Annotated in this window: 51 protein-coding genes, 1 other RNA gene and 1 riboswitch (1 of these 53 running past the window's edge); of the genes, 10 read left to right on the top strand and 42 right to left on the bottom strand. The window is 47.6% G+C overall.

From position 1 onward, the window contains the following. Positions 1–1,395: the 5' portion of an ATP-dependent zinc metalloprotease FtsH gene (gene ftsH / locus AC4EVX_RS06195; RefSeq protein WP_490159796.1), read on the bottom strand. Its footprint begins 666 nt before the window's first position; only the first 1,395 of its 2,061 coding nucleotides appear in the window; it begins with the start codon at positions 1,393–1,395; its stop codon lies beyond the left edge, outside the window. Between the two features lie 365 nt (positions 1,396–1,760). Between ftsH and pyrG the strand changes: the two genes are divergently transcribed. Further along, the gene (pyrG, locus tag AC4EVX_RS06190) at positions 1,761–3,371 is read left to right on the top strand and encodes a CTP synthase (protein WP_177977349.1); all 1,611 of its coding nucleotides are present in this window, start codon (positions 1,761–1,763) and stop codon (positions 3,369–3,371) included. A 378-nt stretch (positions 3,372–3,749) separates the two neighbouring features. Then, complete coding sequence (locus AC4EVX_RS06185) at positions 3,750–4,388, top strand: metal-dependent hydrolase (protein ID WP_177977350.1); 639 nt, start codon at positions 3,750–3,752, stop codon at positions 4,386–4,388. Between the two features lie 662 nt (positions 4,389–5,050). Here AC4EVX_RS06185 and AC4EVX_RS06180 read toward each other — a convergent pair. From AC4EVX_RS06180 to AC4EVX_RS06135, 10 genes are all read right to left on the bottom strand, one after another. Next, positions 5,051–5,608 (bottom strand): DUF5662 family protein, encoded by a 558-nt coding sequence (locus tag AC4EVX_RS06180; protein WP_177977351.1) that lies wholly within the window; start codon positions 5,606–5,608, stop codon positions 5,051–5,053. A 267-nt stretch (positions 5,609–5,875) separates the two neighbouring features. Continuing rightward, a complete protein-coding gene (locus tag AC4EVX_RS06175) occupies positions 5,876–7,072 on the bottom strand; it encodes a phosphopentomutase (RefSeq protein WP_490159795.1) in 1,197 nt (398 codons plus the stop codon). Positions 7,073–7,133: 61 nt separating this feature from the next. Beyond that, complete coding sequence (locus AC4EVX_RS06170) at positions 7,134–7,586, bottom strand: cytidine deaminase (RefSeq protein ID WP_490159806.1); 453 nt, start codon at positions 7,584–7,586, stop codon at positions 7,134–7,136. Between the two features lie 18 nt (positions 7,587–7,604). Then, positions 7,605–8,264, bottom strand: coding sequence for a deoxyribose-phosphate aldolase (gene deoC / locus AC4EVX_RS06165; protein ID WP_490159794.1), 660 nt, complete (start codon positions 8,262–8,264; stop codon positions 7,605–7,607). 45 nt (positions 8,265–8,309) lie between these two features. After that, on the bottom strand, positions 8,310–9,188 hold the full coding sequence (gene hslO, locus AC4EVX_RS06160) for an Hsp33 family molecular chaperone HslO (protein ID WP_490159793.1): 879 nt from the start codon (positions 9,186–9,188) through the stop codon (positions 8,310–8,312). 11 nt (positions 9,189–9,199) lie between these two features. Beyond that, complete coding sequence (locus tag AC4EVX_RS06155) at positions 9,200–9,955, bottom strand: methyltransferase domain-containing protein (RefSeq protein ID WP_177977392.1); 756 nt, start codon at positions 9,953–9,955, stop codon at positions 9,200–9,202. 169 nt (positions 9,956–10,124) lie between these two features. Continuing rightward, on the bottom strand, positions 10,125–10,634 hold the full coding sequence (locus AC4EVX_RS06150; protein ID WP_177977354.1) for an SEC-C metal-binding domain-containing protein: 510 nt from the start codon (positions 10,632–10,634) through the stop codon (positions 10,125–10,127). 200 nt (positions 10,635–10,834) lie between these two features. Next, the gene (locus tag AC4EVX_RS06145) at positions 10,835–12,046 is read right to left on the bottom strand and encodes a 6-phosphofructokinase (protein ID WP_490159792.1); all 1,212 of its coding nucleotides are present in this window, start codon (positions 12,044–12,046) and stop codon (positions 10,835–10,837) included. Between the two features lie 385 nt (positions 12,047–12,431). Continuing rightward, on the bottom strand, positions 12,432–13,781 hold the full coding sequence (locus AC4EVX_RS06140; protein WP_490159791.1) for an MATE family efflux transporter: 1,350 nt from the start codon (positions 13,779–13,781) through the stop codon (positions 12,432–12,434). 57 nt (positions 13,782–13,838) lie between these two features. Continuing rightward, positions 13,839–15,005, bottom strand: coding sequence for a glycoside hydrolase family 31 protein (locus AC4EVX_RS06135; protein WP_490159790.1), 1,167 nt, complete (start codon positions 15,003–15,005; stop codon positions 13,839–13,841). Here AC4EVX_RS06135 and AC4EVX_RS06130 point away from each other — a divergent pair. Next, positions 15,004–15,492, top strand: a complete 489-nt coding sequence (locus AC4EVX_RS06130) for a helix-turn-helix domain-containing protein (RefSeq protein WP_490159789.1) — start codon at positions 15,004–15,006, stop codon at positions 15,490–15,492. The two genes, AC4EVX_RS06135 and AC4EVX_RS06130, sit on opposite strands and share 2 nt — an antisense overlap. A 177-nt stretch (positions 15,493–15,669) precedes the next feature. Here AC4EVX_RS06130 and udp read toward each other — a convergent pair whose 3' ends face one another. From udp to AC4EVX_RS06115, 3 genes are all read right to left on the bottom strand, one after another. Continuing rightward, entirely contained in the window at positions 15,670–16,452 is a 783-nt protein-coding gene (udp, locus tag AC4EVX_RS06125) for a uridine phosphorylase (RefSeq protein WP_490159788.1), read from the bottom strand. A gap of 296 nt (positions 16,453–16,748) precedes the next feature. After that, positions 16,749–17,966 (bottom strand): dicarboxylate/amino acid:cation symporter, encoded by a 1,218-nt coding sequence (locus AC4EVX_RS06120; RefSeq protein ID WP_490159787.1) that lies wholly within the window; start codon positions 17,964–17,966, stop codon positions 16,749–16,751. A 31-nt stretch (positions 17,967–17,997) separates the two neighbouring features. Further along, a complete protein-coding gene (locus AC4EVX_RS06115) occupies positions 17,998–19,515 on the bottom strand; it encodes a UxaA family hydrolase (RefSeq protein WP_490159786.1) in 1,518 nt (505 codons plus the stop codon). A gap of 261 nt (positions 19,516–19,776) precedes the next feature. Between AC4EVX_RS06115 and AC4EVX_RS06110 the strand changes: the two genes are divergently transcribed. After that, positions 19,777–20,754: a LysR family transcriptional regulator gene (locus AC4EVX_RS06110; RefSeq protein ID WP_490159785.1), complete on the top strand. Its 978-nt coding sequence runs from the start codon at positions 19,777–19,779 to the stop codon at positions 20,752–20,754. A 259-nt stretch (positions 20,755–21,013) separates the two neighbouring features. On the opposite strand, the gene AC4EVX_RS06105 is transcribed toward AC4EVX_RS06110, so the two are convergent. The 8 genes from AC4EVX_RS06105 to ssrS all read right to left on the bottom strand — a co-directional run bounded on the left by AC4EVX_RS06105 (position 21,014) and on the right by ssrS (position 30,702). Continuing rightward, positions 21,014–22,324, bottom strand: coding sequence for a TRAP transporter large permease (locus tag AC4EVX_RS06105; RefSeq protein ID WP_177977363.1), 1,311 nt, complete (start codon positions 22,322–22,324; stop codon positions 21,014–21,016). 1 nt (position 22,325) lies between these two features. Next, positions 22,326–22,829, bottom strand: coding sequence for a TRAP transporter small permease (locus AC4EVX_RS06100; protein WP_177977364.1), 504 nt, complete (start codon positions 22,827–22,829; stop codon positions 22,326–22,328). Then, positions 22,830–23,804: a TRAP transporter substrate-binding protein gene (locus tag AC4EVX_RS06095; protein WP_490159805.1), complete on the bottom strand. Its 975-nt coding sequence runs from the start codon at positions 23,802–23,804 to the stop codon at positions 22,830–22,832. It lies immediately after the preceding gene. A 750-nt stretch (positions 23,805–24,554) separates the two neighbouring features. Continuing rightward, positions 24,555–25,346 (bottom strand): response regulator transcription factor, encoded by a 792-nt coding sequence (locus AC4EVX_RS06090; protein WP_490159784.1) that lies wholly within the window; start codon positions 25,344–25,346, stop codon positions 24,555–24,557. Further along, complete coding sequence (locus AC4EVX_RS06085) at positions 25,318–26,709, bottom strand: histidine kinase (RefSeq protein ID WP_177977366.1); 1,392 nt, start codon at positions 26,707–26,709, stop codon at positions 25,318–25,320. The genes AC4EVX_RS06090 and AC4EVX_RS06085 overlap by 29 nt, the downstream gene beginning before the upstream one ends. A 123-nt stretch (positions 26,710–26,832) precedes the next feature. After that, positions 26,833–29,136 carry a SpoIID/LytB domain-containing protein gene (locus AC4EVX_RS06080; RefSeq protein ID WP_177977367.1) on the bottom strand — a complete coding sequence of 768 codons (2,304 nt, stop codon included), beginning with the start codon at positions 29,134–29,136 and terminating at the stop codon, positions 26,833–26,835. A gap of 9 nt (positions 29,137–29,145) precedes the next feature. Further along, positions 29,146–30,378 (bottom strand): AI-2E family transporter, encoded by a 1,233-nt coding sequence (locus AC4EVX_RS06075; protein WP_177977368.1) that lies wholly within the window; start codon positions 30,376–30,378, stop codon positions 29,146–29,148. A 144-nt stretch (positions 30,379–30,522) separates the two neighbouring features. Next, positions 30,523–30,702: non-coding RNA, 6S RNA (ssrS, locus tag AC4EVX_RS06070), on the bottom strand. A gap of 276 nt (positions 30,703–30,978) precedes the next feature. Between ssrS and AC4EVX_RS06065 the strand changes: the two genes are divergently transcribed. After that, on the top strand, positions 30,979–31,935 hold the full coding sequence (locus AC4EVX_RS06065; protein WP_177977369.1) for a radical SAM protein: 957 nt from the start codon (positions 30,979–30,981) through the stop codon (positions 31,933–31,935). Between the two features lie 622 nt (positions 31,936–32,557). Here AC4EVX_RS06065 and AC4EVX_RS06060 read toward each other — a convergent pair. The 4 genes from AC4EVX_RS06060 to AC4EVX_RS06045 all read right to left on the bottom strand — a co-directional run bounded on the left by AC4EVX_RS06060 (position 32,558) and on the right by AC4EVX_RS06045 (position 36,062). Next, positions 32,558–32,893 carry a cyclic-di-AMP receptor gene (locus AC4EVX_RS06060; protein WP_177977370.1) on the bottom strand — a complete coding sequence of 112 codons (336 nt, stop codon included), beginning with the start codon at positions 32,891–32,893 and terminating at the stop codon, positions 32,558–32,560. A 158-nt stretch (positions 32,894–33,051) separates the two neighbouring features. Beyond that, a complete protein-coding gene (locus AC4EVX_RS06055) occupies positions 33,052–34,215 on the bottom strand; it encodes an FprA family A-type flavoprotein (protein WP_490159804.1) in 1,164 nt (387 codons plus the stop codon). A 262-nt stretch (positions 34,216–34,477) separates the two neighbouring features. Further along, positions 34,478–34,840 carry a LytR/AlgR family response regulator transcription factor gene (locus AC4EVX_RS06050; RefSeq protein ID WP_490159783.1) on the bottom strand — a complete coding sequence of 121 codons (363 nt, stop codon included), beginning with the start codon at positions 34,838–34,840 and terminating at the stop codon, positions 34,478–34,480. A 160-nt stretch (positions 34,841–35,000) separates the two neighbouring features. After that, positions 35,001–36,062, bottom strand: coding sequence for a tRNA dihydrouridine synthase (locus AC4EVX_RS06045; RefSeq protein ID WP_490159782.1), 1,062 nt, complete (start codon positions 36,060–36,062; stop codon positions 35,001–35,003). Positions 36,063–36,346: 284 nt separating this feature from the next. Here AC4EVX_RS06045 and AC4EVX_RS06040 point away from each other — a divergent pair, with 284 nt between their 5' ends. Then, entirely contained in the window at positions 36,347–36,865 is a 519-nt protein-coding gene (locus AC4EVX_RS06040; RefSeq protein ID WP_177977373.1) for a nitroreductase family protein, read from the top strand. 249 nt (positions 36,866–37,114) lie between these two features. Here AC4EVX_RS06040 and AC4EVX_RS06035 read toward each other — a convergent pair whose 3' ends face one another. The 6 genes from AC4EVX_RS06035 to thiW all read right to left on the bottom strand — a co-directional run bounded on the left by AC4EVX_RS06035 (position 37,115) and on the right by thiW (position 42,456). After that, a complete protein-coding gene (locus AC4EVX_RS06035; RefSeq protein WP_177977374.1) occupies positions 37,115–38,323 on the bottom strand; it encodes an ATP-grasp domain-containing protein in 1,209 nt (402 codons plus the stop codon). Between the two features lie 135 nt (positions 38,324–38,458). Then, on the bottom strand, positions 38,459–39,232 hold the full coding sequence (locus AC4EVX_RS06030) for an esterase family protein (RefSeq protein WP_490159781.1): 774 nt from the start codon (positions 39,230–39,232) through the stop codon (positions 38,459–38,461). Positions 39,233–39,250: 18 nt separating this feature from the next. Then, on the bottom strand, positions 39,251–40,015 hold the full coding sequence (locus tag AC4EVX_RS06025) for an alpha/beta hydrolase-fold protein (protein ID WP_177977376.1): 765 nt from the start codon (positions 40,013–40,015) through the stop codon (positions 39,251–39,253). Between the two features lie 182 nt (positions 40,016–40,197). Next, positions 40,198–40,845, bottom strand: coding sequence for a thiamine phosphate synthase (gene thiE / locus AC4EVX_RS06020; protein ID WP_177977377.1), 648 nt, complete (start codon positions 40,843–40,845; stop codon positions 40,198–40,200). Between the two features lie 143 nt (positions 40,846–40,988). After that, positions 40,989–41,906, bottom strand: coding sequence for a hydroxyethylthiazole kinase (gene thiM, locus AC4EVX_RS06015; RefSeq protein ID WP_490159780.1), 918 nt, complete (start codon positions 41,904–41,906; stop codon positions 40,989–40,991). After that, complete coding sequence (gene thiW, locus AC4EVX_RS06010; protein WP_177977378.1) at positions 41,863–42,456, bottom strand: energy coupling factor transporter S component ThiW; 594 nt, start codon at positions 42,454–42,456, stop codon at positions 41,863–41,865. The genes thiM and thiW overlap by 44 nt, the downstream gene beginning before the upstream one ends. 96 nt (positions 42,457–42,552) lie before the next feature. Then, positions 42,553–42,656, bottom strand: a riboswitch (TPP riboswitch). 205 nt (positions 42,657–42,861) lie between these two features. Between thiW and AC4EVX_RS06005 the strand changes: the two genes are divergently transcribed. Then, positions 42,862–43,686, top strand: a complete 825-nt coding sequence (locus AC4EVX_RS06005) for a TrmH family RNA methyltransferase (protein ID WP_490159779.1) — start codon at positions 42,862–42,864, stop codon at positions 43,684–43,686. Between the two features lie 36 nt (positions 43,687–43,722). Here the strand turns inward: AC4EVX_RS06005 and AC4EVX_RS06000 are convergent, their stop codons facing one another. From AC4EVX_RS06000 to AC4EVX_RS05990, 3 genes are read right to left on the bottom strand one after another with little or no spacing between them, the layout of a single operon-like run. Then, positions 43,723–44,118 (bottom strand): DUF1667 domain-containing protein, encoded by a 396-nt coding sequence (locus AC4EVX_RS06000; protein WP_177977380.1) that lies wholly within the window; start codon positions 44,116–44,118, stop codon positions 43,723–43,725. Then, positions 44,111–45,355: an FAD-dependent oxidoreductase gene (locus AC4EVX_RS05995; protein ID WP_177977381.1), complete on the bottom strand. Its 1,245-nt coding sequence runs from the start codon at positions 45,353–45,355 to the stop codon at positions 44,111–44,113. The genes AC4EVX_RS06000 and AC4EVX_RS05995 overlap by 8 nt, the downstream gene beginning before the upstream one ends. Positions 45,356–45,374: 19 nt before the next feature. Then, entirely contained in the window at positions 45,375–46,901 is a 1,527-nt protein-coding gene (locus AC4EVX_RS05990) for an FAD-dependent oxidoreductase (protein ID WP_177977382.1), read from the bottom strand. Positions 46,902–47,395: 494 nt separating this feature from the next. Here AC4EVX_RS05990 and AC4EVX_RS05985 point away from each other — a divergent pair, with 494 nt between their 5' ends. Further along, complete coding sequence (locus AC4EVX_RS05985; protein ID WP_490159778.1) at positions 47,396–48,814, top strand: sodium/glutamate symporter; 1,419 nt, start codon at positions 47,396–47,398, stop codon at positions 48,812–48,814. 117 nt (positions 48,815–48,931) lie between these two features. On the opposite strand, the gene larC is transcribed toward AC4EVX_RS05985, so the two are convergent. The 4 genes from larC to AC4EVX_RS05965 all read right to left on the bottom strand — a co-directional run bounded on the left by larC (position 48,932) and on the right by AC4EVX_RS05965 (position 52,493). After that, positions 48,932–49,864: a nickel pincer cofactor biosynthesis protein LarC gene (larC, locus tag AC4EVX_RS05980; protein ID WP_490159777.1), complete on the bottom strand. Its 933-nt coding sequence runs from the start codon at positions 49,862–49,864 to the stop codon at positions 48,932–48,934. Between the two features lie 54 nt (positions 49,865–49,918). Then, the gene (locus tag AC4EVX_RS05975; RefSeq protein WP_490159776.1) at positions 49,919–50,512 is read right to left on the bottom strand and encodes a uridine kinase family protein; all 594 of its coding nucleotides are present in this window, start codon (positions 50,510–50,512) and stop codon (positions 49,919–49,921) included. A gap of 258 nt (positions 50,513–50,770) precedes the next feature. Beyond that, a complete protein-coding gene (locus AC4EVX_RS05970; RefSeq protein WP_490159775.1) occupies positions 50,771–51,364 on the bottom strand; it encodes an ECF transporter S component in 594 nt (197 codons plus the stop codon). A 397-nt stretch (positions 51,365–51,761) separates the two neighbouring features. Further along, complete coding sequence (locus AC4EVX_RS05965) at positions 51,762–52,493, bottom strand: DUF554 domain-containing protein (RefSeq protein WP_490159774.1); 732 nt, start codon at positions 52,491–52,493, stop codon at positions 51,762–51,764. Positions 52,494–52,805: 312 nt separating this feature from the next. Here AC4EVX_RS05965 and aroD point away from each other — a divergent pair, with 312 nt between their 5' ends. Continuing rightward, a complete protein-coding gene (gene aroD, locus AC4EVX_RS05960) occupies positions 52,806–53,588 on the top strand; it encodes a type I 3-dehydroquinate dehydratase (RefSeq protein ID WP_177977388.1) in 783 nt (260 codons plus the stop codon). A gap of 198 nt (positions 53,589–53,786) precedes the next feature. On the opposite strand, the gene AC4EVX_RS05955 is transcribed toward aroD, so the two are convergent. From AC4EVX_RS05955 to AC4EVX_RS05945, 3 genes are all read right to left on the bottom strand, one after another. Next, entirely contained in the window at positions 53,787–54,269 is a 483-nt protein-coding gene (locus tag AC4EVX_RS05955; RefSeq protein WP_177977389.1) for a DUF2798 domain-containing protein, read from the bottom strand. Between the two features lie 443 nt (positions 54,270–54,712). Then, a complete protein-coding gene (locus tag AC4EVX_RS05950; protein ID WP_177977390.1) occupies positions 54,713–55,411 on the bottom strand; it encodes a metallophosphoesterase in 699 nt (232 codons plus the stop codon). A 144-nt stretch (positions 55,412–55,555) separates the two neighbouring features. Then, complete coding sequence (locus AC4EVX_RS05945) at positions 55,556–55,897, bottom strand: arsenate reductase family protein (protein ID WP_177977391.1); 342 nt, start codon at positions 55,895–55,897, stop codon at positions 55,556–55,558. 238 nt (positions 55,898–56,135) lie between these two features. On the opposite strand from AC4EVX_RS05945, the gene AC4EVX_RS05940 reads away from it, so the two are divergent. Beyond that, positions 56,136–57,542 (top strand): S1C family serine protease, encoded by a 1,407-nt coding sequence (locus AC4EVX_RS05940; protein ID WP_490159773.1) that lies wholly within the window; start codon positions 56,136–56,138, stop codon positions 57,540–57,542. Positions 57,543–57,671 lie beyond the last annotated feature (129 nt).

Raw genomic sequence — 57,671 nt, 5'->3', positions numbered from 1 at the left:
CGGCACATGCATCACATAGCCGAGCGCTCCCATTGTTCGCGGAACAATCGTGATCTTCTGCACCGGTTCTGCGTCTTTCTGGAGTGCGCTGACAAGCGCGTGTCCGACCTCATGGTAAGAGACAATCCGTCTCTCCTCCCTGCTCAGAACACGATCTTTCTTCTCCTTGCCGACGAGAACGACCTCAACCGCCTCGAACAAATCCTTCTGGCAGACGGCATTTCGTCCATTCTTCACGGCAAGAATCGCTGCCTCGTTGATCATATTTGCAAGATCCGAACCAACTGCCCCGGAGGTTGCAAGCGCAATCGCCGGAAGATCCACAGTCTCATCGAGGGAGACATTTTTCGCATGAACCTGAAGAATCTCGGTCCGTCCTTTCAGATCCGGTTTGTCCACGATCACGCGACGGTCAAAACGACCCGGACGAAGGAGAGCCGGATCAAGCACTTCCGGACGGTTTGTCGCCGCAAGAACGAGGAGTCCCTTTGACGAATCCATTCCGTCCATCTCCGAGAGCATCTGGTTGAGCGTCTGCTGCTGCTCGGAATCGCTTCCGCCGTAACCGCTTCTGCTTCTTCCGATGGAATCGATCTCATCGATAAAGATGATACACGGAGCTGTCTGCTGTGCCTGCTTAAACAGGCTTCTGACTCTCGATGCTCCGACACCGACATAGAGTTCCATAAAATCTGATCCGGAAAGGAAGTAGAACGGAACCTTTGCCTCTCCTGCCACTGCTTTTGCAAGCAAAGTTTTTCCAGTTCCAGGAGGTCCGACAAGCAACGCTCCCTTTGGCAGTTTTGCGCCGATTTTCGTGTATTTCGCCGGATTGTGAAGGAAATCCACCAGTTCCACCAAGGACTCCTTCGCCTCATCCTCTCCCGCGACATCCGCAAATGTCACTCCGGTCTCTTTCTCCATGTACACTTTCGCCGTGCTCTTTCCGACACCGCCCATGCGCTTTGACATGAAAAACATCAGCATCGCAAACAGAGCGATCGGGAAAATCAAATTGATGATTGTCTCAATCATCGCTGTCGTATCCTGAAGTTCCCGCTTCATCTTGACTCCGTGCTCATAGAGACGATCTGTCAACTGAAGATCATTCATCGGAATCGTGTAATACTGAATCACCGAATTGTATTTTTCAGAATCCTTTTTATACTGAAGCTGAATCTGCGTGCTTCTCACCGTCACAGACTCAATCTGCCCATCATCCACGTCCCGGATGAAGGCATCGTAGCTGATCTCTTTCTGGCTCTTGCTCATCATATAGCTCCGCATCAGATTTGCGGAAAAGAGTGTCACCAGAACTGCAATCAGGATAAGCAAAAGCTGACCCTTCGGTAATTTTCCATTTCCCTCAGAGCCGTTGTTTGTTTTTTTGTCCATAATTCAGGCAAGTTCTCCTGTTCTTTTTTGTCTGTTTGCCTCCCTTTTTTGGCGCAACTGTTCTCATTATAATGGCTGTTTTCCTAGAAATCAAGGCGCGCACTTAAAAAAATAACTTTTTTCAAATACCTCTGGATTTCTGTGATTGAGAGATGTATAATGTACAAGTTATTTTTACGGAAGTCATTTTTATAGTATTATCCCCACATGATTATGTACTTCCCCAATCTCTTTTTATCTAATCTCTTAATATTTATTTTTCATTTCATATTTATTTTTCATTTGAAATCTTAAATTTTTTGAGATTTGACTTTATTTTGAGACTTTGGAAGTACATGCACAGCGAAAAAGGAGGTTTCACAGTCATGCCAGTTAAGTACGTTTTTGTCACCGGAGGCGTTGTCTCCGGTCTGGGAAAAGGAATTACCGCCGCATCCCTCGGTCGTCTTTTGAAAGCCCGCGGTTACAAGGTAACCATGCAGAAGTTTGATCCTTACATCAACATCGACCCGGGCACCATGAACCCGGTTCAGCACGGTGAAGTATTCGTCACCGACGACGGCGCAGAGACCGATCTCGATCTCGGTCACTATGAGCGTTTTATTGATGAGAGCCTGACCAAGAACTCCAATGTCACCACAGGTAAAGTATACTGGAGCGTTCTTCAGAAAGAGCGTCGCGGAGATTTCGGCGGAGGCACCGTACAGGTTATCCCCCACATCACAAATGAAATCAAGAGCCGGTTCCACCGCAACTACTCCACGAACGAGACCGAAATCGCAATCATTGAGGTCGGCGGTACTGTCGGAGATATCGAGAGCCAGCCGTTCCTTGAGGCAATCCGTCAGTTCCAGCATGAGGTCGGTCATGAGAATGCAATTCTGATCCATGTCACCCTGATTCCTTACCTCAAGGCCTCCGGCGAGTTAAAAACAAAGCCGACCCAGGCAAGCGTAAAGGATCTTCAGAGCATGGGAATCTGGCCGGATATCCTTGTCTGCCGTAGCGAACATCCTCTTGACGACTCGATCCGCAGTAAGATCGCTCTGTTCTGTAATGTTCCGAAGACCCACGTTCTTCAGAACCTCGATGTCGAAGTTCTCTATGAGGCACCGCTTGCAATGGAGAAGGAGCATCTCGCTGAGGTTGCCTGCCAGTGTCTCCAGCTTGAGTGTCCGGAGCCGGATCTGACGGAGTGGCGCGCAATGATCGACGCTTGGAAGCATCCGGAGCATGAGGTGACCGTTGCCCTTGTCGGAAAGTACACTCAGCTTCATGACGCTTACATCTCTGTCGTCGAGGCTTTGAAACACGGCGGTGTTGCAAACCATGCAGAGGTTCATATCAAATGGGTAGATTCTGAGACTGTAACAAAAGAGAATGTCGGTGAGATTCTCGGCGATGTCAGCGGAATCCTTGTTCCGGGCGGATTTGGTTCCCGGGGAATCGATGGAAAGATCCTTGCGATCCAGTATGCGCGTGAAAACAACATTCCGTTCCTCGGTCTGTGTCTCGGAATGCAGCTCTCAATCGTTGAATTTGCCCGCGATGTAGTCGGCTACAGCGATGCGCACAGTGCAGAGCTTGACCCGTCCACGGTTCATCCGGTCATCCACCTGATGCCTGACCAGAATGGTATTGAGGATATCGGCGGAACCTTACGTCTCGGCTCCTATCCGTGTGTTCTGAATAAGGAGTCGAAGGCATACCAGCTCTACGGTGAGGAGACGATTCATGAGCGTCATCGTCATCGCTATGAGGTCAACAACGATTACCGCACCGTTCTTCAGGAGAATGGCATGATGCTCTCCGGAATTTCCCCAGACGGACGTATCGTTGAGATGATCGAGATCCCGTCTCATCCGTGGTTCATCGCAACCCAGGCACATCCGGAGCTGAAATCCCGCCCGAACCGCCCACATCCGCTGTTCCGTGGATTTGTTGAGGCTTCTTTGAAGAAGGCTGGAGAGATCTAATACTTTACGCTCCGACAGGCGGGTAAAGTTCTGCAAACTCGTTCTCACTCCGGGTTTGCAGAATCTTTTCCGCCCGTCGGAGCTGTTATCTGTCTAACCAAAAAACTGTGAGAAACCAGATTGTTTTTAATCTCTGAGTTTTCACAGTTTTTTATATTTCTGAATATCTTAATTTTTCAAGTCTGTTTTTTTAAAGTTCTCGTCTTTTTCTGTATTTTCTGATATGATAGTCTCTACCACTTTACAACAAATATGTGAAAACCCCACTCCTTCAGCTATGGGATGGACTATAATGAAAGTTTAATATTTAGCTTTTCATCTTACACCCTAGAAATAAAAGTATTTTAGATATACAGATTTTGGAAAGGAACTTTACAAATGTTAGGAAAAACTCACTTTGCAGTCGGAATGGCATCTGCCCTGGCTATTTTACAACCGCAGACTCTTCCCGTTCTTATCACCGGAACGGCGGCAGCGGCAGTCGGGGGGATGATCAGTGACATCGATTGCGGTACTTCACAGGCTCACCAGGGAGCCGATAAAATCATGACTGCCACGATTGCGGTAACTTCCATCGTCATTTTCATCGATTATCGTTTTCGTCTTGGAGTTTATGAAAGCCTGATGCAAAACAGCAGTGTCTCCCGCCTGTTGACCGGTTTAATGGCATTTCTTATGATCTGTGCCTACGGTTCCAGACAACCACACCGTTCATTTATGCACTCTTTTCCGGCAATGATTATGCTGACCGCCTGCATGGATGTCATTTATCCGGATGCGGCTCCGTACTTTGGCGTCGGTTTTCTCTCTCATCTTCTGCTGGATATATTTAATTTCCGTCAGGAAAAACTTTTCTGGCCGATGAAAAAGGGATTTTGCCTGCGCCTGTGCTCCTCTCAGGGCGCTGTAAATCGTCTCTTACTGATCGTTGGAAATGTGTCAACCGTTTTTCTGGTTATTACCTCGGTTCCAATCAGACGCTTTGCATCGCTGATTCTTGCCTTTCTTTTTCCATAAAAGAGAAAAAACTTTTACAATACCTGAATAAATTCCATAAAAATATTTCTAATCGTTTTTCTTTTACTTTCGATTGACTCAACCTCGCGCGATGTAAGGCAGAAAAGTACAGGCAAACCCGTGTGAAACGTCGGTGTTTAAACCGCGTATTTTGCGGTTTTATGCACCGCTACGTTGAACCCGGAGTGAGAACGAGTTTGCATGACTTTTTCTGCCGTCGGCGCCCTGCCAAATAAAATCATACAATCCATACCAATACTTCGCATAAAATCCCCTACTCAAGTGAATGCTATACTTGCCACAATAAAAAACAGGCAGCCTAGCATCCACAAAAAGAAAGGGGATTTTCTAATGTCTAAAAATAACCAGCCAAATGATTTCCAAAACAAAAAAAGGAACCCTGACCCGGATCCCTATCGATGTGAGGTGAACTCGTCCGCTCTCGACGAACTTGATTTTCAATCGTGCTCTGCAACTGACTGCACGGGACTGATCCCATTTCTTCCACAGTCAGAAGCAGAACTCGAATCTTATGCAGAACTTTATCCGTATTTTTGCGACGTTTTCACTGATTCAGATTCCTCAAATGATTAACGGTTCCTGATCAGATACAAGATACAAATATGCAAATACCCAGTTGCCCGAAAAGTCTCAAATCCAGATTACTTTTTAACCCGGTAATCTCCCTGCTTCAAAAGATAACGCATATAAGAAAATGCCTTCCTCTCGCCCTGGTCGCGCAACATAATCAGAATTTTTTCCAGCTCAGCTTTTGTGTCCGGATGCATATACCCATCCAGATACGGCATCTCATGCTGATAATACTCCCACGGCGATGCACTCGTATAATCTTTTCCCCGGTAAACCCGGCAGGCCGCAATTCGATCCATCACCATCTCGACGAGATAGTTGACCGGCATCTTGCAACCTGCCATTCCACCGGCTGTCTTAGAAAAATCAATCCAATACTCAAAATGATGCTTATTTCTTCCCTTATGGTGAAGCCATGCGGAAGAATATCCTTTTTCATCACGCTCCGCTGCATTCGGACTACGGGTTCCCTGATAATAGCGAACTCCTGTCAAGAATTCCGTCGGGCTGTACTTCGACAGATCATGGAGCAATCCCTGCCGGTAAAGTCCCACCCGAAAACAGTTCTCCATCACCAGAATCTTGTGCTGTGTGATCGTCAGAAAATGATGCCATGCCTTATGTTCCATCGTTCTCACTCTCCTGTTTCTCTGCTTCTACTTCTTACTTCTATCTTCTATATCATCCTGTTTTTAAATAATCCCCTGCTCAAAACAGAGACAAAACCTGTACAGAAAATCACAGACAGATCATCTCCATCTCATTCGCCCACGTCTCATCCAGTTGTTCAGGCGTGGTAGACTAGCATTCTGATAGACAAAATTTTCACAGAGCACAGTTTAGCACATTCTCGTCACGGATTCCACTGTTTTTTTCTCAATTTTTCTACTTTTCCTTTATTTGAGTTCCTCACGAATCGAAGTTCCGATCGTTCCCTCCGGCATCTTCACGCCAAAGTAATCCGCGATCGTTGCGCCGATGACTGCAAATGTGTTCGTCTCCGGAAGCTCTCCGCTTCCCTCAAATCCCTTGGAATAAATCACAAGCGGAACCTGCTCTCTCGTGTGATCCGTTCCCGTGTAAGTCGGATCATTTCCGTGATCTGCGGTCAGAATCAGCAGATCATCCTCACCGAGCAGAGGAAGCAGTTCCCCGAGCTTCTTGTCAAACTTTTCGATTTCCTGCGCATAACCGACCGGATTTCTGCGATGACCCCAGAGTGCATCGAAATCCACAAGGTTGACAAAACAGAGTCCGCGGAAATCCTCTTTTGCAATCTCAATCGTCTGCTCCATTCCATGAACCGAACTGTTTGAGTGAAGAGCTTCGGTGATTCCATGTCCAACAAAAATATCATTGATCTTGCCCACGGAAATCACATCAAGTCCGGCCTCTTTGAGTGCATCAAGCGCAGTCTCTCCAAACGGCGGAACCGCATAATCGTGACGGTTGCTCGTGCGCTTGAACTCGCCCTTTTTCTTTCCGACATAAGGGCGGGCAATGACGCGTCCGACCTTCCACTCATCCTTCATCGTCAGCTCTCTCGCAATCTCACAGCAACGATAGAGTTCCTGAAGACCAAACGTCTCCTCATTTCCGCAGATCTGAAGCACAGAATCTGCCGAGGTGTAAACAATCATATGACCGGTCGCGATCTCTTCCTCTCCGAGCTCATCGAGGATTGCTGTTCCACTCGCACTCTTATTTCCGATTACCTTGTGACCGGTGCGCTTCTCAAGCTCTGCAATCAGCTCCGGCGGAAATCCGTGATCCGTAAATGTGATAAACGGCTTTACCGTCTTTAAGCCCATCATCTCCCAGTGTCCGGTCATCGTATCCTTGCCGTGGCTCGCCTCATTCATCCGCGCATAGTAAGCAAGCGGATGCTCTGCCTTCGGGACCTGGCGCAGTGGGTGAAGATTTGCCAGTCCAAGTTTCTGAAGATTCGGAATATCCAGCGTCTCCACCGTATCCGAGATATGACCGAGCGTGTCGGTTCCGGCATCGTGATACTCTCCTGCATCTTTCGCATTTCCAATTCCAAGAGAATCCAGTACAATCACAAAAGCCCGCTTAAATGTCTTTTCTGCCATTCTGTCCATCCTCCATTCTTTCTAACCGTTCTGTTTTCTTGCGATCTGTGCTATTTCTTAATCAATCCAACAGATTTTCCGGACCGAAGCTGAGCGGAAAAAGCTCCTCCAGCAAAAACTCCTGATAAGAATCTGCCCCGTCCGGAAGAATGATGCGAAACGTACTCTGGTTGCAAAATTCCCGCATCACCTGACGGCAGACGCCACACGGAGCTGTCACTCCACTTGCCACACCGTTCTTTCCGCCGATGATACAGATCGCCTCAAATTCCCGCTCGCCCTCGCTGACTGCCTTGAAAAACGCCGTGCGCTCCGCACAGTTTGTCGGCGTGTAGCCCGCATTCTCAATGTTGCATCCAAGATAGATTTTTCCATCTTTTGTCAGAAGCGCAGCTCCCACCTGAAAATGAGAGTACGGCGCATACGCGCGTCCCATCGCCTCTGTCGCCTGCTCAATCAGCTTTTTTGTCATCTCATCCGCAGCTGCCTGCGAATGCATGGTGTCGGTATACATGGTATTCTTATGATTCATCTATGCCTGCTCCTCTGCTTCGAGAAGACGCACAATCCGGCTCGTTCCGAGACGGTCTGCCCCGAGTTCAAGGAATTTTTCTGCATCCTCAAGGCTTGAGATTCCACCCGCTGCCTTAATCTTCACATTCTCTCCAACATGTTTTGCAAACAGCTCAATATCCTCAAACGTTGCGCCTGCCTTGGAAAATCCGGTCGAGGTCTTAATAAAATCTGCTCCGGAAGCCGTCACAACCTCGCACATGCGGATTTTCTCTTCCTCAGTCAGCAGACAAGTCTCGATGATAACCTTCAGGATTTTTTCCCCACATGCCTTTTTGAGCGTGCGAATCTCCTCCTCCACAAGATCATATTGTCCATCCTTGACCCAGCCGAGGTTGATCACCATGTCGATCTCATCCGCTCCGTCCTCAAGTGCCTGACGCGTCTCAAACTCCTTGACTTCGGTCGTGTTGTATCCGTTCGGGAATCCGATCACGGTGCATACCGCCATCTTCTCCCCGACATACTCCTTCGCCTGCTTGACATAGGACGGCGGAATACACACAGACGCCGTCTCAAAACGAATCGCCTCATCACAGAGTTTCTCAATATCCGCCCAGACCGCAGTCTGAGAAAGCTGTGTGTGATCCACATAGTGCGCAAGTTCTCTCTTCTCCATCTTGTCTCCCCCTTCTCCTTCACTTTGTTCGATCCAATATTACTCTTATTTTGCCTTCTCAAGCAGTTCCTTGAGTTCTTCAACCGTAATCGGATAATGCTTGTTGCAGAAATGACAGTTGACCTCAATCGTCTCTCCGTCATCGATCATGCTCTGCAATTCTTTCTTTCCGACACTGATCAGTGCCTTCTCGATTCTCGACTTGGAGCAGTTGCAATGGAACTGAACCGGCATCGAATCCAGAATCTCCAGACCAAATCCGCCAAGCACTTTCTGAAGAATCTGCTCCGGCGTATTTCCTGCATCGAGCAGAGAGGTGATCGAAGTGATCTCCTTGAGCCTCTCCTCAAGACCGGAAATGATCTCCTCGGATGCTCCCGGCATCAGCTGGATGATGAATCCGCCTGCCTGACGAACTGTGTTATCCTTATTCATCAGAACTCCGAGTGCCACACTCGACGGAGTCTGCTCAGAGGTTGCAAAATAGTAGGTCAGATCCTCTGCGATCTCACTCGTCACAAGCTGAGTCTGACCGACATACGGCTCTTTCAGACCGATATCCTTGATCACGCTGAGCACACCGATACCGACTGCACCGCCGACATCGAGCTTTCCAAACTCATTCGGAGGAAGCATAACCTGCGGATCTCCGACATAGCCCTTTACATTTCCGTGAGAATCAGCCGTCACTGTGATGCCGTGAATCGGACCATCTCCGTTGATCTTTAAAGTCAAAAGATCCTGATCCCCCTTCATCATCGAACCCATCAGCGCACCTGCGGTCATCAGACGGCCAAGTGCGGCGGATGCCACCGGGCTTAAATTATGAGCGGAGCGTGCATACTCCACCATATCTCTTGTTGTTCCAGCAAATGCACGGATCTGACCTTCGGCCGCCGTTGCACGAATCATATAATCTCCCATCGTTTCTCCCTCTATTCCTTTCCGCGCTCACGCGCAATCACATACACTCTCTCACTTTCCTCAGTCGGCGCCTCATGTGTAAACGCATCGTAAATCGCCACGAGTTCCATTCCGCCCTCCGCAATCGCCTTCTTGACTGTCTCCAGCTCATAGGCGCGCTGGTAATGCGTCTCCTCATACTTTCCGTATCGTCCGTCTTCCTCGCGGATAAAAAGCGTCAGATCATACTCGTTGACCATCTCCTCCTCATCGTAGAAATTCTCCCAAATGAAACTGCTCTCCTCACGATTCTCCGCAATCGTCTGCTCTCCAAGCTCTTCCCGGTACTTGTACACGGTGTTGAGATCAAAGATAAAGACTCCGTGCGGATCAAGGTAATTATTCGCAAGGCGGACAACCTGAACGAGATCCTCGTACTCCATCAGATAATTCATCGAATCGCAGATGCTCACAACCGCGTGAACCGTTCCGTAAAGCTCAAACTCTCGCATATCCTGTTCCAGATACAGAATTCCTCTCGGCTCCTCTGCCTCCTTCTGAACCGCGATCTGAAGCATTTCCTCGGACAGATCCACACCGATCATATCATAACCATAATCCGCTAAAAGACGAGTCAGTTTTCCGGTTCCGCATCCGAGGTCGAGGACAAGTCCATCCTCCACCCCATACTCCTTCAGAAGCCCGGTCAGATACTCACACCACTCTTCATAAGGAATGTTGTCCATAAACAGATCATACACTCCCGCAAATCCTGTATATGCATCCATCGTTTTCTTTTTCACCTCTTTTGCAACAAATATATTCTCTCCATGTGGCAAAAAGAGCAGGTGCACCCCGCCGTAAACCGGATACTCCTGCTCCTCTTTCACCTCTTATGGCATTGCTGTTCACTCACTGCGTAAACTGCAACGATCATCCACGGTATCTCCTCGCAACTTATGCGTTCTTACCACAGCACTTCTTATACTTCTTACCGCTTCCGCACGGGCACGGATCGTTCGGGAAGATTTTCTTTCCCTTGCGGATTGTACCAGATGCCTTCTGCTTCTTGTAAAGTTCCTTACGGGTCTCCTCGCTCAGGATGGAATCCCACTGCGGAAGCTCATACAGCCAGGAAGCCTTTGCCTCTACCATGTTGTAGTACAGCTTCTCCGGATCGATCTCGATCTTAACCTCGGTATCCTCGTCCATCGTGTCGATCGGATTCTCGTAACCCTTTAAGCTCTCGTTGATTCCATCAAGGAATCCGGTCATGATCAGAACCTCGGTACCGTACTTCTCAGCCAGTCCCTTAACAGTTCCGGTAACAACCTCAGTCGGGTTGGAAAGGATCTGCTCGTAGATGCCCTTCTCGATCGTGAAGTAACCGTTCCACAGGTTTTCCTTCTCTTTATCACTCAAACCATTGCCGTAAGCAAGGTTTCTCCATGTCTCTAATAATGCCATGATTTTGTTTCCTTCCTTCGTTTTTTTACATTTTCTTGCATCATTTCGATGTTATTGATTTCCTGTATATACCAAAACGTGTTTCATTCAAAATCGGTTTCGCAATACTTTCTGTCACAAACACATTTCGGGCACAGAGATCCCTCTGTACAGACTCTTACATAGTATATAACAAGTACGAAAATTTTGCAAATCTTTTCTTACCTTCTATGCAGATACTCCGGCAGACCATCCTTCATCGGGCGCATCGGCTCTCCCTGAATCAGCGGACGTGCATAGGTGATGAACTCCTCGGAGACATCATTTCCGTTTACAATCCACTCTGCCGGTACCGGCTTCTCCTGATTGCAGATCTTATTGACATCCTCGATTGCGCACTCCATCTGGTACGGATCGTCGCTGGTTCTCTTAAATGCGACCATCACACCGGTCTCTCCTGCAAGCGCCACCTTCACGCCCTCACTTCCGGCGCGGGATGCCTCCTCGATATCGGTCAGTGACGACCCGATTCCACTGCATCTCTGGCTGACATTCAACTCCACCGAGCGCACCTTGATTCCAAGCTGACGGCGCACGAAGTTCTCTAACACTTTTCCGCATCCGGTCAGCATCTTGTGACCGAAGTTGTCAACCATCGCCTCATCTCCATACTCGCAGATAAAGGTTCCAGACGCATCGGAGATTCCCTCGGATACGCAGACAATCACGCTGTTTCTCTTCTCAAGTGCCTTCTCAAGATCCTTCGCAAAATCTGCAAGCTCAAAGTTCGACTCCGGCAGATAGATCAGCATCGGGTTATCGCCCGGGAACTTTCTTGCAAGCGCACTTGCGGCGGTCAGCCAGCCCGCATGACGCCCCATGAGTTCCACGATCGTCACTGCCTTCTGCTGGTAGACAGAAGCATCAAGCACGATCTCTCTGACCGTGGAAGCCACATACTTTGCCGCACTTCCGTAACCCGGCGTATGATCGGTCAGAATCAGATCGTTATCGATCGTCTTTGGAATTCCGATGAAACGGATGTCGCTCCCATTCTCCTGTGCACAGCGGGACAGCTTGCTCACCGTATCCATCGAATCATTTCCTCCGATGTAGAAGAAATATCCGATATTCAGATCATTGAGTTTTTCAAAAATCGTCTGATAAAAAACTACTGACAGATCTTCCGGCAGTTTGTAACGGCATGAACCAAGATAGGCCGCCGGAGTCAGCTTCAGAAGCTCTAACTCGCCCTCTGAGAGTTCCTCTCCGAGATCCATATACTTATCCTGTAAAAAGCCCTCGATTCCATTGATCATTCCATAGACATGACCAACTTCCTCTGATTTCAGTGCTTCGCGGATGACTCCGTAAAGACTTGCATTAATCACTGCGGTAGGACCGCCAGACTGACCGACAATCACGTTCTTCATCTTGTAATTTTCCTTCCTGTGTTTCTCTCGTCACCTGTCTGAAAAATCCTCTGATTCCCCAGACCTGTTCCGACCATCTGCATATTTTCTCAAGAAAATTATAAAGGTTTCGGGAAATAACGTCAACCTGTGTTTCTTTTCTAACAAATCAACAAAATCTGCTACCATAACTATATCCAGAAAATTCCTACCCATATATAAAAAAGAATGTGCCCTGGCGCATTCTCGCGCCGAGGCGCGGTTGCTTCGGCAACCATCTTCCCCTGCGCCGAGTGCGCATCCTCGCGGAGCGTTTTTGTATGATAGGACGCAATTTCCTATCATACAAAAAACCACATCTGCACAAGTCCTCTAAGACCTGCACAGACGTGGCTTTCGTTGGTTCTCAACGCATCTGCGTCTCACATTTTTTCAGATAATATCTCACCGTCACGCAACAGTAAATCAGTGCAAACAGCCATGCCATCGGGTTTGAGAGACAGATCGCAAGATACCCCAGTCCCGAAACTGCGAGAAGACCGCCAAGGCTTCGACCGACGAGTTCTCCGATTCCGGAGATGATCGCCTGGAAGCTGTATCCGAGTCCCTGAAGCGTATTTCTCATAATCATCAACGAGCCGTGGATGAAGAACAGGAAACTCATGATAAACAAATACTCGATTGCCTCCACAGCCACCTCACTCTGCGTCTCTCCGAGGACAAGACCGACAAACGGCTTTTTCAGGAAGAAAATTGCGCCCCAGACAACCACACAGTAGATGTACTGAATTTTGAGTCCGCTCCTGATTCCTTCCTTGATGCGGTCAATCCGCCCTGCACCGTAATTCTGTCCGGTGTAAGTTGCCATCGCCATTCCGACACTCTCCATCGGAAGCGTGAACATCTGGCGGATCTTTTCTCCCGCCGTCTGCGCTGCGACTGCGACACTTCCAAGACTGTTGATTGCTCCCTGCATCACAACGGCACCGATTGCGGAAACCGAGTACTCAAATCCCATCGGAAGTCCGACGACACAGAGACGCTTTGCATGATAAGGACTGAACCGAATTCCATTTTTCCATCCCTGCATCAGACGAATTCGGAACAACAGCCAGTACATATCGAGAATTCCGCTGATCAGCTGACTGATGACCGTCGCCCACGCTGCCCCTGCAACCCCACCGTTCATCGGCACAATGAAAATATAGTCGAGCACGATGTTGAGCACGCTTGAGAAGAACAGAAAATAAAACGGATGCTTGGAATCCCCGACTCCGCGGAGCGCGCTTGCAGAGTAATTGTAGAGCATCGTCGCGGGAATTCCGAGAAAGATGATCCTGATGTAGTCCACCGCCATCCCGAGAATATCTTCGGGCGTCCGAATCAATTTCAATAATGGCTCTGCCATCAGCACCGTTGCCACTGTGAGAACCGCACCGATCACGACTGCAAGAATCACTCCATTCACAAAAAACGTCTGCAATTCCTTTCGGTCATGTGCGCCAAAACTCTGCGAGATCAGAATTCCAAAACCCACGCAGAGTCCCTGCACAAATCCCAGAATCAAAAAGTTCAGGGAATAGGTCGTGCCCACCGCTGCCAATGCTGAAACGCCGATGAATCGTCCGACAATCACCGTATCCGCAAAACTGTAAAGCTGCTGGAATATCGTTCCAAGCACAAGCGGAATGGAAAATAAAAAAAGTTGTTTGATTGGACTTCCCGTCGTTAAATCCATCGTCGTTTCTTTGCTCATACCTGTTGTTTTCCTCTCATTTCTGTCATTCGTTCGTTATCGACAGCCAAAATTCTTTTACTCTTCCACCATTCCGATCAGGTCAAATTTCTCCTTGGAAATGATGACTTCGTATTTCTTCTTTGCCGGAGCCGGATACTTCACCCAGATCGTTCTGTCAGAGAGGTTGTAATACCATCCTGACTCTGCCTGATCCCATCCGTCTCTTACAATATAGCGGGGAATTCTCTCGCCGTCAACCGTCACCCAGAACGCACCCTTCTGCTTGCTGACGAGCTTGATTGTCATCCGCTCAACCGGGCTTTCATACGTTCCCTCCGTGTCAAAGGTCAGCACAGTCTGATCGCCTGCCTTCACATCGATCATCGTCTTCGCATAGACACCATTCTTGTAATCTTCCGTGTGACCGTCATCATCATACATCACAAAACTGGTATCGGTATCTGCACTCACAAGGAGGTCTACCTGCTTCATCGTATCCGCAAGAATGTGCTTCACATCCTCACTCGTCACATAGACAGCGCTTCCTCTCAGAAACATCGGAATGCTTCCGAGCGTTACCGGAATTGTGATCGTCTGACCGCCCTCGTACTCTCTCATATTGTCATTCATATCGAACCATCTGCAACCTGCCGGCAGATAGATCGTGCGGGTCGTTGCCCCCGGCTCCACAACGTTTGCGACCAGCACGCTCTTTCCGAACATGAATGTCAGGTTCTCATCGCTGTAACACTTCACATCCTCCGGGAACTCCAAAAACAGCGGACGCATTGCCGGCATACCGTTCTGGTTTGCCTCATACATCAGGCTGTACAGATACGGAAGCATGCGGTAACGCTGTGCATATGCCGCTCTCACATACTCCATATTTTCCTCGTACATCCACGGCTGAGTCACAGTGTTGTCGTTATTTGCCGAATTCAAGCAGAAACGAGGCTGGAAGATACCACTCTGAATCCAGCGAAGCAGAAGTTCTGCTTCAGGAGCTCCACCTGCAAAACCACCGATGTCACAACCCATATTTGCACAACCGGAAAGTCCCATTCCCATGATCGTCGCAATGTTGAACTTCACGGTTCTCCAATCTGTCAGGTTGTCACCGCCCCAGACCTGTGCGTATCTCTGGATTCCTGCGTAACCCGCACGGTTGATGATGTACGGACGCTCTCCCGGATATACCTCTGCAAGTTCTACCTGGGATCTTCGTGGACTTCTTGAGCGCATGGCTCAGATTCCTCATATCAAAAAGGAATGTCAGGATACGATTCTTCTCTGCGAGCTTGTCGAACTTCAGCTCTTCATCAATCAGCTCGTAGAAGAAAAGCAGATCGAATCTCCAAGTTCCACGAGCGCGCTGATCTCCGACGCTGTCGAATACATTCGCAACCACTACACCGACCCGAATCTCACAGCCACCTCTCTCGCAAAATATCTCTTCACCAGCAGAGAGCACCTCTCCCGCGCCTTCAAAGAGTACACGATGAAGAGTGTTCACGATTACATCAATGATTTGCGCATGCAGAACTGCCGACGTGAGATTATCTCCGGTTGCAGTGTGCTTGATGCCTGTACCAACAGCGGGTTTACGAATTACAGCAGTTTTCTTAAATCGTTCCGCGCCCTTCACGGCATGACTCCGATGCAGTACCGGGCACGAATGAAACAGCTTGGACAGGGAGACGCCATCCTTGCCGATCCCACTCAGTTTTGATGGAGTCTGTCCAAAAACGCAAAAAGAAAAAAATCATTTTTTCATGTTCCTGTATAAACCGGCTGATCCGGGAAATACTGTCATTAGTACCAAAGAAAAATGAAAAATACTTATCCTCCCCTTTTTGATCCCCTGCCCGTTTTCCCAGGAGAAAGCGGGCAGGGGATTTTTTTGCGCTTATACCTGTTTCTCTCTGTCCTTGCGGATCAGCTCGCGCAGAGCTTCCACAGCGACGCGAACCGCAAGATCGGTGTCATAGACCTGTGGATCTTCAAGACCCATCGCACGGCGGGTCTGGTTCGCAATCACGAGCATCACCGAGCCGACACGGACACGGCGCACTCCACCCACGATAAAGAGAGCGGACGATTCCATCTCCGATGCAAGTGCCCCGCACTGTACCCACGCATTCCACTTATTTTCGAGTTCATAGGACACCGGCATCGTCTCCGGCGAGTGCTGACCGTAGAAGTTGTCCTTGCACTGCACGACACCGACATGACTCCTCGCATGCATTTGATCCGCCGCCACTTTGAGTGCCTCAACGACATCGTAATGAGCGACTGCCGGATACTCGATCGGTGCATACTCTCTGCTCGTCCCTTCCATGCGGACCGCTCCGGTCGCAATCACAAGATCTCCCCCGCAGACCTCCGGTTGCATACCACCCGAAGTCCCGACGCGGATAAACGTATCTGCTCCGCAGTGAATCAGTTCCTCCATCGCGATCGACGCGGACGGCCCACCGATTCCGGTTGAACAGACCGAGACCTTCTCCCCGTCGAGTTCCCCGGTATAGGTCACAAACTCCCGGTTCTGCGCGACTTTCTCCGCATGGTCAAAATACTTTGCGATCTTCTCACACCGCCCCGGATCTCCCGGCAGAATCACATATTTTCCCACGATCTCCGGTGTCGTCTGAATGTGAAATTCTTTTCCTTTTGCATAGATAAGTGACATAACAAACGCCCCTTTCCATAATAAAATTTTCTGATTTTATAAGATATTCTCCACACAAACACAGGCTTTCTGTGTTTAAGGGGTATCTTTTATTATACCTGATTTTGAGGATTTCCGGAAGTCAGAAAAACAAATACACACCCGCGCTGAGTGACAGAAAAAACGCGAAAGCCTCCCGGGATTTTTCTCATTTCATCCAGGAAGGTTTTCGCGTTTTCTTAGTTAATGGGTTGGTTGATTATCACATTTTATCTCACATCTTTTGGCAGAAAGATTGGATTTCTTATTTGATTGATTTATTTAATCGGATTTAACTCCTTCTCACTCTTTGCAACAACAACTGCTGCCGCTGCATCTCCCACAATGTTCGGAATCACTCTCGCCATGTTCAGGATTCTGTCGATTCCGGCGAGAAGACCGATCGTCTCAAGCGGAAGATTGACTGCATTCAGGACAATCGTCAGCATCACAAGACCAGAACCCGGAATTCCGGCAGTTCCGACGGATGCCAGAACTGCGGTCAGCATTACCATGATCTGCTGAGTCACGGTCAGATGGATTCCAAATACCTGAGAAGCAAAGATAACGGCAACTGCCTCATAAATTGCGGTACCATTCATATTCATGACAGCACCAAACGGGATTACAAAGTCTGCAATCTTATCGCTGACTCCAAGTTCTTTCGTGCACTTTAAGTTCAGCGGAATCGTCGCTACGCTCGAGCAGGTTGCAAATACAAAGAGAATGGCTTCCTTCATAACAGAGAAGAACCTGATCGGACTGATTTTTCCATACAGTCCAACCATAAGACCACCCTGAACAAAAATCGTAAACAATGCACAGGTCAGGTAGCAGGCACCGATTGTCTTCATGTACGGAACCAGAATATCCATTCCGTATCTTCCGACGATGTCTGCCATAAGTCCAAAAACACCATACGGAGTAAATTCCAGAACAATGTTTGTGATCTCCTTCCATGCTTCTGTCCATGCACGGAAGAAATCAAGAACAGGCGTTCCCTTATCTCCCAGTTTAATCAGAGAAAAGCCGAGGAGCAGGGCAAAGAAAATAATCTGAAGCAGGTTCTGCGTACTCAGAGAGTTAAATGGGTTTGTCGGAATGATATTCATCAGGGTATCTACAATGCTCGGAACCTCCGTTGCATCATAAGCCTGAGTCGTCTCCATCACAAATCCTGCACCGATCTGCATCACATTACAGAGCACAAGACCAATCGCAACAGCGATTGCAGTACCGCCGAGAAAGATTCCGAGTGTCTTTCCACCGATCTTTCCAAGTGTACGGAAATCTTTTACATCCGCTGCGGAACAGATCAGAAGTCCCAGCACCAGCGGAGCTACCACCATCGTCAAAAGGCGAGTCAGGATCGTTCCAAGAAACGCAAGACATCCTGCCTTCTCACCAAGAATCACTCCTGCTCCGATTCCAAGAACAAATCCAATCATAATTCTCGTGAACAGCCCCAGACTGTTCCATTTTTTTATCAGATTCATCGTCGATTTCTCCCCCTATATGCGCTTGCATTTACACGAATCTACATACATGATCAACGGCAATATCAGAAAATCCGTACGCCTCTGCCTTCGTCAGTTTTCCACTGCACACCTCTACGATCTCGTTTAAAAGCATCTCTCCGCACTCTGCAATCGTTGTGCTTCCATCAATGATTCCACTCAGATCCACATCCATATTGTCTTCCATATGGGTATAGGTGCGCTTATTTGCGGTCACCTTGAGTACCGGTGCAATCGCATTTCCGGTCGGCGTACCTCGTCCCGTTGTAAAGATCACACATGCACATCCGGCAGCTACCATGGAAGTCACGGAAGAAATATCATATCCTGCGGTATCCATCACGATCGCTCCATGACGGCTCGGGCGCACTGCCTGTTCGAGAACCTCCACGATCGGTCTCGTTCCGCCTTTTCGGATGCATCCAAGACTCTTCTCATCAATCGTTGAGAGACCGCCTGCCTTGTTTCCCGGAGTCGGCTGACCTGCACGGCAGTCCTGACCCGCAACTTTCAGATGCTTCTCGTAGTCTTCACATACTTTGATTACCTGATTGTGAATTTCAGGAGTTGCTCCTCTTCTTGCCACAATGTGCTCTCCGCCGATCCACTCAATCGACTCACTCATGATTGTGGAAGCGCCCAAATCTACAAGTCTGTCACTGAGCTCACCGACTGCCGGATTGGATGCCATTCCGGAAGTTGCATCAGAACCACCACACTCAATTCCCATCAGAAGCTCTGAGATATCACACCACTCTTTCTTCACAAGACCGGCCTGCGCTGCCATCTCTCTCGCGGAGCGAACTGCCTTCTCGATCGTCTTTAACGTTCCTCCCTCTTCCTGAATTCCGAATGAGACAACCGGCTTGTCCGTCATCTTCTGAATTTTTTCTCTGAGTGCTTTGTGACCAACCGTCTCACATCCAAGACCAATGATTACAACTCCGTAAACATTTGGGTTGCAGGCAAATCCGGTCAAAACTTTCTGAGACATCTCCGTGTTCGCTGCCACATCGGAACAGCCTGTATTGAACACAATGTTGACTGCACCGCGCACCTGGCTTGCCACGATCCGGCTTGACTCACTTCCGCACGCACAGGTCGGAAGAATCAGCACATGGTTGCGGATTCCCACACGTCCGTCCGAACGGCGATATCCGAGAAACTGAAGTTTTCCGTCTCTCTCCACCGTTTTGACTTCCGGTGCTTTGTAATCAGAATCTTCTCCCTCTGCAACGTACTCATTTTCATAATCTCTCGGAACGCTGTAAATATTGGTGTGATCTACAAGGCAACCCGCAAGAATCTCTCTCGTCGTCTTTCCGATCAGTTCTCCATACTTAAAAACTTTCTCTCCGAATGCCAGATCTTTCAATGAAATCTTGTGGCTGAAGGGAATATCCTCCTTTGCGGTGATCTCACACATCTGATCTCCATTGCGATATTTAACCGTTTCTCCTGCTTTGATATCCCGCACACATGTAACCACATTGTCCTTGCTGTCCATCATAAGGGCATCAATCTTCATGACTCTCCTCCTGTTTTCCCTACTGTCTATAAAGTTATAAAATTCTCAAGAAATTCTTTTTCAGGCGCCTTACTGATCTTTTTTTCTCTTGACATCAGTATAAAGCAGGAATAAACTAAAATCAAATTTATGCTTTTTATATTTATATAAATTATTTTTATATATCAAGGGGAGAGGATAAAAGAAACATTTACAAAGATTCAAACAAGAACCTGAACGCAAATGAAGAAAAACAGATAACACATAAAGGAGACGCCAATCATGCAACAGGAAATGAAGTATATTTATACCGTGTACAGACATGGAAGTTTTTCAAAGGCGGCAGAAGAACTTTTTTTAACCCAGCCGGCTCTGAGCATCTCAGTTCAGAAAGTAGAACACGAACTGGGACTTTCTCTCTTTAACCGCGACAAAAAACCGCTTGAACTCACAGAGGCAGGGAAAATCTATATTCAGAAAATCGAGCAGATTCAACATTTGGAAGAAGAACTCTCCGCCCAGCTCAACGATCTGACAGATTTAAAGACCGGATCTCTCAAAATCGGCGGAACGCACTATTTTAACGCTTACATCCTTCCACCCGTACTCTCCGCCTACAAGAGAAAATTTCCGGGAATTGATCTGCAACTCGTCGAAACTGGCTCCTGGGAACTCATCAATATGATCAAAGAGAATCAGATCGACCTGACATTTAACTGTACACCGGACCCTTCCGACAAACTGCAGCGGATTCCCGCCTTTCAGGATACGATTCTTCTGTCTGTCCCGATCTCCTTTCCCGTAAACAGAGAGCTTGCCGAATTTGCACTCACCTCAGAAGACATCCTAGCCCATTGCTTTGAGGAGGAAGATTGCCCCAAAGTCACGCTGAAACCCTTTGTCGACACTCCATTCATTCTCCTGACCCCCGGCAACAATCTCTACCGCCGGAGCATGACCTTTTTTGAAGGGGCACAGATCACTCCCCGGATCACGCTCCAGGTTTCTCAGCTTGTCACCTCGTTTCATCTGTCGTGTTCGGGAATCGGGGCAACTTTTATCAGTGACTGGCTGATGACAAATGTCCACCCGGAGATGTGCTATTATAAAATTGATTCTCCCCACGCCATCCGCCATTTTGATATTGTGACCTCGAGCAAAAACTATATTTCCAAACCACAGCAGGCATTTATTGAACTGTTCTGCTCTTATTACAGCAACGCTTATTCCGATCCATCCAGTCGCCACAGCAAAGGTTGACCCAAATCCATCCTATATTGACCGCCAGGGAAGGGCAGGAAATGGCATTCCCCAAAAACGCAGAAATAGAGAACGCGGGAAAATAAAACGCAAAAAAAGCGAAAACCTCCCGGGATGTACCCATTCATCCCAGAAGATTTTCGCTTTTCTAATTTTTCCAATCTTTGAAAGATTTATTTAAAAACACTCAACCCTATTTATTTAACGATAACTCAAACCCAACGATAATACTTAAATCACACTTAGATCATGCTATGCCTTATACATAACCCATCAGGCTCGGGAGCCACAGGGAAACAGCCGGAATGTAAGATACGATCAACAGCACTGCAAAAATTGCTGCGAAGTAAACCAGAAGCGGTTTGATTACATTCTCGATCTTGGTTCCGCCTACCTTTACACCGACGAACAGAGTCGTTCCAACCGGCGGGGTGATGGTTCCGATACACAGGTTGAAGATCATCATGATACCAAAGTGGATCGTATTCATACCAAGCTGCTGGCAGATCGGCAGGAAGATCGGCGTAAAGATCAGGCACGCCGGAGTCATATCCATGAAGGTTCCGACAATCAGGAGCAGGATATTGATGATAAACAGGATTACATAGCGGTTGTCAGAGATGCTCAGCATTGCCTCTGAAACTGCGGTCGGGATTCCGGTGAATGCCATTACCCAGCTCATGATGTTGGAAACACCGATCAGGAAGATAATGATACCGGTCATCTCAGCACTGTCTAAGAAGATTTTCGGAAGCTCGGAAATCTTGATGGATTTATAAAATACAACGGAAAGGATCAGGCTGTATACAACAGCTACGACACTTCCCTCGGTAGCGGTGAAGATACCACCGATGATGCCACCAATTACAACAACGATCATGAACAGACACGGAATTGCCTGTAAAAATACGGTTACTTTCTCTTTATTGGAGAACTTCTTCGTACTGCGGTATCCCTTCTTCTTTGCGAAGTAGTAGATAACTGCCATACATGCAAGACCCCAGAGAATTCCCGGAATGTATCCTGCCATGAACAGAGCTGCTACGGAAGTTCCTCCGGAAACCAGAGAGAACGTGATCATAACGTTACTCGGCGGGATCAGAAGTCCGGTCGGAGCGGTTGCAATGTTTGCTGCTGCGGAGAAGTCACGGTCATAACCCTCTTCCTCCTCAATCGGTCCAATGATGGAACCCATTGCGGAAGCTGCTGCGGTACCAGAACCGGAGATTGCACCGAAGAGCATGTTTGCTACTGCGTTCGTGTGTGCCAGAGCACCCGGGATGTTACCTACAAAAAGTTTTGCCAGATTGATCAGACGGATTGCGATACCGCCCTTGTTCATCAGGTTACCTGCCAGAATGAAAAACGGAATTGCAAGCAGGCTGAATACGGAAATACCGGAAAAAATTCGCTGTGCACCGGTCAGAACGGCTACGTTTAAATCAAGAACCGGAAGGATTGCACAGATGGAAGATACTGCAAGTGCTACTGCGATCGGCATACCGCCAAGTAACATTACTACAAGGACGGCCAGAATAATCAGGCCACATACAACTGCGATTGAGCTCATCTTACTCTTCCTCCTTCTTCTGCTTGCTATAATCGTTATGACAGGTATCAATCAGGTTCATAATGCTAAAGAGCATAATCAACGCACCACTGATCGGCACCATCACATAGATGTATGCCATCGGAACCTGTAAGGAAGCTGTCTTCTGAATCATTGTCAGCTTCGTGATGGAGCTTCCGCCGTACAGCATAACAACGCCTGCAAGAAGGAAGGTCATAATATCGCTTGCTGCCTCAAGAATCTTTCTTGTCGGACCGGTGATCTGATCTGCAAGGAAACCCATTCTCATGTGATCTCTCTTACCGAATACATAAGCAGAAGCAAGCAGAGCCATCCAGGTGAAGGAGTAGGTCAGAAGCTCCTCAGATACGGTACTCGGACGGTTGAAGCAATAACGGGTTACGATCTGATACGTTCCGATCACGGTCATCAGGACGAACAGGACGATCATTGCGATTCCCAGAACGCGCATAATGCCTTTTCTCAAGTTATGCATCGCTTCCATTTACTTTCCCTCCTTCGCTTTTTCGTTGATTTCCTGAATGTGATTGTAAACATCTACAATCTTCGGGTTCTCTTTGAGCATCTGCTCGTGGAGCGGAAGAACCTTCTGCTTGAATGCATCAACATCGACATCAATGAACTCTACGCCCATCTGATTCTGTGCGATATCCTTTGCCTCATCCACGCACTTATCCCACTCAGCCATCTCTATTTCCGTGGACAGAGCAGCTGCATCCTTAAATACCTGGTACTCTTCCGGGCTCAGGCTCTCAAGGAATTTCAGGTTTCCAACAAGCATATCCGGAACCATCTGGTGCTTGTTGTAGGAATAATACTTTGCAACCTCACCATGCTTGTTGTTCGTCAGAGCAAGCTCATTGTTCTCTGCTCCATCGATAACGTTCTGCTGAATAGCGGTGTAAACCTCACCGAATCCCATCGGAGATGCTGCTGCGCCGAACGCATTTACCATTGCTACGCTCGCCGGGCTCTGCTGTACACGGATCTTTAAGCCCTTCAGATCATCCGGTGTGCGGATCGGGGTCTTTGCGTAGAAGTTTCTCGTTCCTGCATTGTACCAGGTTACCACACGGAAGCCTGCATCATCGGTAGACTCATAGATTTTCTCCATGTAGTCGGTATCCTGCATGACAGACTTGTAAATCTCCTCAGAATCAAACAGATACGGCATACTGAAAATCTCGTAAACATCCGCAAATGTCTCAAGGTTTGCAGTACCTGCCACTACGAAATCGATTGCACCTGTCTGAGTCAGCTCGATTGCTTTCTGTGCAGATCCTAAAAGCTCGTTCGGGAAGATTTCCACCTCATACTTATCCCCAAGATTCTCCTCCACGTACTCCTTGAATGCCAGAAGTCCAAGATGCTCCGGATGGGTCTCTGACTGTGCATGCGAAATCCGGATGATTCGCTTTCCGTTTGTGAGTGATCCGCATCCGGTTAAACCAAATGCCATCGTCACTGCAAACAGACACACTGTCGCCTGCTTCAAAATCTTCTTCACCTTTTATTCCCTCCATTTCATTTTTTTCGTTTGCCACTGCCCCAAATCAATATGCCTCAATACCCATTCCCTGTATACATTTAAAAATCGATAACACCATACATTTGTAACCAGACTCCTCTATGCACCTTCTATATGGATGGAATGCAAAACATTCCTGCATATCGCATATCATTTCAGGATGTGATCATTTTTATCATCTTTTGCGCATACTTTGCGCTCTCTTGACCACGACTCCCATTATATAGCGTTAAGATTTTGTTTTGTACCGTAAATCCTTGCGATTTAGGAAGAAGATTTTGTCTTTGTATACTTTGTCCACAAAATTCTCTCCTCTCCCCCACTCTATCGTCTCCCAGAAAGATCCATCGCATCCGGAATCTTTATTTTTTGGAGATTTTACATAATTTTTCTCGGAAATTCGCTATTTTTTCCATTTCGATTTTATCCATGCTTTCCATCTCAAATCGGGGGGAATTCGATCTTTTTTGCGGTCTCCGGAATTCTCTTCTGCATTTACACTTCCGACCTCAAGCATCGCATTAACGATCAAACATTTTTCTGTTAAACATGAAAAGACCGCCCCCGCGCCAACAGGAACGGTCTTTTCGCAGATTACTCTTGCCGGTTGTCCGGAAGAATGATGAGTTGCACCTTAGTTTTTTCTAAAATCTGTTTCTAGCTCTTTACGCTCTTTACATCTTACGACGCAAAAAACTGCGCCCGATACTCTGACGGAATCATCCCCGTAATCCGCTTGAACACCTTCGCAAAATAGTTGGAATCATAATACCCGACCTTTGCACTCACATCCTTGACGCTGATCTGACGGTTCTGGAGCAATTTTTTTGCCTCCTCCACCCGAAAATGCATCAGATACGTCGTGAAGTTCTGATCAAAACACTGCTTGAACAGCTTGGAAAAATACGCATCTGAGTACTGCATCCACCTTGCGGCATCCTGCATCGAAATCTCATTCATATAGTTCTCACGGATGTACTGGCGGATCGTCTCTGCAACACAGTCAAGTCGCGTATCCCCGACTCCTCCGTCACGGTAAACCGGCTCAGACTCCGGTTGTTCCTCCGCCTGCGTTTGCTCAGACTCCCCGGCAAGCCTCTGATCCGTGATTCGCATCGCTTCCTCCATGACCGCAGACAGCTCCTCCTTATCACAGGGCTTGAGCAGATAGTCGAGCGCACGGATCACAAACGCGCGCTTCGCATACGAGAACTCATCATACGCCGTCAGAAACAGAATCACGCAGTTCGCGTCCATCCTTCGGATCTCCTCCGCTGCCTCCATCCCGTTCATCTCCGGCATCGAAATATCCATAATCACAATCTGGCTCTTCTGCTTCTGAAATACCTCGATCGCCATCTTTCCATCTGACGCTTCACAAATTTCCAACTGACCGCCAAAAGCGCGCTGAAGTTTCCGCGCAAGCGCCATACGCTCAATCTGCTCATCGTCTGCCAGTAATACCCGATACATTTGGATCTCCCCCTTCCGGCCCTTTCTCCGGTGTAAAGGCCAACTGCACAACCGTTCCCGCACCCGGTCTGCTGTAAATTTCCATCTCTCCATCGCAGTACATCCCGTGAATGCGACTCCAGATATTCAAGAGCCCGATTCCGGTACCGGTGTGTTCTCCGCTCTTTGTATCCTCTCTCTTGCTATCTTCCCTCTTTGCTTCTTCTCTCTTTATGGATGATATGTCGTTTCTCTCGCCCCGTTTCAGTCGCTGTCTGACCTCCTCAAGGCGCTCCTCGCTCATTCCCTCTCCGGTGTCCGCAATACTCATCCGAAACCGCTCTCCGTCCATCCATGAGCGCACAACGATCCGTCCGCCACTGCTCCGCGTCGACAGACCATGCTTGATTGCATTCTCAACGAGAGGCTGAAGCACAAACGACGGCACAAGCAGAGACAGAGTCTCCGGCGCACAGTCCGACTGATACTGAATCCGCTTTCCAAAACGCATCTGCTGAAGATACATGTAATCCTGCACTACCCTGAGCTCTCGCTCAAGTGGCATGACCGACTCACTCGACTTTAAGTTGTAGCGAAACAGACGACTGAGGGCTTCAATCATCTTTTCGGTCACCTCTGCATCCTCAATCTGCGCCATGCTTGCGATCAGATTCAGCGTATTAAATAAGAAATGAGGTTTAATCTGGTTTTTGAGCATCTGGAGCTGAACATCCGCAAGCTGTCGCTCCATATCGTGCTTTTCCCTGAGTGCCGAGATATACCAGGTCAGGCTCAGTGAGAGGATACCGAGAAAAAGCGTTGCAACCGGGACAAGCACAAGCATCGTCCGACTGCTCTGGTACTGCCGGTTTCCGAGCTGAATCGTCATCTGCTCAAGCTGTCCCGCATATGTGGTCAAATACCCCTGAAGCCGGTACACCCGACTCAAGCGCTCACGGTATCCACTTTCCTGCTGATCCATCATCAAAACGAGATCCCGCTCCGGCACATAGTTCTCATACAGGCTCTTGATCGACCAGGTTCGCGCATAGCAGTCCGCACCGATTTTCTTATAGTCAAAGGACAGTTTTGCAAGCTCTCTTCTCGTCTTCTCACTTGCCTCCTGATACTCCTCCCTCGCCTCCTGTGTCCCGCTCTGGATATAACGGCTGAACGTCGTTCGCTCCTGATCCATCGCTGACCAGAACGAGAGACTTCGGGCATTGTTTCCGAGAATCATGTCAAACCCGCGCATTCCAAACATCGAAATCGCCACGCTCAACGCAACGCAGAGGACTGCGAGAATAGACGCCCACGCAAGTCCCAGCTTTACCTTATGATCCGGCAGTAAGACTGCCAAAATTCTTTGTCCCGTCCGAACCATTGCCCCGTCTCCTATTCAAAAATTTCCCACCCTTATCATATGCCCATATGTTCATATGTCTATATCCATATATTTGTATCCATATCCCCATGTAGACACATACACGGGTACAGTCAAATACGACTAATTCTGTGCATTTTTCGCCTGCTGTTCCCCGATCGGGGGTTCTGCCACACTCACGCCCTCGTAGAAAAACTTCAGGATCTCCTCACAGGTCATACCGTCTTTTGCCATTCCCTGCGCTCCATTCTGACTCATGCCTGCACCGTGACCGTAACCACCGCCATAAATCTTAAACCGCGTGATTCCCTTGTCATTCTTGCCGACATCCTCGACCGTCAAAAATGCACTCGGCAGGGAGCTCCATCCCTCCGAGGTCTTCCCGTCTTTTCGCTTGATCGTCAGGCTGGAATCTCCGAGTGCCGACCGGATCGCATTCTGACCACTGATCGTTTTCTCCCCCTCGCTTCCCTTGACGAGCATCTTGAGTGCGACACCACCCGGACCGCGTTCCGTGATCTTCACACTCTCGATTGTTCCGATTCCGCCGATGTGATCCCCGAGAATCTGTGCGTTTGTCATCACATTCCAGCGATAAAACGGGTAGGACGAATCATAAGCCGGATAATCCTCATCCTTGATAAACGACGAAAAATCCGCATTTTCTGTTAAATCAAGCGTCTTTCGTCCCGGACTGAGCGCCACACTCTTCAAATACGGAGTCTCCGAGGAATCATTTCCCCAGATGCTTCCGTCCGTCGTCGTTCCACAGGAAGTCGAAAAGTAATACGCAGAAACCGGCTTTCCCTTATACAGCAACATTTTTCCGTAAGTCTCCTCAACAGCTTCCCGCGTTCTCTCATTCGTCTCCACGTTGTTGTAGACCTGAAAATTCGTGCTGTCATCGACATGGGCGCCGTACTGGCTGTAAGTATTGCTCTGAATCTGCATATAGGCATAAGTGCGCGCACAGACTGCCTGCGCCTTGAGTGCCTCCTTCTCATAGTTCGGTGGCATCTCACTCGGCACAACTTTTTTGAGATAATCCTCTAAATACAGCTCATTCATCAGAACAAGTCCCGTATCCGCCTCCACAATCTCAAGTCTGCCCGCATACGATGGTGTTCCGAGCGTGCGCTCAAGTGTCGGTACGGTCAGTTCATCCGTCTCATTCTGAGGTTTTAAGATGATTCTGCCTGCTGTGAGCTGACCGTCTCCCTTAGAAAAAGAGACGGTGCTTCCCGCCTCGAGCGTCGTCTCCTGATCGCCCTGTGTCATCGTCATCGCACCACTGCATGAGATCGTCACCGTATCGTGAAAAATGCTCTTGAATCCGTTATTCATCAACAAAACACGGATTGTATCCGCATTGACATCCCGCACAGTCAAAACCGCACAGATCTTTCCCTTTGCGACGACGAATTCATTCTGGTCATATCCAATCAGGATGTCTGAGAGATTTTCCCGTTTCACTGTCCCATACGTTCGGAGTACCTTGTACTCCTCATCAAACGGAACAGATCCGTATCCCTCGATCTCGATCGAATCACTCCGCACGGACAGAACCTTTCCCGTGATCGTGTCCTGCTTGAGCGAAACTTTTGCAATCTTGCCCTTCTCCATCTGGATATCTGCGAGATTGTGAACCATCTCCTCGGCTTTCTTTTTCTTTACTTTCCTGCGAAACGAAATCGTCCGCTCAAGATCGCCTAAGTAAACCTTCATCTCACTCTCGTCAGCATCAATGACCCAGACATTGCGGTACGTCGTATTCTGACCATTGTCCGCAATCACATGGATCAGCTGATTTCCTCTCACATAGGCTTCGAGTTCATGATCGAGATAGGCATCAAGCGTCAATCCGTCAAAACGCAGTTGTCCCAGATTCGTATACACCGTCCACGCCTCCGCTGACGGAACAGTCTCCGGTGTTCCATAGACCAGCACACTCTGCGTCTTCACATTTCCTTTCGGGTCCGCAGATTTCAAGATCGCATCATACAGAATCCACCACGAATCCTCCGGATATGGCTGATTTCGATTCTTCTTCGTCACATCCACCAGTACTCCGAGCGTCGGTGCGGAGGTTTCCGCAATCTGCTGTGCCTCCCCGTAAGTCAGCCAGCCCTCCGCTGTCTTCTCGTCCGCCGGTGTCTCCTCCTCCGTGAGAAATCCATTCTCATACAGATAATCCATCCACGGAATGTACCACTGACTCTGAGTGTTCGCTGAAAAATGCGAACTTCCCGCCTCCCGACGCCACATGGACACTTCCTCCGGCGATTTCAGCGCCAAAACAACCGCACGGGCAACCTCCGCCCGCGAGATCCCGTCCCTCTGCGGTTCACAAAGAAGAATAATTCCAATCAATACGGCGATCAGTGTCACCATTCCGCCCATAAATGCGATCAGTTTCCGACTCTTCATAGTTGCCTCTTATTTTTGAATGTAAGTCTTCTGTTCCTCGTCAATATGATCCAGGTTTTCATACTTTCCCGGCTGAGCTGAGAGATTCTTTCTCTTTAGCAACCAGGAAATCAGCTCCTTCATCAGTTTATAAAATACCGCAAACGTCGGTACTCCGATGATCATTCCGACAAAACCAAACACCCCGCCAAACAGCAGAATCGAGAACAATACCCAAAAGCTCGAGAGTCCCGTCGAATCCCCGAGAATCTTCGGACCAAGAATGTTTCCGTCAAACTGCTGAAGCAGAAGGATAAAAATAATAAAATACAGACATTTGATCGGACTTGCCAAAAGAATCAGGAAAGCACTCGGCACAGCCCCGATAAACGGTCCAAAAAACGGAACGACATTTGTCACACCAACAATCACACTGACAAGCAGAACGTACGGCATGTTCATGAAACTCAGAAGAACATAGCACAAGATTCCAATAATCAGGGAATCGAGAAGTTTTCCAATGATGAATCCACCAAAAATCTTGTGGACATAGCGGACCTCCTCGATCACCTTATTCGCCACACGCACGGGCAGAGCCCCGTAGATCACCATGATCGTCTGCGTCTTGAGCTTGTCCTTCATATTCAGCAGATAGACCATGACAATCAGACCGATGATCATGTTTAAGACCGTATGAACAGCCGTAAAGATTCCGCTGTACACTCCCGTCGCAATGTTGTAAATGTTCGGGATCAGATCATTTGTGAGCCAGTTCTGAAGCCATGTCGATGCCTTCGCATAGTACTGCATCACCTGTGCCTCCACATCCGGATTGTCGCGGAAGAGCTGTTCTAACCACATTTCCAGATTTAAGACACCCGCCGGGAGTGCCTCGATCACTCCTCGAATACTCGTAATCACCTGTGGAACCAGCATCGAGACAAGACCTGTCACGACTGCGACAAGAACCAGCAGACTCGCCAGCGTCGCAACCGTCGTGCTCAATTTCTTTCCTGCCTTCTCCAGCTTCACAAGCGAAAAAATCTTTTCCGTCCACTGGCATGCGCGATTGTAAATCGGTGCCATGAGATAGGCAAACACTGCTCCGTAAATGATCGGTTCGAGAATTCCCAAAAGAGCAGTGCACATCTTCTGTGCCGATTTCCAGTTAATCAGCAGAAAAATCACTGCAACCAATAAAACCAGAACCACGAATGCGGTCACACCCCAGTAGATGTACGTTTCAAATTTTTCTTTTTTCACTCCAGCCTCCAGTTTCAGATTGTGCCAGAATCCCCGGCACATGTTCTTCCTGTTTTTCCTCATTGTGCGTCTTTCGCTTATAAGAGTAGCACATTTTTCTGAAAAAAAAAAGATAAAGCAACGATTGCTCGTTGCTTTATCTTTCGTAATCCCAAAATGCCGGTCTTACTTATTGACGCCTAGCAGTGCTAGGTGGGCAACCTCACGCAGGCTTCTGCCTTCCACTGCTCATTGGAGGCTTGACATCGGTCTGCAAATATTGGAATCCCTGAGTCAGAAATGTAGGTTCAAAATGGGTAAGGTTGTCGAACATTCCAGGAATTACGTCTTTCTGTTTTCTATGGATTGATTATACAACAGTCTCTTCAATTTTTCAAGTCTCAAACTTTAACTAAAAAACTCTGCCTTGCAATCCTTTAAAAATTCTTATATACTGAGAATCAATTTCTGTTCCGATTTCCTACTTCCAATATATACAGCAAATCATGATTCAATACAGAAAAACGCAAAAAACAGACCGATTTTAATCGATAAAATATTAAAGATTTATTATAGGAAACTCAAGCATACACAACACAACGAAAGGATTTTTATTATACCATGAACCTCTCAGCCCTTGATCTCGAAAATCAGATTTTCTCCTGTGAACTCTGTCCGCGCCAGTGCAAAGTCGATCGGCACACCCGCTCTGGCTATTGCTCCTCCCCGGCGGGAATCTTTTGTGCCCGCGCTGCACTCCACCACTGGGAAGAACCCTGTATCAGCGGTTTTGCGGGCAGTGGAACCGTCTTCTTTTCTGGATGCACCCTGCGTTGTGTCTTCTGTCAAAACTATGAGATCAGCCAGGAGCATTTCGGAAAGAGTTTAAGTAGTGAACAGCTTGCCAAGGTCTTTTTGAACCTTCAGGATCAGGGCGCACACAACATCAATCTCGTGACGGCGACCCAGTACCTCCCGTGGATTCTTCCGGCACTCCGCCTCGCAAAACCAGATCTCAGGATCCCGATTGTATACAACTGCGGTGGCTACGAGCGCGCAGAGACGATTCTCGCCCTCAGGCCCTATGTCGACATCTGGCTTCCGGACTTTAAATATCTTGACTCTGACCTTGCTCGCCGTTGTTCCGGTGCTCCCGACTATTTCACGCGGGCAAGTTCTGCGATCGCCCAGATGATTGAGCAGACCGGCACCCCATCGTTTCACACCGAGGTATCTCCCGATGGTCAGGAAGTTTCGATCATGGACCGCGGTGTCATCATCCGACATCTCGTTCTTCCCGGACACAAGGACGACTCGATCGCGCTCTTAACCTGGATTGCTGACCACTTCCCGAAGGATCAGTTTTTTATCAGCCTGATGAGTCAGTACACCCCCTACCGCCATCTTGACGACTGCCCGGAACTGAACCGCCGGATCACCAGCTATGAGTACGAAAAAGTTGTCGACACTGCTCTCGCCCTCGGTCTCGATCACGGATTTATGCAAAAAAAAAGCAGTGCGCGTGAAGAATACACACCACCGTTTAATTTGGAGGGATTGGAATTCGATCAGCCCTGATCCTTCCGTAAAACCTAGGAAAGCGGATACCAATGATTGACATCTCTGGCATCCGCTTTCAGTTCACTTCGTCCACTGGACTATACCTCTCTTTGCTTTTTCCTTATGAAGTTTTTTGTTCTATATATATATCTTTCTTCCTCTGTATGTGGTTGAATTTTTTATTTTCCTTCCTTTTTTATATCTCTTTCTTTTCTGTTATCCGATTCTGAAATCTATCGTCCTTCCTATACTTTCTCGTCATATAAGAAAACCGATTCTTTTCTCTCTGTCTGCAATAACGTTTGGATCTGGAAAATGTTTGTTCTTGTTCCACTTACAGATTCTTTTCCTGTTTCCTTGCTTATCTTTTTTCTCAATCCTTTCGGATTTTTGATTTTGATAAGGGAAACTCATTTAACTGTTCGGTGGATTGTACCTCCTTTTCTTAGATTTTTTTGAAATTCCCTTTCGCTGAGAATTTCTTTCGAGAACTTCTTGTGTTCTCTTTTGTTTTGTTTCTGTTTCTTTGTTGTCTTTATAATACCAGATCCATTCGTTTTTGTCAACACTTTTTGTAAATTATTTTTATATTTTTTGTAAGTTGTCTAATTGTATATAAATATTCAAACAATTTGTTCACTTAGAACTTCTCAAAGCGCTCCACATCCGTCACGAAGATTGTCGCTCCGCCTGTCTCCACGCTGACCGGCATCGTCATGTAATTGCCTGCCATCGAACCGATGCTCGGACTCGGCATATCACAGCTGATCTTCTGGCGCTTGCCACAGGTCTCACGGATCAGCTCAATCGCATAATCCACCTTGTCGTCCTGTGTACCGATCATCAGAGTCGCATTTCCCTTTTTCAGGAAACCGCCCGTCGTCGCAAGTCTCGTCACGCTGTAACGATGATCGTTCAGCACGTCCGTCACTCTGTTTCCATCATCCGCACTCACAATCGCATAAATAATTTTCATGTCTCTCACCCTTTCTTGTCCCCATCCTGCCCAGATGAATCTTTTCAATCATTTTAACCCTGATGCAGGTTTCTCTCATTCTTATATCTTATATTTCCATACATATACAACGAGGAAGTCTGGCATGCGCAGGCTTCCCCTCTGTCTTTTTTATTTTATTACGCTGTGAGAACTTTTGCAAGCTCCTTCATCTGCTCTTTCGTATCTTCCTTGACTGTCGAGCGGATCGTAACCATCGGCTCTGCAATCGTGATGTTCTTCATCGTCTCAAGGATTCCCTTCATCACCTTTCCTGCAAGCGGTGCCCAGGTGCCATTCTCGATGATTCCAACGGTGCGCTTCTGATAATTCTTAGACTTCAGATGCAGAAGGAACTCCTCCATGCACGGGAAGACTCCGCCGTCATAGGTTGCACCGGCGAGAACGATACGGTCATAGTAGAATGCCTTGCGAACCGCATAGGAGACATCGGTGCGGGAGAGATCCATCACCGTCACATCTGCCTCTCCATTCTCTCTCAAATACTCTGCCATCAGCTGGCTTGCCTTTGCGGTGTTGCCGTGGATCGATGCAAATGCCACGAGAACCCCCTTCTTCTCCGGCTCATAACTGCTCCAGGTCTGGTACAGTCCAAGGTAGTGACCAAGATTCTCTTTCAGAATCGGACCGTGAAGCGGACAGATCATACGGATATCGAGGCCGGAAGCCTTCTTCAAAAGTGCCTGCACCTGAACGCCATATTTTCCAACAATATTCAGGAAATAGCGACCTGCCTCATCATCCCACTCCTCATCGACATCAGTTGCACCAAACTTTCCGAATCCATCTGCGGAGAACAGGATCTTCTCGCTCTGCTCGTAGGCAACCATAACCTCCGGCCAGTGAACCATCGGTGCCATGAAGAACTGAAGTGTATGACTTCCAAGCTCTAACGTACCGCCCTCCTTCACTTCCACCTTGCGGTCAGACAGATCAAAGTCAAAGAACTGTGCCATCATGCCGAACGTCTTTGCATTACCAACGATCTTCGCCTCCGGATATTTCTCTGCGAATTTCTGTACATTTCCGGCATGATCCGGTTCCATGTGGGAAACTACAAGGTAATCGACATGGCGACCTGCGAGCACGCGCTCCAGATTTGCAAACCACTCCTCAGTTGCTCTCGGGTCCACGGTATCCATGACTGCTACCTTCTCGTCCAGAATCACATAAGAATTGTAGGAAACGCCATTCGGAACCGGATACTGGCTCTCGAACAGGTCAATCGTCTTATCATTTGCGCCAACATATACAATTGAATCGGAAATCTTCATATCACTGATCATTTTATTTTCTCCTCTGTCGTTTTCTGGTTTATTTTTTATATTTTCAAGCCGACGCTCGCGGAGACCTGGCGCGTAATTCTGGTCAGCTTTGCTGACATCTTCCCATCAGAATTACTGCGCATCCACGCGGAGCGTATAACTTAGGTGGAGGACATCCACTCTGAAAGGCAAAACTATATTGCAAATAGTTACTATTTTTATTTCCAAGCTATTCTATCACAAAATCATTTATATTTCTACCCCTAATGTTAGGATTTTATCACTCTTTTTCAAAATTCGATATCACTTTCGCCACATCTGCCCTCGTATACGGCTTTTCCAAAAACGTGTATGCCTGAATTTTCCACGCCTCGAGCGAAAATCCCGGAATACTCGACATCAACACAACCGCCGGCGGATTCGGGAGTTGTTGCAACTTTCTCGCCAGACTGATTCCGCTGATATCCGGCATCACAATATCTGTGAAGACGAGATCCACATCCTGATCCCTCACAAAATCGACGACGGAAACCGCCTCCTCAAATCTCGCGACAAGCTCCACTCCGTCTATTGCCTCCAAAAATCCGCCAAGTCTCTCCAAAAGCTCCGGCGCATTATCCACAATTACCGTTTTGATTGCCATTTTCTTTTCCCCACACATTTCTTTCCCATTCATTTTCATATACATGTACTTTCATGTATCTTTTCCAATATAGGATCTTGCATTACCATATCGTTCGCCATGTCGCTCTACTGCTTTGTTCTTCGTCCTCTTCTCATTCCACTCAGATTCTTGTTGAAATTTACTGAAATCCCGGTGGATTTTTTAATTCACATTCCGAGAAGATTTTTGCAACCGCATCCCGGTAGACATCCATCTTCACTGCCTTTCGAATCTGCTTGAGTGCTTTCTCATCATTCTCAAATGCCTGTCCGAAATAAAACCAGAGTTCTTTCATCTTGAACAGAACATTTCTGTCTCCGGGGATCGCCTCGCTGTATCCTGCCAAAAGGGCATCGTGAAATTTACGAAATCTCTGTTTCTCATCGCACTTTTCTTTCTCTTCGTTTTCTTTTTCCGAAAAGCAAGGATCATCTCGCCGCGCCTTGCAAGATCCTGCCTCACTGCTTCCACACTTCTCCTGCATGCCTTCAATCTGCTCCGCAAGCGCCGGATTTGTCAGAAGTCCACGCCCCATCATCACAGTCTCTGTATTCGGAAAACGCTCGATCAAGTTTTCAAAATCCTGAACCGAAAACAGATCTCCATTGTAAGTGAGCGAAATTTGATTTGACGAATTCTTCTCTGCTGCCAGCTCATAGGCATCGAGATTTGGATGATTCCGGTAGAAGTCTGTCTGAATTCGCGGATGCACAATCAGTTCTGAGAGCGGATACCGACTGTAAATCTCCAGAAGCTCTTCCCACTCGTCCGGACTGTCTTTTCCGACTCTCGTCTTCACAGAAATCTTCATTCCAAGTCTGTTGATCCCATTACACACTTCCTCAAGAAAGGCATCCAGTGCAACTGGAAATGCGAGAAATCCCGCTCCCCTCTTCTTTGTCACAACGGTTCCCGACGGACACCCAAGATTTAAGTTGACCTCCTCATAGCCGAGATCTCTCAATTTCTCCGACGCCCAGAGAAAATCCTCCGCCTTGTTCGTCAGAATCTGCGGAACAATCTCGATTCCCTGATTGTGCTCCGGAAGCACATCATTCATCTCCCTGCTCGTAAATTTTCTCGTCTGATTCGGCGTGATAAACGGTGTAAAATAGCGGTCTATCTTTTTATAAAACTGATGATGAGCGTTCCGGTATACATAGCCGGTGATTCCCTCCATCGGTGCAAATTCGTATCTCATAAATATCGTATAATTCCTTTTTTTCGTTTATTCTGAACGGACAACCTTTCTTTTTCGCTCGATTTTTATTTTATCATATCCCCACCATTCCCGCAATTTCTCAATTTTTAAATCGAAAACAGAAACGCTAACAATCAGCTATTGTATCATTCGACATTTATAGGATTAATGCGTTTTATCGATAATTATTCTCATTATTTTTTCAAAAAAATAGGAATTGTCTTTTTTATTTTCCTATGCTAGAGTGTAGTTAGCAGTTAAACGAGCATCAGGAGGGATTATAAATGAACGCTGTAATGGAAAACATACTCACAAGAAGAAGTACCCGTGCCTTTGAAAAGAAACCGATCCCGACAGAGGAACTTGACCAGATTCTTCAGGCTGCGATCTACGCTCCGAGCGGAATGAATCGTCAGACCTGGCAGTTCACCGTCGTGACCGACACCGAGAAAATTCAGGAACTCGCAAGTGCGATCGGCAAGGCACTCGGACGCGAGGGATACGATATGTATCAGCCGTCCGCAATCGTGATCACAACGAATGAGAGAACAAGCCGTCATTCGATCGACGACAATGCCTGCGCAATGGAAAATATGTTCCTCTCCGCCCATTCTTTCGGCATCGGTTCTGTCTGGATCAATCAGCTTCGCGACTGCTGTGATGTGCCGGAAGTCCGCGCAATCTTAAAGAGTTGGGGTGTTCCGGATGACCACTCCGCTTACGGAATCGCTGCTCTCGGCTATCCGGCCCCAGCTCCGGTAAAGGAGATCCACAAGATCGGAAAGATTGTATTTGTAAAATAAAATACCAAATAAATCAAACGCCGGATAAATCAAATAAATAAGACAGCAGATAAACAAAAGGAGACCTCGGTCTATCGAACGGAAGTCTCCTTTTGTTTATTTATATCGTATCTACTCTCTGGCTATTTCTGTTATCTCCTGTCCCGGCAAGTAGAAAGCCTGGAAACGGGCTTTCTCACAGAAATCTCGCTGATCAGCATGGTTCTACCCATTTTTCTGTATCTAATCTTCTGGGGTTATTTTACATTTCTAGTCTTCCCTGCACTCCAGAATATCGCTAAAGAACTGATCCATCTCCTTCTTCGTCGGGAAGATCGCAACATACATCTGATTTCCCATCGCAGTCGCAAGCACATCCGGAAGACGCTGATCCATCTTGATCTGCTCCCCGTATCTCTCTCTGATCTGCTGATCGCTCATTACAAATTTCTTGCCATCGCGACGTCCGGCAAATGCGCAGTAGGAACGGCGACCCGGGGTTATCTCCGTCTTGTCATAGGCAATCATGTCCGCCCAGATCTTGTATACATTTGTGCTGTTTGCAAAGTCCATCATGTCCGGGGTAAATCCACCACACGGGCGCATGTTGACCTCGAGTGCCATCACATCGCCCTTGTGACCGAGACCCTCGTGATCCTTTGTCAGACGGAAGAACTCAAAGTGGACAAAACGGCTCTTGACTCCAAAACTCTTGACGGTCGCACGACCCGCCATCCTCACATCAGACGGGAGATCGCGGACAATGTAGTAAATCGAATTGTCGCCGTTGTTTACGATATCCATGATCGAAACCGGAGTCACATTTCCCGTCTCAAACAACGGATTTCCGTGAGAATCAATGATTGCGTCGTAAGAATTAATCTCCGCCTCGATGAACTCCTCCATGATGTACGGAACGTCCGGCATCTTCTCCTCCCGCTCCTTGAGGAAATCTTCCAGTTCCGTCTCATTTTTCAGCTTGTAGGTGCTCGCCGCGCCGACTCCGTTGTCCGGCTTCACGACAACCGGATAGCCGACTTTCTCAATAAATGCCTGACAGCCCTCAAGATCATCGACGAGATGATAGCGCGCTGTCGGGATTCCCACACGCTGATAATACTCCTTCATCTTCGACTTGTACTTGATGCGCGGAAGATCCTCCTCCTGAAATCCACTCGTGATGTGAAATGCCGTTCTCAGCTTGGCATCGCGCTCAAGCCAGTACTCGTTGTTCGACTCAAGCCAGTCAATCTGACCGTGCTTGAAAATCAGAAATGCCACACCACGATAGACCTCATCATAATTTTCAAGGTTACTGACCTTGTAATACTCATTCAGACTCTCCTTGAGATCCTCACTCAGCTCATTGTAAGGCTGGTCACCGATTCCGAGTACATTCATTCCATTCTTCTTGAGTTCCCGACAAAACTGCCAGTAGTTTGTCGGGAAATTCGGTGAGATAAACACAAAATTTTTCATAACTCTTTCTTCCTCCCTTTTTCATTTCAACATCACCTTATAAACGCTTTTATGTTATAAACTTCTCTGCCTCACAAGTTCCTTTTAGCTTTGTACCCTTTGGCTTTTTTGCATCCTGTTTCGCGTTTACGAATCCTATGCATGCTGACCTAAGAGATACGGCACAAAATATTCCACCTGCTTATGCCACCACGGCCAGTCATGGGAAACATCGTGACCCCAGTAATCCACCCACGCATCAATGTGTTTCTGCTCCAAAATCTGTTGGAGCTGTCTTGTGGACTCCGGAATCTCCCACGGTCCCTGTCCGGTACAGAAAATCGCATTTTTCTGATTGTAGAGTTCAATATACGGATGATTTTCCGGCATATTTGCGAGATAATCCACCGGCGAGTTGATATAGACAATATCATCCATATAGTCTCCGAATCCGTAGGATGCCGAGTACACGCCACTGAGTGCCAATACGCCGTCAAAGAGATCCGGTCTTCGAAAATAGAGATTCGACGCATGTGTCGCCCCGAGACTGCATCCGAACACAATCACATCCGGATATCCCGTCCAGCCATTTCTATCATTCACCGTCTTTCTCATAAATGGCACCATCTCATCCGTGATATAGCGAATCCACTGCTCATACCGACGAATTCTCCAGTACGGATCTCCATTTGCATCCGACCAGGTCTCCCGGTCAATCGTGTCGATCGCAAACACGATCACATCCCCGCGGTCAATCCACGGTGCCCAGGTCTCATGCATATGAAAATTTTCAAAATCAAATAAACGCCCGTCCTGACAAGGAATATAGAGCACCGGTCTTCCCCCATGACCGTAAATCTTGCACTCCATATCTCTTCCCAGAGCCGGGCTGTACTGCTTTACGTAATTCATCTCCATGTCGCTTGCCATCCTTCCTCTTATATTATCTTATCGCTGATAATTCAGGGCTTCCATAAAAAACGGAATCTGGCGCTCCCAGCTTGCCTCACTGTGCGTGCCTCCCGGGATAATTCGTGAGGATACGAAAACGCCCTTCTTGATCATAAGTCCCGTCACCTTTGCAAACTGGTCCGATGCCTTCTCACGATATCCAAGCTCCTCTGAACCGTAGTCGAGATAAACTGTCGTCTCCGGTCCATAATTCGTCTCTCGGATCATCTTTGCGATCTTTCCCGGTGCCGTCCAGATTGACGGAGACAGCGCCACTGCCTTGGAGAATACCTCATTGAACGCACTGACTGCATACAGACTCATCAGACCGCCCATCGAGCTTCCTGCAATGTAGGTGTGCTCCCGATCTGGAATCGTGCGGTAATTCTGATCGATATACGGCTTAAATTCGCGCACAAACCATTCCATCGTCTCTCTTCCGCGTCCCTTAAATTTTCCATAGTTTGCATCGGAAAAATCAAACGGAGAATACTCGGAGAGTCGTCCATTGTCCGCTCCGCGGTTACATTCCACCGCCGCTACGATCATCTGGGTCTTACTTTGATCCATATACTCTTTCATTCCCCAGCACTTTCCATAGGTGGCATCCCAGTCAAAAAATACGTTGTGACCATCAAACATATATAAAATCGGATATCGCCGTTCCGGGTCCCATTCATAAGATTCCGGCAGATAGATATAGGCTCTGCGCGGTTCATTTCCCGTAAACTGCGGGATTGTAATCTCCCATTTTTTCACCATTGTCTTGTATTCTCGCTCTCTAAAAAATTCCTGCACATTTTCGCGCTAAGGCGCAGTTGCTTCGGCAACGATCTAGCACTGTGCGAACCACACATAAAAACGCTCCCGTGTTATGGATAGTTTAACACAGGAGCGTCCTCTTTTCAATGCAGACCACAATACTAAAAACGGATGCTTTTAATTTATTTGAATTCAAAATTTCTTCTCATCCGGTGCACTTCCTTGAGCAGATCTCTCGCCGTCTCTCTCGGGTTCTCCGATTTCATGATCGCAGATACCACCGCAATTCCGGAAATTCCGGTTCCATCCAGAATTCCCATATTTCCCCGGTTCAAACCGCCGATCGCAACTGCCGGAATCGGCACGGCACGGCAGATCGCATCGAGCGTTGAAACCTCGGTGCGGATTGTCACAACCTTTGTCGTTGTCGGATAGATCGCTCCGACCCCAAGGTAATCTGCCCCATCCTCATATGCTTTGAGCGCCGTCTCCACCGTCTTTGCGGTCGCTCCGACGATCTTGTCCGGTCCGAGAATCCGACGCGCCTCTGCGACCGGAAGATCCGACGCTCCGACGTGAACGCCGTCCGCTCCACATGCCATCGCCACATCGACACGGTCATCAATAATCAGCGGAACGCCATAGCGCTCTGTGATCGCGCGAACCTTTCGTGCTTTCTCAAGATACTCCCGTCCTCCTGCATGCTTTTCTCTCAGCTGTACAATCGTGACTCCTCCCTCACATGCCTCCTCGACTGTCCGAAGCAACGATTCCTCCGTGTGATAGGTGCTGTCCGTCACCAGATACAGACTCATATCCAAATGTTTCATCTCTGCATCATCCTCCCCTCGTTTTTATTTCCTATTGATTTCCTATTTTCTAGTTCTAATTTCCTATTTTTTCTTTATTTCTTTTCTCTGTTTCTTTTTTGTTTCTTCTTTCTGGTTCTTTCTCATCCATTTTTCTTTTTACGTCACAGCGGGTAAATCCGGGCTTTTCTCGCAAACGCCTCCTCGCTCAAGCAGAAAATTTCATCGAGAAGTGCTGTCTGAAAGCTTCCCGGACCGCGGGAAGCTTTTGTCGCCTTCTCCCCTGCAATTCCCATTGTGACAACACCGAGAAGTGCCGAAAGAGCCCCTTCTGAAAATGCGGATTCCGCCTCTGCATAAGAATCACCCACCAAATACTCAGAATCCGTGCCTTTTGTTCCAATAGAAGATCTAAGAGACTGGGTTGAGACTGCCGGAAGATAGGACGCAGTCAGCGCTCCCACCATACATCCCGTCCCTGTGATTCCGGACAATGCCGGATCTCCGTTTGAGACAAGAAATGCCTGATCAGAGACCGCAACGAGATCTTTTTTCCCGGTTGCAAGAACCGCACAACCCAACGTTTTTGCCAACGATTTTGCGACTTCTCCGCGCTGGCTCTGATTTTCCTCGGAAACCGCATCCTCCGCCCCGGCATCGATGCCGGTTCCGTGAAACGGCAGGGAACCAACCGCCAAAATCTCTGAAATATTTCCCTTGATCACCGCAAACTGTCCCTCTTCCAAAAGGGACTCCGCAAATCTTCGGCGCAGATGACTGCAAGTCACGCCGACGAGATCAAGGATCACCGGAATCTTATCTCGGTTCGCCTGCGCAAGTGCAAGTCTCATCGATTCCATCCTCACATCCGTGATATTCCCGAGATTCAGCATCAAAGCGGAGGAGACCGCTGTGATCTCCTCCACTTCCTTCGGATGTTCTGCCATGATCGGTCGCGCGCCCGTCGCCAAAATCACATTCGCGCAATCATGAATCGAGATCGGATTTGTGATACAGTGAATTAACGGCTGTGTCTCTCTAATATAATTTCGCATCTCCTGCATGCGTTTCATCAGTTGCATGTCCATCTCTCTTTTTTCTTCCGTTCTTGTCATAAATTTTTGCTCCCAGACTCTCCTGAATTTTTGCAAGCATTCCCGTCTGGCTCAACGCCTTTAAAAATACATATGCGGTAACTCCGCCCATAATCGTCGCGGAGATAAACATCGGGGTGTAATAGAACGCGTTGAGTCCCTCTCTTCCCATCAGAAATGCCATAACCGGATAGGAAACGAGGGAACCGATGATTCCGGTGCCAAAGATCTCACCGAAGACCGCACAGATGATTTTTCCCTTTGAGGCACGGTAAAATACACCGGAGAGAAACGCTCCGAACACCGCTCCGGTCAGAGCCAGCGGCGGAATTCCCATGAACATCATGCGGATCACACCAATCATGCAGGCACACAGAAGAGAATACCACGGTCCCATAAACACGGAACAGGTGATATTGATCAGATGCGCGGTCGGGCACATTCCCTCAATTCTCAGAATCGGGGAGATTACCACGCCGATTGCCACCATCATTGCCAAAAATACCATGCGAAATGTCTTTACTCTTTCTTTTTCCATCCTTTTCATCCTCCTGATTTCGGTATTTTGGATCTGTAATTGAAACCTGTAAAAATAAAAAGAGCATATCTTCCGGGAAACTTGCTCCGGAGATACACTCCTCATTCTCAGGCTTCCCTCCGTTGGCATTACCCAAATCAGGTACGGTCGAAGATCAATCTTCCTCTCAGCCTGTCACACAGGCTCCCGCGCTTGTCATCTCATTGCTATCTTTTTTATTTTAAAAAATTTGAAAGTTTTAAGACTTTTTTTGTTTTGCTCTCTTATTTTTCGTTACCAAGCATATCATATTTGATAAAAAGTGTCAATTGTTACTGTTCACGCATTGCGCAAACATATTCTGGACAAATCTGTCTGCGCCGTTATAAAATAAGACCAGAAATGATGAAATGGAGTTTTTTGATTATGGCAAATATCATAGAAATTAAAGATTTTTCTGCACCGGAACTTGACTTATATGCACGGCTGAATGAAAACCAGCTTCTGCGCTACTACGAACCGCAGACCGGGCTTTTTATTGCGGAAAGCCCTAATGTCATCATGCGGGCGCTTCAGGCAGGCTATGAGCCAGTCTCCTTTTTGCTTGAAAAAAAGCACATTGAGACGCAGGCGAAAGATCTGCTCGCAAAATGCCCGGATGTTCCGGCATATGTCGCAGAATTCGATGTCCTGACAAAGCTCACCGGCTTTGCACTGACGCGCGGAATCCTCTGTGCCATGCGCCGAAAATCACTTCCGTCGATCGAGAGGGTCTGTGCGAACGCTCACCGCATCGCTGTCCTCGAAAATGTGATGAATCCGACAAACGTCGGCGCGATCTTTCGCTCCGCTGCCGGTCTCGGCATGGATGCCGTGCTTCTGACACACGGATGCACTGATCCGCTCTATCGCCGTGCCTCCCGCGTCAGCATGGGAACCGTCTTTCAGATTCCGTGGACTTTCATCGATGGCGACTGGTCAAAAGACGGCATGGATCGCTTAAAGGCGATGGGATTTCGCAGTGTCGCAATGGCACTCAAGAAGGACTCGGTCTCGATCGACGATCCACAGCTGATGCGCGAAGACAAACTCGCTCTGGTTCTCGGAACAGAGGGTGATGGTCTCGCTAAGGAAACGATCGCAAACTGCGACTACACCGTGATGATTCCGATATACCACGAGGTCGATTCCCTGAATGTTGCAAGTGCCAGCGCGGTCGCATTCTGGCAGCTCGGACGCAGAAAGCAATGACCCGCAATCGTGTGCTCCGTCAGCTCCGACAAGAGCTTACGTTTTGCTTTCCGTGATACCGGCAAGCCCTCTGGCACGAGCAATGGTCTTTGTCGCAATCACATCTGCGCCGAGACCGAGAACATTTGGAAGAATCACGGTTCCAGCATAGACCGGTGCGGTCAGGCACTGTCTGCGAATCTCCTCAACCACATGAAAAATCTCCTCGCGCGGAATCGGGGCAGTCAGACGCACACTCACAAGCGGGAGTTCGCCTCCCTCTACAAGCACAGAGGTTGCGATGTTTCGCTTCGGACATACCAGTTCCTGTGTCACATACTCTTTTCCCTTCGGGCAGAGATTTCCGCTGACTGAGTGAAGCGTTGTCCCCTCATAATCGACTTCAATCTCACATCCGTTTGGACATAAAATACAGGTAAATACTCTATTCACTGCAGATCACCACCTTTACCGGATTCTTGGATTTCAGCTTTGCATGGGGAAGCACCATCTGCTCCATCTCCGCCGGAATCGCCTTTTTCAGCTTCTTAGATACAAGAACTTCCCCGTCCTGAGAGATTGTAATACGACAATTCTTCATCGGACGGCGCACACGCATCGAGAACGTCACATCTTTCTCCCCGCTGATCGCCTCCGGAAGCACATATCCGAGAGGACCTTCTGCTTCCACTGCAATCTCACACTCCGGAAGCTCCTGTGTCTTCACCCAGTCGACGACGGCATCTGCGAGACGCTCTGCCTCGAGAGAAACGAAATCGACGAGATCATGAACATGGAGAACATTTCCTCCTGCAAAGATTCCCGGAACCTTCGTCTGACAGTTCTCATCGACGAGAGGTCCCTTCGTTCTCGGATCGAGGGTCACCCCGGCTTTTAAGGAGAGTTCATTTTCCGGAATCAGACCAACTGAGAGGATCAGCGTATCACAGTCATAATCTTTCTCCGTTCCTGGAATCGGCTTGAAATTCTCATCCACCTCGCTGACCGTCACAGACTCAAGTCGGGATTTTCCGTGAATTCCCGTCACTGTATGGCTCAAATACAGCGGAATGCCGTAATCATTCAGGCACTGTTCGATGTTTCTCGGAAGTCCGCTCGGATACGGCTGAATCTCAAAGACAGCAAGAACTTTTGCGCCCTCAAGCGTCATTCTGCGCGCCATGATCATGCCAATATCGCCGGAACCGAGGATGATGACGTTGCGTCCCACCATCGTATTTTTCAGGTTGACGTAAGTCTGAGCCACGCCTGCCGTCATCACGCCCGCCGGACGCTCTCCCGGTATCGAGAGTGCGCCCCTCGTTCTCTCTCTACATCCCATTGCGAGGATAACCGCATCCGCCTGATACTGCAAAAGTCCATTCGGAGATGCCGAAGTCACAAGGCGATCCTTTGTCAGACCGATGACCGTCGTGTCCGTGATAATCTCAATTCCAAGTTTTTTCGCCTGATCGACAAAGCGACTCGCATACTCCGGACCGCTAAGCGTCTCCTTGAAACGGGTTAGTCCAAATCCGTCATGAATACACTGGCGGAGAATTCCACCAGGGTGATGTTCTCTCTCAAGAATCACGATATCCTTGATTCCCTTTTCATAGAGTCTGATTGCTGAGGCAAGCCCTGCCGGACCACCGCCAATGATCACTACACTTTTATGTACTGGATTCATCTTTCTCCCTCCTGTCCGCTCAAAGCGCATCCTCGTTCTCACAATTTTTATCTACGTCTGATTCTGTCTTCGTTCGGACATCGCCCGTAAACATCCATCCGTCCTCCCGACAGTAACGCAGGTCTTCTTTCTTCGTCCCCGTCTCCTGCATCAGAAGCTCTGAAATTTTCGCCTGGCAGTAACCGCCCTGACAGCGTCCCATCATCGCACGACAGCGATATTTTACACCCGTCACCGTGTGCACACCGAGTGGATTGTGAATCGCGGAGAGGATCTCGGCGCGCGTGATATTTTCACAGCGACAGATCACATCGCCGTAATCCGGATTCTGACGAATCAGCTCTGCCTGCTCATCCGGTGTCTTGTCACGGAAGGTCTCTGTGCGTCTGCGGATCGGATCAAAGTCCGGATTGGTTTTCAGCGTCTCAACCTCCTCGATCAGTCGAACCACTTCCTTTGAGATCGGCACGGCGCTCGTCAGACCCGGTGACTCGATTCCCACAAGGTTGATCGCATGGGGCGCAATCTCATCTCGGCGCTCAATCACAAAGTCGTGATATCCGCCCTCCTCCTTCGGTGCCAGCTTCGGTCGGATTCCCGCAAAGTTTCGGATGAACGATTCTTTCTTTAAATAAGGGAAAATCCGTGATCCGTCTTTGATCAACAGATCCATCGTGTGCTGTGTCACCGAATAGTCGTCATCGGAATCAATGTACTCGGAACTCGGTCCGATAAAGACATTTCCATCGATCGATGGCGTCAAGTGAATGCCAAGTCCGCCCTCCTTCGGATTCGGAACGGGATAGGCGGGAACCGGAAGCATCGGTCCGATCTTCTGATCGAGAATGAAGTACTCGCCCCGGCACGGATAGATCGTGTACTCGTCAATTCCGAGCATCGTGGAGATCTTTGCAGAGCCGAGACCGGCGCTGTTTACAATCCAGCGACTCCGAAAACTTCCTTTCGTCGTCGTCACGGTGTAAATCCCGTCTTCGTCCGTCTCAATCGCTGTGACCTCATGGGAAAAGAAGAAGGAAACGCCATTTTTTGCTGCGTTTTCTGCAAGTCCAACCGTGTACTGGAATGGATCGAGGATCGCCGTTGAGGGGGACCACATCGCAAATTCTCCGCCGACAAGAGGGGCAATCTCGTGAATTCGCTCCTTGTCGATGAGTTCAAGCCCCGGAACTCCATTCTTGTCGCCGGTTGCCTTCATCTGTTCCAGACGCTTTCGATCATCCTCGTTGAAACCCACAATCAGCTTTCCGGTTCTCTTATATGGAATATCCAGCTCTTTCGCAATCTGGTCAAACATTCGGTTTCCTTCCACACAGAAACGCGCCATCAATGATCCCGGCTTGTTGTTGAATCCTGCGTGGAGAACTCCGGAATTTCGTGCACTCGTCTCACAGCACACATCCGGTTCTTTTTCTAATACGCCAATGTTGAGACAGTAACGCGACAACTCTCTCGCAATCGCACTTCCCACTACACCGGCTCCAATAATCAGACAGTCATAAGTAACGGTAGTATCCTGTTCGATCATAATTGCCTCCTCTCAAGTCTCCTCAATCTTCTCTGGTCTTTCCCATGTTGACTTTCGTTGACTTTTCTATTCCTGTTTTTCTTTTTCGCATTTGCTTTCTGTTTTGTATCTGCCTTCTACCAGATTCGCATCTGTTTCGTATGCAACATGTATGCATTATATACATACTTTTTTCACTTTGTCAATTTCTTTCCCAAACATTTTTCAATAATTTTGTCCTGGACTTTCACAATTAAAGTGTTGTGGATATAACAGGAAAAATATTGTAAAACCGCTTGACTTTTCGATTTTAGGGTCGTATAATACAGGCAACTCGAGCGAAACTGATCAATAATCCTTTTATTAAGGGGTTCATCCTTGACAAAGACTGACAAAGGCGTCAGAGGCATCCGCGCTATCTGCGGAAATGTGTTTTATGCATATTCTGCATATTTATACATTTTATAATGGCCTCGGCGCTATTTTTTCACACTTTTCACATGGAGGTATTGAACATGACTTTATGGACTGTATTTACCGATGTAAGCCTGATGGCCGGACTTCTTCTGGTTGGTCAGGTACTGAGAGCAAACGTAAAAATTTTTCAGAAACTTCTGATTCCCCCGTCTCTGATCGCCGGATTTTTGGCACTCGCCTTTGGACCAAATGGTCTCGGCGTGATTCCGTTTTCCGGAAGTCTCGGAACTTACGCAAGCGTCCTGATCGTTCTGATCTTCGCGGCAATGCCGATCGGTGATGCTCCCGCCAAAGAACATTTGAGTGGAAAGGCAATCGGTGGAATGTTTTTTAACATCACCGGAATCGCCGTTCTCCAGTATGGTGTCGGCATGTTTCTTTCCTTATATGTATTAAACCGTTTCTTCACAAACTTAAATCCCAGCTTCGGTCTTATGATGGCAACCGGTTTCTACGGCGGTCATGGAACGGCTGCCGCAGTCGGCTCTACCTTCGCCGGTCTCGGCTGGGAGGAAGCCGGTGACCTCGGCATGACAACTGCAACCGTCGGCATTGTCGGCGGTATCCTCGGTGGCATCGCGATCATCAACTGGGGCACTCGAAAAGGCTATACCCACTATGTCACCGATCCGAAAAACCTCCCTTCTGAGCTTCGCACCGGTCTGATTGCACCGGAAAAGCAGAAACAGGGTGGCAAGATCACAATCTCCAGCATCTGCGTAGACCCGATGGCATTTCACCTCGCAATCGTTCTTGTTCCGTCCCTCTGCGGATATTATCTCTGTCAGTTTTTGAAAACCCTGATCCCGGCTGAGATTCCGGCATTCTGTATGGCACTGCTCTTCGGATTCCTAATGCAGGGCATCTTAAAGCGCACTGGCTCAAGCAAATATATCGACAGAAGCACAATCAGCCGAATCAGCGGAACCTCCACCGACTTTCTGATCATCTCCGGTGTCGGCTCTGTAAAACTCGCTCTCGTTATGCACTACGCAGTTCCGCTGATTGTGGTCTGTGTCGCAGGTTTCCTTGTCACCTTCCTCTGGTTCATGCTCGTCGGCGCAAAGAGTTCTCCTTACGACTGGTTCGAGCGCAACATGATGGTGTGGGGTCATGCAACTGGTGTCGCTGCCACCGGAGTTCTTCTCCAGCGCGTTGTTGACCCGGATTTAAAATCCCGCGGTATCGAGGATTCTGGAATCTCTGATCTGTTCAATCGTCCGATTCTCGTTGCCCTTCAGGTTGTTCCTCCGATCATCATCTCCCAGTTTGGCGTCTACGGCGCAAACCTTGTGACCTGGGTGATCCTCGGCGGTGTCGCTCTGATGTTCGTCGTTGCCTACCTCTTAAACTGGTGGAGACCGGGCAATCCGATTGCCGTCTATCATCCGACCTCCGCTTCCGCAAGATCTGCAACGGGCAGTATCGGAAATGCAGACGGTGTAGAGGGGGTATAAGGTATCACCCGAAATTGATAAAAACCTGATCAGCAAAATAAAGAACGCTGTGGCAAAGAATTTCTCTGTCACAGCGTTCTTTATTTCTTCTTCTCTTACTTCAACGATGCCTCATAATCAGCCTGAAACTTTGCAATTCCTGCATCTGTCAGCGGATGCTTCGTCATCATTCAAAATCATTGCGCGCAGAATGCCCGGAAGCTCCTGTTCTCTCTTTCCTGCACCGAGTCCGATTTTCTCAATCACAAAGGTCTCCGGCAGTTTCTCGGAGGTACGCACAGCTGCCACAATCGCTGCACCGGTCGGCGTCACATACTCGCCCTTTGCGCCGGTCATGCGCAGTCTCAGACGATTTGCCGTTGCAATGTTTGCGACTGCCGGGACCGGAATCGGAAGAATTCCATGCTGACAGCGCACGGTTCCGCTTCCCTCGCAGAGAAATGGGACAATCACCTGCTCAATTCCCAGATTGTCAAAACATACCGCTGCCGACACGATATCCACGATGGAGTCGATCGCTCCGACCTCATGAAAATGCACCTGATCCAAGGTTGTTCCGTGTGCCTTTGCCTCTGCTTCGCCTAGAATTGTAAAAATCTTCACGGCAAGTCTGCGCGCTCCTTCACTCAGATCCGCCTGCTCCAAAATTGCCAGAATTTCCTTCATTCCGCGGTGCTCGTGATGATGATGGTGGTGATCATGCGTCTCCTCCCCATGTGCGTCATGATCATCATGCTCATGAGTATGCGTATGATCGTCATCGTGAACATGATCGTGGCAGTGTTCATGATGCTCCTCCCCATGATGATGTCCGTAAAGATAATTCATATTGTGATCGTGATTTTCATGCTCTGCATCCAGCTTTACAAGAAAATCACATGCATCCAGTGCGGACTTTTTTACTCTCGTCACTTCTGTCTGAAATCCCTGAATGGGAAGGCTCGCAAGTGCCTTCTCAAGCACTTTCTGATCTGCTCCCAGATCAAGAAGTGCTCCCACCGTCATATCTCCACTGATTCCTGAATAACACTCCAGATATAATGATCTCATCGTTCTTCTCCTGTTTCTTTTTTCTTAGAATAATACCCCTATAATTTTTCTTTCTTATACGCTTTTCCTATTCGCATTCAACTGAATCTCACATTTTTTCTTAATATCAAATGCAGAGAAATACATCTCCTCCATCGGAATCCAGCGTGATTGAAACATCTCAAGTTTCTCTGCCCCGTTTCGCTTTAAAATGCGCTCCTGCTGTGTCTCGGGATCAATATCCACAAACACATGCAGATCATACTGATCAAAAAGCTCTGGATGGCACGAATACGAGCCTTCCACCACAATCAGCGATCCGACTTTTACTGAGATCGGATCCCCGAGCACCCACTTTCCACACAGAAACGGGCGATAGCTCAAAGTCGCTCCATTCTCCGCCGTCTTTAGTGGATTCAGCACCTCTTCCCAAAAACGCTCCCGGTCGACATTTCCTCCCGGCTCTTCATAACGCTCCTTCGTCCGCTGTTCTATCCGCAGATAAAAATCATCCATGTGAAAGAGCACACAGCCCGTCCGCTTCTGGATCTCCTGCGCGAGTGTCGTTTTTCCCGCCCCGCATCTGCCGTCAACAGCGACAAAAACCCGCGGATACAGAGCTTGCAATCCGCGGATTTCTCTCAGGATATTTTCTGTCTCCTGAGCCATACAGGATAACTCTTCCGCCATCCCTTTCTGGTCATCACAGCCATCCTGATTCTGTCCTTGTATGTTTTGTAATTTCTGAGATTCTTGTGATTTTTGCATTTTCTAAATTTCCTGTGTCTTTATTCTATGTCTTTATTCTGTATCTTTTTATATCTTGTTGTATCCTTTTGTATCTTTCTTTATTTTCTCTCTAATTCCTCAAAAAATCAATATCGCAATTTATCACAACTCACTGAATCGTGAATGTTTGCGCGTCTATTATGCCCGCTCTGTCTGAGAAAGTTTCAGAACATTCGCGCGATCTAAAGCCATCATCACAGTCGGAATCAGCACGAGCTGAAGAATGATTCCCGGGATTGCATTGAGGAAAGCTCCTGCCATAAACATTTGCCAGGTAAATACGCTTCCCGTAACACCTAAGAGTACCACCTCAGCGAGTGCCCAGACAATGCGTCCTGCAAGCATTGCAATAATCAGACTCCGATAAAGCGCAAGCATATTTTTCCACTTGGAATGTCCGTAAGCAAGTCCGATTACCAGTCCATACGTTCCAAGTTCCACTGCCATCGCCATTCCATTCGGAAACAGCTTCGGCATGCCAAAGAGCATTCCGCGCACGATCGGGAGCAGAAATCCGACTGCAAATCCGTATTTCCATCCGACAATCAAACCACACAGCAGAACCGGAATGTGCATCGGAAGCAATACTTTTCCGATTGCCGGAATCTGTCCAATCCAGAACGGAAGCACAATTCCAAGTGCAAAGAACATTGCGGAAAGTGTGAGTTTTCTTGTTTTCTCCTGATTGCTCTCTCTCTGAGTTTTCTTTTTGTTTTGTCTTGTTTGATCCATATTTCCTGTCCTTTCTAAAAAATGAGATTTCTGAAAATAATAAAAAATAATGGAAATTCCAAAAATCAGATCGGCAGCTACACCAAATATGTAATCGCTTCGGCAACCATATTCTCCTGCGCCGAATGCACCTCTTCGTTCCACTGCGGTCGGTGCATAACAAGCGCCACTGGCGCTTTGCATCCTTGCGGAGCATTTTTTGCTTCATAGGACGCAATTTCCTATGAAACGAAAAAGGATCACCAAATACAGGCTTCCGCCTTATATTCGATGATCCTTCTGATCACATAAAGTACTTGTGTACTTCGCTTCTATAATAATGCAATTATACAGAAAAAAATACACTTCTGTCAACCCATATTTTTTTCTCATATCCTTACATTCCCATTTCTTTGTTTTAGCTCACCAGTGGAAGAATCCCGGTGCTCCAAATCCAGCTCACCGGAAATACAAGCACCATCGCAGGAATCATATCCGCTGTCGGGAACATTTTTACCTTCATCATACGGAAAGCGGTTGCCAGCATGATAAATCCGCCCGCTGCCTTAAAATCATCAATCATCTCCGGGGTTGTCATCGGATAAATCAGACCTGCACAGAAGAAAAGTGCAAGGAAGATGATTAACTGAGGAATTGCAATCAGAGACACCACTCCACCAAGCATGCATGCAAAAATCATTGCCGTGAACAGATCCAGCACCGACTTTGCAATCAGAATACTGTGATCTCCGGTCATTCCAGATACAATCGAACCATAGATTCCGGTTCCGCTCGCACAAAACAGCACAATCACCGTCACCAGAGTTGTCATGAACTCTTCCTCTGAAATAGAAGTATTCTTATTCGTCACAATCTTTGATGCAACATTCTGCATCATGCCTGCGCCCTTCTGAATCTTATCTCCTAAATGAATCATCAGTCCAATTGCAGTTCCGATTACCACGGAAAAGATGACCGCCGGCATATTTCTCATCAGCATAACCGAACTGATTCCCATTCCCATCGCACAGACACCGAAAATCATATTCAGATTTTCCTTAAAGTCAAGATCGAGTCGATCCTCCACAAATAGACCGATCAGACCTCCTGCCACAATCGACAGCGCATTAACCAAAATTCCAACTGGCATAACTCTTCATTCCTTCTTTCCCTATTCTTTTATCTTTTTTGCCTTATCTTATAATCATAACGAGAACTTATCCTTTATGTCAACTTATTTTTCTTCGTTTTCAAAATCTTCGTTCCTGGCACATGCGCATGAATAGTGATCCCCGTAACACCGTAATACCAGTAATGCTTGCCACCCGCTCCGTCTCCATGATATGATGGAAACAGCAATTCCAATCTTTTCGGTATGTCAAAGTCATTCACAGCATCATTCAAAAAGATTTTTTGAGATTTTCAACATCCTCAGAAAAATTTAGAAAGGATTTATTAAATTATGAAGAAATCTGTTACCGTCCGCAACATCACAATCGGAGAGGGACTTCCGAAAGTCTGCGTCCCGATTGTAGGCACTACCTTAGAAGAGATCACTGCGTCTGCCACAACGATCAAGAACGTTTCCCCTGACGTCGTGGAATGGCGTGTCGACCACTTCCAGAATATTCTCGATCAGAATGAGATGGAGACGGCACTTCACACCCTCCGCGAGATTCTCCCGGACACTCCTCTCCTCTTCACCTTCCGCACCAAGAAAGAGGGCGGAGAGTGCGAAATCTCAATGGAGGATTACATTCTCTTAAATCATCGCGCCGTCACCTCCGGTCTTGTCGACTTGATCGATGTCGAAATCTTCAGCGGTGATGACATTGTTCAGAACATAATTGCGGACGCACACGCACACGAAGTTCCGGTCATTGCATCGAATCATCATTTTCATGAGACCCCGATTGAACAAACTCTCCTGAATATTTTCAAGAAAATGGATTTTCTGGGCGCTGACATCCTGAAAATCGCTGTCATGCCAACTTCCAGACGCGATGTCATCCGCCTGCTCTCTGCTACGGAAAACGCTTCCCGTTTTTCCAGAAAACCGATCATCACAATGTCGATGGGAGGCACGGGTCTCATCAGCCGTCTCTGTGGGGAAGTCTTCGGTTCCGCTCTGACCTTCGGTGCAGTCGGAAAGGTTTCCGCTCCCGGTCAGATCAACGCCGAAGATTTACGCTCTGTGCTGAATCTGATTCACCAGAACCTGCCAGAAGATACACAGGAGAAGTAGAAACATACCCAAAACACTACTCCAAATAAAAAAAGAACTCTCTCCCGATATGATTGATCGTTTATCTGTCTCCAGAATCCAAAATCATATCGGAAAGAGATTTCTTTTTCTCAATATTTATAATGCGATTATACGTAATTGTATGTAATGATACATGATCGCACGTGATGATTCCCGTTTCTTATTTCTTATGCTGTCTTATGCCAGTACCGTTCCTATCGGGAAGAGACTGCGGAATACCTTGCGAACCAGCGGTCCTGCAACGATCAGCTGGAACGGAAGTGCCATGATAAAGTTCTTCGGGATGTTTGTCAGCCAGATGATCGGAACAAGATTCCAAGTGCCAGTATGGGTGCATGCCTCTAATGCGCCGTACAGGGACATGAAAAATACCATCGGAACAACCATGCAGGTAGATACACAGATTGCCTTCTTCAGTCCGCTATCCTGCGGTTTTACCAGAAAACGGAAGGCAAATCCCTTTGCAAATCCAGACACAACAAACCAGTCGAGACACATTGCAAATATGCAGGCGATCGGAAATCCCACCCATGCTTCCTTAATCGTCTCCAAGTTCAGTGCTCCCATGTGAAGCGTCACGTTGTAAATGCTCATCCAGAGCACCATCGTGCAACACATCATCACAGTAAAAATCAAACTCTCTCTCTTATTCTGTGGCATACTCGTTTTTCTCCTTTTTTCTTTCGTTTTTCTCTTTTTTGTTTCTTTCTTTTCTGTCGTTTTCTTTTCTCTGTTGCCTTTTGTTTTTTCGGTTCGTTTCCTTGCCGTTTCATTCTTTTTTTCAGCTTCTTATGTCTGAAAACTCTTCCAATTTCAAACTGCAAGTCCCCATTATACAGAAAATTTTCTGTCTTCGTAAGCACTTTTTTTCATTTCGTCGAAATGTCCTTTGACACCTCTTTTACTCTGCTTTCTGTATCGTCATTTTCATTCATTTTTCTTTCTGTTTCGGCTTCTCTTTTGCCTGTTTTGCGCATGAAAATGCAAAGAAAAAGAGGATGCATTCGGCATCCCCTTTGAGTTCAAATCGATATTCTCAATGATTTGGCACGTAATTCTGGCCAACTCTGCTGAGATTTCCCAATCAGAATCACTGCGCATCATTACGGCAAAATTTTCTGCGGATGAAACTTCAGATAATCCGAGGACACCAGTGAATACTCGATTCCATTGACCATTCCCTTAAAGCTGTCATCGTAACGCTCCTGTCCATGACAGTGCGAGTAAATCACCTGCTCCGCTCCATATTTCTCCGCCATCTGCGTAAATGGGCTCTCCTGCTCCCCGATGCTCGTCGGCGGATAGTGAAGAAACATCAAAAATTTCGTGTACCCCGATGCTTTTGCAAGTTCAAACGAATATCGGAGTCTTGCGGCTTCCCGATCCCGGATCTTATAAAAATGCTCAATGCTGTCCTTCCCCTCATAGCAGTATCCCTTGGTGCCTACAAGCGCGTAATCCTCATAGACCTCAAAATTATTCTGAAGAAATCGGAGTCGCCCTGCAAACATCTGGTTCAACTTTTCTGTCTTCTTTGCGTCCCAGAACATATCATGATTTCCTCGAAGCAGAATCTTTCTCCCGGGAAGATTTTCTATAAACTTGAGATCCTGTTCGCATTCTGGAAGATTTCTCCCCCATGAGTGATCTCCAGTAATCACAATCGTGTCTTCCGGACGAAGACATTTTCTGCAATTTTTCTCAATTCGATTGACATAGTCCTTCCATTCTTTTCCAAACACTTCCATTGTCTTTCCAGTTGAAAAAGCGAGGTGAAAATCACCCATCGCATACAATGCCATACTATCTTTCCTCCTTTATCTTCATCCGTCTTTATCCATTATCATTGCCGTATATTCTTCTCCTTTTTTATCCCTTTCATTTCCTAATTTCTCTCATTTCTCTAATTCCTTTAATCTTTTACAGTCTCTTATTTTCTAAATCCCTTATTTCCAGTTCTTCCAGACATCCGGCATATATCCGACCGTTGCCTGCGCTCCATTTCGCACAATCGGAGTTTTGAGCACCTGCTGATTTTCGAGAACTTTCTGGTCGCGATCCTCCTCCGCAAGATATTTGATCAACGTTAAGGTATCCTGATCCTTACACTTTGGGTCAAGCATCGCATCTAAACCGCCTACCGCCTGACGCACGCGCTGATACTCTCCCTTGCTGAGTCCCTTCTCCTTCATATCAATCATCTGAAATGGAATCTTTCTTTCCTTAAAATAGCGCATCGCCTTCTTCGTATCAAAACATTTTCCTGTTCCAAAAATCTGAATGTTCATCTTCTATTTCGTTCTCCTTCTGTTTTCCAATCTCACATCTAATTTTTATAATATTTTTCTTTTCAGTATACAAAATTTAGAAGACACAAAATCTCCACAATTATATCACAATTATATCAAATATCCTCACTATATTGGTAGTCAGAAAGCGAAAAAAAGATTATCGATTATGTAATGTAAATAATATAGGCAACACATGAACGGTAACAGAAAAATTTTTCTGAGAGGAGTGATTGATATGTATGACGAAAACAAACATGATGAATATGAAGATCAAAACCATGAGACATATAGCAATTACAAAGAAAATCCAGATCCGATGAGTGATCACACAAGTTCTGCAAACTCCGGCTTCGGTGAGAGCAAGTCTTCCAAATTTGCTTCTCAGGAGACTGAGTCTCAGCAAACTTTCGGTTTTAACCACAATCACAAATCATCAAAGGCATCAAAGAAACTCGCCAGAAAAACAGCTGGAATCGTCGCAGCAGCTGTCCTGTTCGGAGCTGTCTCCGGCGGTGTGATGACAGGTGTCAGCTACATCGGGGAACGCTATACAAGAATCCCTGCTGTCTCCACAACACTTGGTCAGAGTAACGACAGCACAACAAATGGAGCAGCCTCGATACCGGTTTCCAATACCGTGATGGATGTCTCCGATGTCGTGGAGCAGGCAATGCCGTCGGTCGTAGCAATCAACGATACAATGACGGTTCAGCAGTACGGAATCTTCGGTCTTCCGGAGACCTATCAGGCAAAGAGCAGTGGTTCCGGAATCATCATTGACAAGACTGACAGTGAACTGCTGATTGCGACAAACAACCATGTTGTATCAGGTGCAAGCGATCTGACTGTCACCTTCTCCGATGACAATACCGCAAGTGCAGCAGTCAAGGGAACGGATTCCGCGACTGACCTTGCTGTCATCGCAGTTAAGCTGAGTGATATTTCATCAGATACCTTGAGCAAGATCAAAGTTGCCACTCTTGGCGATTCTGACAACCTCAAGGCAGGTCAGCAGGTCATCGCAATCGGCAACGCTCTCGGTTACGGTCAGTCCGTCACCGTCGGTTATGTCAGCGCACTGAACCGTGAGATCTCCGACAGCAACGGAATCAGCCATACTTACATCCAGACAGATGCTGCCATTAACCCTGGTAACAGTGGCGGTGCTCTGATCGATCTGAACGGAAATGTCATCGGCATCAATGCGGCAAAAACCGCATCCACGGAAGTCGAGGGTATCGGTTATGCAATCCCGATCTCCAAGGCCGGTGAGATTCTCGACAACCTAAAGACAAAGCAGACAAGAGAGGCTCTCGACGAGAGTGCTCAGGGATTCCTCGGTATTCAGGGAACGAACATCGATGCAAATGCTTCCAAAGCATACGGAATGCCGGTCGGCATCTACGTTTACAAGATTCTCGATGACGGTGCTGCTGCTTCCTCCGATTTGAAGGAGAAGGACATCATCACCAAGTTTGACGGTCAGTCTGTCACCACAATGGATGAACTCAAAGAGATGCTCACCTACTATAAGAGCGGATCGACAGTCACCCTGACGGTTCAGTCTCTGACGGACGGAACGTATCAGGAGCACGATGTAACCGTAACGCTCGGCAGTCGCCCAAGCGATAACAATTCATAAGCATTCATAAGTCCTGCGCCGGGTGACCGGTGCAGGACTTATTTTTGAGTTTATTAAAATATTTTTTATAAAACAAAAAAGCCATGTTCCATCTCTGGAACACAGCTCTCCTCTCTTCATATACCTTCA

The sequence above is a fragment of the Brotaphodocola sp. genome, assembly GCF_983179755.1.
This window is presented reverse-complemented; position numbering and strand designations above follow the sequence as displayed.

What these genes read in the sequence shown, in the direction of transcription:
- AC4EVX_RS05955 (WP_177977389.1), bottom strand. Translation starts at nt 54,269, where the DNA reads ATGCCACAGAATAAGAGAGAGAGTTTGATTTTTACTGTGATGATGTGT.
- AC4EVX_RS06155 (WP_177977392.1), bottom strand. Translation starts at nt 9,955, where the DNA reads ATGGATGCATATACAGGATTTGCGGGAGTGTATGATCTGTTTATGGAC.
- AC4EVX_RS06175 (WP_490159795.1), bottom strand. Translation starts at nt 7,072, where the DNA reads ATGGCAGAAAAGACATTTAAGCGGGCTTTTGTGATTGTACTGGATTCT.
- AC4EVX_RS05990 (WP_177977382.1), bottom strand. Translation starts at nt 46,901, where the DNA reads ATGATCGAACAGGATACTACCGTTACTTATGACTGTCTGATTATTGGA.
- udp (WP_490159788.1), bottom strand. Translation starts at nt 16,452, where the DNA reads ATGTCACTTATCTATGCAAAAGGAAAAGAATTTCACATTCAGACGACA.
- AC4EVX_RS06080 (WP_177977367.1), bottom strand. Translation starts at nt 29,136, where the DNA reads ATGAAGAGTCGGAAACTGATCGCATTTATGGGCGGAATGGTGACACTG.
- AC4EVX_RS06065 (WP_177977369.1), top strand. Translation starts at nt 30,979, where the DNA reads ATGAACCTCTCAGCCCTTGATCTCGAAAATCAGATTTTCTCCTGTGAA.
- AC4EVX_RS06040 (WP_177977373.1), top strand. Translation starts at nt 36,347, where the DNA reads ATGAACGCTGTAATGGAAAACATACTCACAAGAAGAAGTACCCGTGCC.
- deoC (WP_490159794.1), bottom strand. Translation starts at nt 8,264, where the DNA reads ATGGAGAAGAGAGAACTTGCGCACTATGTGGATCACACACAGCTTTCT.
- AC4EVX_RS06045 (WP_490159782.1), bottom strand. Translation starts at nt 36,062, where the DNA reads ATGAGATACGAATTTGCACCGATGGAGGGAATCACCGGCTATGTATAC.
- AC4EVX_RS06150 (WP_177977354.1), bottom strand. Translation starts at nt 10,634, where the DNA reads ATGGCATTATTAGAGACATGGAGAAACCTTGCTTACGGCAATGGTTTG.
- AC4EVX_RS06145 (WP_490159792.1), bottom strand. Translation starts at nt 12,046, where the DNA reads ATGAAGAACGTGATTGTCGGTCAGTCTGGCGGTCCTACCGCAGTGATT.
- AC4EVX_RS06135 (WP_490159790.1), bottom strand. Translation starts at nt 15,005, where the DNA reads ATGCGCTCAAGAAGTCCACGAAGATCCCAGGTAGAACTTGCAGAGGTA.
- AC4EVX_RS06185 (WP_177977350.1), top strand. Translation starts at nt 3,750, where the DNA reads ATGTTAGGAAAAACTCACTTTGCAGTCGGAATGGCATCTGCCCTGGCT.
- AC4EVX_RS06115 (WP_490159786.1), bottom strand. Translation starts at nt 19,515, where the DNA reads ATGAAGATTGATGCCCTTATGATGGACAGCAAGGACAATGTGGTTACA.
- AC4EVX_RS06030 (WP_490159781.1), bottom strand. Translation starts at nt 39,232, where the DNA reads ATGGCAAGCGACATGGAGATGAATTACGTAAAGCAGTACAGCCCGGCT.
- AC4EVX_RS06110 (WP_490159785.1), top strand. Translation starts at nt 19,777, where the DNA reads ATGCAACAGGAAATGAAGTATATTTATACCGTGTACAGACATGGAAGT.
- AC4EVX_RS06105 (WP_177977363.1), bottom strand. Translation starts at nt 22,324, where the DNA reads ATGAGCTCAATCGCAGTTGTATGTGGCCTGATTATTCTGGCCGTCCTT.
- AC4EVX_RS06180 (WP_177977351.1), bottom strand. Translation starts at nt 5,608, where the DNA reads ATGGAACATAAGGCATGGCATCATTTTCTGACGATCACACAGCACAAG.
- AC4EVX_RS06090 (WP_490159784.1), bottom strand. Translation starts at nt 25,346, where the DNA reads ATGTATCGGGTATTACTGGCAGACGATGAGCAGATTGAGCGTATGGCG.
- thiM (WP_490159780.1), bottom strand. Translation starts at nt 41,906, where the DNA reads ATGCAACTGATGAAACGCATGCAGGAGATGCGAAATTATATTAGAGAG.
- AC4EVX_RS06120 (WP_490159787.1), bottom strand. Translation starts at nt 17,966, where the DNA reads ATGAATCTGATAAAAAAATGGAACAGTCTGGGGCTGTTCACGAGAATT.
- AC4EVX_RS06095 (WP_490159805.1), bottom strand. Translation starts at nt 23,804, where the DNA reads ATGGCATTTGGTTTAACCGGATGCGGATCACTCACAAACGGAAAGCGA.
- AC4EVX_RS05950 (WP_177977390.1), bottom strand. Translation starts at nt 55,411, where the DNA reads ATGGCATTGTATGCGATGGGTGATTTTCACCTCGCTTTTTCAACTGGA.
- thiW (WP_177977378.1), bottom strand. Translation starts at nt 42,456, where the DNA reads ATGGAAAAAGAAAGAGTAAAGACATTTCGCATGGTATTTTTGGCAATG.
- AC4EVX_RS06085 (WP_177977366.1), bottom strand. Translation starts at nt 26,709, where the DNA reads ATGGTTCGGACGGGACAAAGAATTTTGGCAGTCTTACTGCCGGATCAT.
- AC4EVX_RS06060 (WP_177977370.1), bottom strand. Translation starts at nt 32,893, where the DNA reads ATGAAAATTATTTATGCGATTGTGAGTGCGGATGATGGAAACAGAGTG.
- AC4EVX_RS05975 (WP_490159776.1), bottom strand. Translation starts at nt 50,512, where the DNA reads ATGGCTCAGGAGACAGAAAATATCCTGAGAGAAATCCGCGGATTGCAA.
- AC4EVX_RS06100 (WP_177977364.1), bottom strand. Translation starts at nt 22,829, where the DNA reads ATGGAAGCGATGCATAACTTGAGAAAAGGCATTATGCGCGTTCTGGGA.
- AC4EVX_RS06140 (WP_490159791.1), bottom strand. Translation starts at nt 13,781, where the DNA reads ATGAGCAAAGAAACGACGATGGATTTAACGACGGGAAGTCCAATCAAA.
- pyrG (WP_177977349.1), top strand. Translation starts at nt 1,761, where the DNA reads ATGCCAGTTAAGTACGTTTTTGTCACCGGAGGCGTTGTCTCCGGTCTG.
- AC4EVX_RS06130 (WP_490159789.1), top strand. Translation starts at nt 15,004, where the DNA reads ATGGCTCAGATTCCTCATATCAAAAAGGAATGTCAGGATACGATTCTT.
- AC4EVX_RS06005 (WP_490159779.1), top strand. Translation starts at nt 42,862, where the DNA reads ATGGCAAATATCATAGAAATTAAAGATTTTTCTGCACCGGAACTTGAC.
- AC4EVX_RS05970 (WP_490159775.1), bottom strand. Translation starts at nt 51,364, where the DNA reads ATGGATCAAACAAGACAAAACAAAAAGAAAACTCAGAGAGAGAGCAAT.
- larC (WP_490159777.1), bottom strand. Translation starts at nt 49,864, where the DNA reads ATGAGATCATTATATCTGGAGTGTTATTCAGGAATCAGTGGAGATATG.
- hslO (WP_490159793.1), bottom strand. Translation starts at nt 9,188, where the DNA reads ATGGGAGATTATATGATTCGTGCAACGGCGGCCGAAGGTCAGATCCGT.
- AC4EVX_RS05940 (WP_490159773.1), top strand. Translation starts at nt 56,136, where the DNA reads ATGTATGACGAAAACAAACATGATGAATATGAAGATCAAAACCATGAG.
- AC4EVX_RS06050 (WP_490159783.1), bottom strand. Translation starts at nt 34,840, where the DNA reads ATGGCAATCAAAACGGTAATTGTGGATAATGCGCCGGAGCTTTTGGAG.
- AC4EVX_RS05995 (WP_177977381.1), bottom strand. Translation starts at nt 45,355, where the DNA reads ATGAATCCAGTACATAAAAGTGTAGTGATCATTGGCGGTGGTCCGGCA.
- AC4EVX_RS06035 (WP_177977374.1), bottom strand. Translation starts at nt 38,323, where the DNA reads ATGAAAAATTTTGTGTTTATCTCACCGAATTTCCCGACAAACTACTGG.
- aroD (WP_177977388.1), top strand. Translation starts at nt 52,806, where the DNA reads ATGAAGAAATCTGTTACCGTCCGCAACATCACAATCGGAGAGGGACTT.
- AC4EVX_RS06170 (WP_490159806.1), bottom strand. Translation starts at nt 7,586, where the DNA reads ATGTATACCGACACCATGCATTCGCAGGCAGCTGCGGATGAGATGACA.
- AC4EVX_RS05945 (WP_177977391.1), bottom strand. Translation starts at nt 55,897, where the DNA reads ATGAACATTCAGATTTTTGGAACAGGAAAATGTTTTGATACGAAGAAG.
- thiE (WP_177977377.1), bottom strand. Translation starts at nt 40,845, where the DNA reads ATGAAACATTTGGATATGAGTCTGTATCTGGTGACGGACAGCACCTAT.
- AC4EVX_RS05965 (WP_490159774.1), bottom strand. Translation starts at nt 52,493, where the DNA reads ATGCCAGTTGGAATTTTGGTTAATGCGCTGTCGATTGTGGCAGGAGGT.
- AC4EVX_RS05985 (WP_490159778.1), top strand. Translation starts at nt 47,396, where the DNA reads ATGACTTTATGGACTGTATTTACCGATGTAAGCCTGATGGCCGGACTT.
- AC4EVX_RS06025 (WP_177977376.1), bottom strand. Translation starts at nt 40,015, where the DNA reads ATGGTGAAAAAATGGGAGATTACAATCCCGCAGTTTACGGGAAATGAA.